Genomic DNA, 46303 nt, shown 5'->3' with positions numbered 1-46303 from the left:
GAGCCACACGCAGACGATTGATGACCACTCGACCGAGAATGTGGGTGGTGTGAAAAAAATCGAGGCGCTGGGCGCGCTCAAGCTGATGTCGGGTGGATCCGCGAGCCTGGCGGCGGTGGATGATATGCACCAGGCGACCGGCCGGGATTTGAACTTGGTGGTGGGGCAAAAGCACAACGCCACGGTGGGAGGGGATATGCAGGAGCGGATCGAGGGTTTGCGGCGCAGTGTGGCCAGCAAGGGACAACGCCTGGAAGCGCCCAAGAATTGGATCGGCTCTGACCGCGTGAACTTGTTCCAGATTGTCTGCGATGTGCTCGACCTGTTGGAACAGATGAATGTTCAGATCGCTGCACACGTGCACGGGCCGAGTCCGGCACCTTCCAACGCGGCTGCTTTTTCCACGAACAGTGCATGGGCTGCATCACACGCAGGGGTATTAAAGCGCGTTACGCAGTAGGGATGTTTTTCTATTGAGAGTGTGCGGGTATAAATGGTTATGCGTTATTCGTACATGTTTCCACAGTAAAGTGTGGAAGATGGGTTGGTCGCCTTGTTTGATACAATTAGTTGCCGGTGACCGTCTGTCGGAAAGTTTTCGTGACATAGTGTTTACTTGTGTTTACGAAAGTTTACCGATATCGGTAAACAAATTTGATCAACGCCTCAACGAAACCCTTGTGTCTCAGGCAGCGGTGTCAAATCGGCGCTCTCGCCTTGGTGCCAGACACAACAAAGCCCGGGCGGGGCCGGGCTTTGTTGTGTTCCTAGGATGTGCCGCATTGGCTGTTCCACGTCAGAAAAGCTGTGTTAGCATCCTTCCTAACTACCCAAGGCTGTGCTTCTTTGTTACCGGAATCTCAAAGGGTATGGCTCTGTGACAGACCAGTCAAGCAAGAATACTTGTCAAAAAGCGTTAGTTGTGAGCTTTTCCGAACGTAGGAAATAATCATTATTTAACGAATGATATTGATTAGTTACCTTGACGGCGGGTTGAGTTATCAGGCGGGTAGGACACTATCGCACCTTTATTAAGTTGCGATCCTATCAACCCTCAGAGCATCTTTATATGAAGATACTTATAAATCGTTACCTGCCCGAAGAAATGATCCGGGCGCTCCAAGCGGCTTATTGGACGATCCGTCTACTTATTCTCGCTCGGGAAATGTAAGGGTATCACCGCAGGGGTCACTGGCCCCTGCGGCTCTTATTCCAGTCGACACCACCAAGACTGTGCATAGGCGCAGCCTTCGACGTACTCAATACCACTCAATACGAACCCGGTTACGGCCATTCCCGCCAGAGTTGCATCAAGCAAAGGTGGCAGCGGATCCGGATCGAGCGGCATTCCTACCTCAACGCGGGCAACATTCGCAGCCCTGCCTAACTCATGACAGTTAGTAGAATTGACCATGACATTGCCCCGGATCGCCGGATAGCGGCGCCGTTCCTTCGGATTCAGTGCAATCCCACGTAAGCGCATAGGCGTCACAAGCACGTGCATGGGTTCTCCTATTCGTCAGTGTCGAGGTCAAGTAAAGACTCAACGGCGTAGGCCAGCGCCGCGTCCGCTAATTCAAGCAATTCGCCGAGTTCATCAGTATCGATCACCTGGCCCTGGTACAGCGCATGCGCTTGCCTTAACAAAGCTTTGTAATGAGCGCCGGGCATTGCCAGTAACGTCGACTCGTCACGCAGCATGACCCACCATTGATCCACTCCGTGCGTTCCCGAGATAACGACCCTTGCAGATTCTCTATTCATCGGTACTGCCTGCTCAACTCAGATACTGTATATGCAAACAGTATATCGGCATACATATCGCCTCACATCAATAGGCCGACTGGCGGCAGAGACGGTTTATGGCTCTCTAAGCTAGCAGCGACCAGCGAACCATTCGAAGGATGGGCTAGGCTTCCCGAACCACTTTTCAAGGACGCAACCATGATGGATAACTCGGACTGCAAGATCGCCACAGCGGATGCTCTGACATTGCTCCTACACAACCAGCATGCCCTAGGCGCGGCAATCGAGGAGATCACCAAATGGCTCTCAGAGAGTGGCGCGGCGAATGTTGCAGATAATGCACTCGTCGCCATGGAAGCCATGGACACAAATGCACAAGCGTTAACAGACGCGATCATGCGACTACGGCAGTGTTAGCGAATCTCTAAGCTCTGCACGCGAAATGCTGGAGTTCATGGTGACGCAGCCCTGCGGGTACTCAAACTGTTTGCAACAAATCGATCTTCTTTTAAAAAAAATTGGCGAAAAAGCACTTATCCCCCTCCCGCCAACGGGCTTTGCGTCATTTTTTTGTGCAAAAGGTGAGGCGGTGCAAACGAGCCTACGGCTCAGGCCGCCTGTGGGGCTATAGAGGTAGGAGACGTTTTCACTGTGTGCAAACTTTTGAAAAAAAATGAAGCGAAGTTGCACACCTTGGCAAGGTGAGTGGGATCTGCGCGCCAGCCTGAATGCCCCGGCCCGTAAGGGCGAGGTACAGAAAAATAGGCGCTAGAGCACTTTTTCAAATTCTGAACGTATCGAATTTTAAGGGTGGGTGAACCCAGCGTTCGGCGGTGAGAGGCTGGAGCCAGCCCAAGTGGGACGGGGGTTTGAGATTAAGTCGGATGTTTCACAACTTCTCAGCTACCAGTACCACGACATAATCCAAGCCACTAATGCGGCCCATGTGATGGTCATCGCGAAGGCAAGGGCAACGATCTGATAGTTACTCACGGTTTAACCTACGATTTCGTCATGCCAGTCGAACCATTCACAGGCTGCAGAAGGGTAGTGACGGAGTCAACGAAGTCGTCCATCGACCATGGCTTGTGCAGATAAATTGTTCCCGATGGCACGGTTGCTGGTTCGATCAAATATCCGGAAGTCAGAATTGTGGCGATCGCGGGCCAACGGCTCTTGGCAAGCTCAATAAACTCCGCCCCTTGAATTTGTCCAGGCAAACCGTGATCAACAATTGCGAGGGAGCAACTGCCTCGGTGTTCGAGCAGATAGGTGAGCGCGTCGTCGGCTGTCCCAAACTCTAAAACTTCGGCAGCGATGTCGGTCAAAATGTCCGCCATCAGTCCACGAAGGGTAGGGTCATCCTCGATAACGATTACCAACCCATCGACCGGCTCCAACCCTTCCCAATTCACATTCACTAGGTCGTTCCTTAATCGTCAGAATTTTACTCTATCGAAAGGACAGCTTAGGACGTTTAGTGTTCGCGGGTGATACCGAATTTGTGATCTGTAGCGCCTTCCAATTTGCACCCTCTCATCATGTCCTCGACTTCCGCTGCATTCAACAGGCGACGGTGTTCTGCTTTGACGTGCGAGTGCAGCAAGTCTTCGAGTAGCGTGCTCAGGTGCAGAGCCGTTTTTTCGCTCAGTTTCTTGACTGTGCCCGTGCGAGCTGAGGGGCGGCATATTCCACCTGCCGACACTCCTAATGCGTCAAGCAGGCCGCAAACGTAGCCGTCTAAAAACTCTCTATTGGTGAGCAACACTTTGCTTTCGGGTGCTTCCTGGTAATCCCAGTCTAGCCGCCAGTAACGGCCTTCCTTCGTAACATCGATCTTTGGCAAGGCTGGCTCTTTGGTGAGGCGTCTCATATGAAATTTCCGGCATCTTGAGATAGCGAGACGCGAATTCTAAACGGCAGATTGAAGTGCGTGTAGATGAGATTTTTTCTCAGGAAGAGGGAGGGCTTTTCAAAAAGAGTAATAAAAGTAATACGGCGGGAAAAATGCGCTGGACGCCCCGGTTTTACTAGGGGTTCGATATCACACGGAAAAGTAATATGAAGTGATATGAAAAGTGATATTTCGGCCAAACCCCCGGTTTCATTGGGTTTGGTGATTGTGAAATATCACCTTATAAAAGAGTAATACGATTACTTCTATATCACTTAGATATCACCTTTTTAGAAAATCGCTGAAAGCCTTATAGAACGTGGCTTGTAGCGAATTTTCGAAAGGCATATCACCTTTATTACTCTTTTTTCGCGGGGTCACACATTTTAGGCGCGACCTTCAGAACTCGCCGGGCGCTAGACTCGCTCACTGTGTGAGGCGAAGGCCATCTGCATACGTCGTTGCGCATGTTAGAAAAGATCCGCGTGTGGGATCGTTCAGGACGCTTGTTACGTGGCTTGTTACGTGTAACCCAAAAACAAAGGGCCTGCATCGCTGCAAGCCCTTGTTTTGTATGGTGCCGGCACCAGGAGTCGAACCCGGGACCTACTGATTACAAGTCAGTTGCTCTACCAACTGAGCTATACCGGCGTTGTGGGCGACGATTATAGCGATTGGGAAGATCCTGTAAACCCCTGAATTCAGACTATTTTTGCATCGCAGCAAATTAAGCCCTGCGCAATGCGTAACACAGCATTTACGCCTTAAGCACGATAGGGCTGTTTTGCAGGGAAGGCAGGGGAGTTTCGGCTTTCGCGAGGCCGCGATTATTCGCTCGGCGCGCCCATTATTCGGCGGTTATGTCGTTTTGATTGGCAGCTTATGCACAACTGAGAGGCGCCAACTCGTACTGAGGCGAGGTTTTGTGAACCCATTCTCATTTTGTTCGCAAATCCCTGTTTTACAGGTTTTTTATTTGTGTGAACAAAAAATGACCAGTGCTGTTAACGCAGCGAAACAGCCGCAGATATTGGATCCATGGGAAAACCATCAACAGAGTTATCCACAGGCTGTAACGTTTTAAGCGCGTTCGGCGAGCAGCAGTAAGTTACGCGGTGTGAGTGAGGTGTCGCAAAAGGTGCCGAGGCGTACGACGTATCCCTGTTCGAGGAGGAAAAGCGCCCGATCCAGATTCAGCCAAAGCTCCAGCGGTCGTCGGAACAATCCGCGAAGCAATTCAAGGTTGCGAACTTCGGCCAACCGCTGCCAACCGGCCGCTTCGAGTGCGGGCCAATCGGGCTCACCGATTGTGGATAACTCTTTGAGCGCAGCCAGATCTCGACAGTAATCAGCGAACGGTTTTTCCAGCCAGGCGCTGGGCAGGGAGGGCGTCGGCAGGTATTCGTCGACGCCGCGCGCTTGCCGTTGCAGTAGGTCAAAGGCCAGACGACGGGCCATTGAGGTGTCGCGCTGACGTCGGATGCGTGCGCCGGCGGTGACGGTTTCACTCATCGGCAGCGCCAGATCTTCCAACGAGAGCTGTAGGAGCGATTTCGAACCGGCCGAAGACAATGCATGATATTCGCTACGACTGATGCGGTTGTAGCAGCAAGGCGCGATCGCCATTTGCTGGCAACCGGCAGCGCTGGCCAGTTGCATCAGCTGAACATGTAGATCGCCACACGCGTGAAGGGCGACGGGCGTGTGAGTCGCGCTCAGCACGGAAGAGGCGTCCGCCGCCATTACGTCCTGCTCCACATGCAACGCGTGCAAGTGATGACGCTGACTCAACGCCTGACCGCTGGCGACCAATAGCGGATCGTATTCAACGCAAGTCAGTTGCTGGCCCGAGCCCAACAAGCGCCGACCCAAGTGCCCCTTACCCGAGCACCAATCGAGCCAGTGCGTCGGCTGCGCGGCGAAGGACAATCGACTGGCAAATGCCTCGATCTGCTGCCATTTGCGCCCCGGCACATCGACATTCAATCGATGGCCCGCGGCTTCCAGCGCATGCTGCGGCAACTCGCCAACCGCACTCAGCTCAGCCGACAACGCCGCCAATGAAGCAAATGGCTCCGGCGCATCAACAAGATCAGCAGGTTGGTTGTGAGCGTTTTCCGCGTCTTCCAGTGACCGCCCGCGTAGCCACAAGGCCAGTTCCGGGTAGGACGCTTCCCAAGCAAGCGAAAGATGAGTGAACGGTCGAGGTTTCCACAGCACCTGATGCTCAATCAAAAAAGCATCCAGCGCGGTGAAGCGGGCGAGTAACTCCTCGCCCGTCAGCACGCAGGAGGAGTCAACGCCCTTGGCAGGCATCGACGCGCAACCATCGCTCCAGCTGTTTGAATGCCTGAACGAGAACAAACGACATCAGCAGGTAAATGACGCCTGCGGTGAAGAACATATCCACGGTGAGGTAGTTGCGGGCAATGATCGTGCGGGTAATGCCGGTGAGTTCGAGCAAGGTCACCGTGCTCGCCAGAGAACTGGCCTTCAACATCAGGATGACTTCGTTGCTGTAGGCCGGCAGGCCGATGCGCGCGGCGCGCGGCAGGACGATATAGAACAATGCCTTGGCCTTGGACATGCCCAGTGCACGCGCGGCTTCGATCTCGCCCGGCGGGATCGCTTGAATGGCGCCACGCAGGATTTCGGCGATATAGGCGGCAGTATGCAGGGTCATCGTGGCGACAGCGCACCAGAAGGGTTCTCGCAAATACGGCCACATGAAACTGTCGCGTACGGCGTCGAACTGAGCCAGGCCGTAGTAGACCAGAAACAGTTGTACGAGCAGCGGAGTGCCACGAAAGAAAAAGATGTAAGCGTAAGGAAATGCGCGAACAAGCCAGAGCTTGGAGGAGCGCGCGATGCCCAGAGGGATCGCCAGCAACAACCCGAGAATAACGGCGATGCCCACCAGTTCGAGTGTCAGGACGGCGCCCTGAAAGAACTTCGGCAGCCACTTATAGATGACTTCCCATTCCATTACGTCGTCCTCACGAAGCCACGGGCGGCGCGTTTTTCCATGAAGTGCATGGTGGCCATCGCCAGTATGGTCAGGCCCAGATACATGATGGCTGCGACCAGATAGAAGGTGAATGGATGCTTGGCGAAGGTCACGGCGTTCTGCGCATTGCGCATGATTTCTTCCAGGCCGATGACCGACACCAGAGCGGTGTCTTTCATCAGGATCATGAACAGATTGCCCAGGCCGGGCAGGGCGATGCGCCACATCTGCGGCATGATCAACCGGGTGAAGATCCGCCATTTCGACAGGCCCAGGGCCTGACCGGCCTCACGGTGTCCTTTCGGAATGGCCAGGATGGCGCCACGAAATACCTCCGTGGCATAGGCGCCGAAGCACAGTCCGAGTGCGGTTACGCCCGCCACAAAGGGGCTTAGCGCCAGGTCTGGATTGCCAAAATATTCGCCAATGGCATTCATCGTCTTGACGGTGCCGAGGTAGATCAGCAGAACCCAAAGCAGTTCCGGCACACCACGTACGATGGTCGAGTAGGTTTCGCCAAGCCATTGCAACGGCTTGTACGGGGAAGTCTTGGCCAAGGCACCGAGCAGGCCGAGCACCAGTCCCAGACACAGGGCGGTGAGAGCCAGTTGGACGGTCATCAGCGCGCCGGCAGCGAGGGCCGGGCCGAATCCGTAGAGGTCGATAATCATGGGTTTCTGTTCAAATTGCGGCAGGCAAAGTCGGGAGCCGGCGCCGTTCAATCACGGCGCCAGTCCCACAGGTCAGGATCAGTAGATGCTGAACGGGAAGTACTTGTCGTTGATCTTCTTGTAGGTACCGTCGGCGACGATTTCCTTCAGCGCGGCGTTGAGTTTCTCACGCAGGGGATCGCCTTTACGCACCGCGATGCCGATCTTGTCGCTTTCTACGACCGGGTCGCCTTTGAACTCGTAGTTCTTGCCAGCGTCGCTTTTCAGCCAGTCATAGTTGGCGTACTTGTCGGCGAGGATCGCGTCGACACGACCGGACGTCAGGTCGAGGTAGGCGTTTTCCTGGGTGTCATAGAGTTTGACGTTGAGATCGCTGCCGTAGTTGTCTTCCAGCCAGGTGCCGGCCAGCGTGGCGCGCTGGGTACCGATGGACTTGCCCTTCAGCGAGTCCTTGTCGGTTTTGAAGTCGACGTTTTTCGGTGCAATGAACTGCAGCTTGTTCGAGTAGTACGGGTCGGTGAAGTCGACCGCGCCCTTGCGCTCTTCGGTGATCGACAGCGAGGAGATCAGGAAGTCGAACTTCTTCGCGTTCAGGGCCGGAATGATGCCGTCCCAGTCGGAAGTGACCACGGTGCACTCGACTTTCATCTTCGCGCAGAGGGCGTCGCCGATGTCTTTGTCGAAGCCGACCACGTTGCCGCTGGCGTCTTTGTTGTTGAATGGCGGGTAGGCCGCTTCGATGCCCATCTTCAGGGTTTCAGCCATGGCACCGGCGCTGAACGCCAGGGTGACGGCTGCGGCCAGAAAGACCTTCTTGAAATTCTGCATGCATGTTGCTCCGTTAGCGGTTGCTGGACATGAATTGTTTGCAGCGCGCCGAAAGCGGGTTTTCGAACACCTGCTGAGGCGATCCTTGCTCTTCTATAAGGCCCTGATGAAGGAACACCACTTCGCTGGAGACCTGACGGGCGAAACCCATTTCGTGGGTCACGAGCAGCATGGTGCGGCCTTCTTCGGCCAGTGCGCGGATGACACTAAGTACTTCCTGAACCATTTCCGGGTCAAGCGCCGAGGTGGGCTCGTCGAACAGGATAACCTTCGGTTGCATCGCCAGCGTGCGGGCGATTGCTGCGCGCTGTTGCTGGCCGCCGGACAATTGCGCCGGGTAGGCGTGGCGCTTGTCGGCGATGCCGACCTTGGCCAGCAGCGCTTCGGCGACTTCGATGGCTTCGGCCTTGCTCTGGCCGAGCACGCGACGCGGCGCTTCGATGATGTTGTCGAGGATGCTCATGTGCGGCCACAGATTAAAGTTTTGAAATACAAAACCAATCTCGGAGCGCAGGCGATTGATCTGTTTGCCGTCGGCGGCAACCAGTTCGCCATTCTTGGCGGATTTGAGCTTGAGTTCTTCACCGGCCACCAGAATCTGGCCCTGGTGCGGGTTTTCCAGCAGGTTGATGCAACGCAGGAACGTGGACTTGCCGGAACCGGAGGAACCGAGGATCGAGATCACATCGCCATCGCGGGCGGTCAGCGAGATGCCTTTGAGCACCTCAAGCTGTCCGTAGCGTTTGTGCAAGTTGCGGATTTCAAGCGCGGGCGCGGCCTCAGCCATGTGCGTTCCTCATATATGTTGCGCTCCAGCTGTTGGATGGCCGTCCTGGCGAGGCGGCCAAGCTAGCATAGCGTTTCAATGGCAGCCAACAGCGCTGTGAGCGGTTAACGGGTGGCGTGTGGCAGGTTGTCGCATCGGCACAGCAGACTGTCGCCCCATCAACAACCGAACGGGTGTTTGATCGTGCAAACCCGTGGGTGTCGCGTAAAAAAAGGCGCGATGTTGCCAGCTTTGGCGGGGTGTTGGAAGCGCTATCCGGTCGAACGTTCCTGATTCGCCCTTTTATTGTGCATCCCACACTTTTTCAGTGTGTTTCTGGTGCGCTTATTCGTCTTGAAAGTGAGTCGCAGGGTAACGCTCTGGCGAATAGCCATTAATCTCAAGGACTTGCGATGATCCTCCGGTCGCGCGCAAAGCCGCAGCCCAGAAGAGATTGAAACATTTTGGCGCATTTATTGCGTGCAGAATAAGGAACGCCCCGTTGGATTCTTTTTACGAGAAGGAAATGCCAGACGGGCCGGACGCAATCGCTTTCCTTGCAAAGGTAGTTTCGATGAGCAGTACCCCAAGCTCCAATGGCCTCGAACAGGGGCTCAAACCGCGTCATGTGACCATGTTGTCGATCGCCGGTGTGATCGGCGCCGGACTGTTCGTTGGCTCCGGCCACGCCATTGCGGCCGCTGGCCCCGCCGTGCTGCTGGCCTATGCCGCCGCCGGTACCCTGGTGGTGTTGGTGATGCGCATGCTCGGCGAAATGGCCGTTGCCTCGCCGGACACCGGTTCGTTTTCGACTTACGCCGACCGTGCCATTGGGCATTGGGCTGGTTTCACCATTGGCTGGTTGTACTGGTGGTTCTGGGTGTTGGTGATTCCGCTGGAAGCCAACGCCGCTGCGACCATCCTGCACGCATGGTTCCCAGACGTCGGCATCTGGGCCTTCGCGCTGGTTATCACCATGCTCCTGACCATCACCAACCTGTTCAGCGTGAAGAATTACGGCGAGTTCGAATTCTGGTTTGCCCTGATCAAAGTGCTGGCAATCATCGGCTTCATTGCCCTCGGTCTGGCGGCGATCTTCGGTTTCCTGCCGAACAGCCAGGTCAGCGGCGTTTCGCACCTGTTCGACAGCGGCGGCTTCCTGCCTAACGGCATGGGCGCGGTACTGGGCGCGATCCTGACCACCATGTTCTCCTTCATGGGTACCGAAATCGTGACCATCGCGGCCGCGGAATCGAAGAACCCGGGCAAGCAGATTTCCAAGGCCACCAACTCGGTGATCTGGCGGATCGGCTTGTTCTACCTCGTATCGATCTTCATCGTTGTCGCTTTGGTCCCTTGGAACGATCCTACGCTGGCCAACCTCGGTTCCTACCAGACTGTGCTTGAGCGCATGGGCATTCCTAACGCGAAGATGATCGTCGACATTGTGGTTCTGGTCGCGGTGACCAGTTGCCTGAACTCGGCGCTGTATACCTCGTCGCGCATGCTCTTCTCCCTCGGCAAGCGTGGCGATGCACCGGCCATGTCGACCCGAACCAACAAGAGCGGCACGCCTTACTGGGCGGTCATGCTGTCGACTGGCGCAGCGTTCCTGTGCACCTTCGCCAACTACGTGGCCCCGGCTGCGGTGTTCGAATTCCTGCTGGCCAGCTCCGGCGCGATCGCACTGCTGGTGTACCTGGTGATCGCCTTCTCGCAACTGCGTATGCGTAAACAACGCATGGCGCGCGGCGAAAAAATCGTCTTCAGCATGTGGCTGTTCCCGGGCCTGACCTACGCGGTGATCATCTTCATCGTCGCGGCCCTGACCATCATGCTGTTCCAGGAAGCGCACCGCGTGGAGATCCTCGCGACTGGCCTGCTGAGCCTGATGGTGGTGGCTGCCGGTCTGTTGGTGGCACGCCGTCGCAAGCTGGAAAAACGTGGCGCGGTGGTGCTGAACTGATCCGTAACGCGTAATGCAAAACGGCCGCTGTCAGTGATGACGAGCGGCCGTTTTTGTTTGTGAGCGGGGTTTATTCGCTCTTGTCTTCCTGCGCTTCCACCGACTTGCCATAAGCATCCAGCGCAACCCCGAAATCGGTGATGAACTGTGGCTCGCTCAGCCAGGCCTGGGCCTCTTCGATCGTTACGCCTTCGGCCCACATGCGGTAGTCGATCAACATGTCGGCGGCCAGGTGGGTGGCGGCCATGCCTTCGTTGTCGGCGTTTTCCATATCCAGTAGTTCTGGATGATCAACGATGACGAACGCCAGTTCGCGCAGCAAGGTCAGCAGCATCTCGTTGCGGCTGACGGCTTCGGCGTCGCGCATTTTGCTGAACATCGCCAGGGTGTATTCCGGGATCGGCTCGGCGAGGTGGTCGAGGTCTTCGTCCTGCTCCAGCGGCTTGCGGCCGACCATACGGATTTGCTTGGCTTTGGCCTTGGCGCGTTTGGCGCGTTTCTGTTGCTTGTTCAGGGATGCCATGGGAACTCAGTTCTTCTGTTGGGTTTGTGCGGCAATCGCGTCGGACGCCGCCACATAGTCGGCCTGGAAGGCCGGGGATTCGATCCATGCCAGCGCGCCGGCTTCGTCGGTTTCCTGCGACCACTGGCGATACTCGATCAGCGCGGCGAGGATGAAGTCCATCGCGCCTTCTTCGCCTTCCTGCTCATAAACCAGTTCCAGCAGCGGGTCTTCGAGGAATGCGCTGCACAGCGCTTGCTGGCTGATCTTCTCGGCGTCGATCATTTTCTTGAACAGCTCGGTCAGGTCCACCGATTCGAAGTCGATGCGATCATCGTTCGGGTCCAGCTCGACCGGCGCTTCGGCGCGTTTGGTGCGGTTCTGCTTGGCCTTGGCTTTGGCCCGGGTGGCGCGTTTCTGCTGCTTGTTGGCGGAGGCCATGATGTGTTCCGTCGTGCGTTGAGAGGGGCTCAGCTGCGCGGGATCTGCCGCCCGGGTGTGTCGGGGGCCAATACGCCGGTTTGCAGCCAGGTCAGAGCGATGGGCCATAGTGTGGCTTGGTATGCGCTGCGAAAAAAGGCGAAATGTCCGACTTGTTGTTCGTCGATGTCCTGCGGCTCGATGCGCAGGTGGGTTTTTGCCGCGTTGCTGAAGTAACCGAGCAGGCGTTCGATGGCTGCAATTGTGCCGTAGGGATCGTCGCTGATGCTGATGGCCAAGGTTTGCGCACGGACGTTGGCGAAGGGCAGGGCGCCGGTCTTTTTCATCAGTGCGCGCCCACTTGGGCGCTGTTCGTAGCGCGCGGCAGGCGTGCTCCAGTCGCGCACAACGCCTGTCGGCGTATCTTCCAGCCAGCCGAGCCGCTTGCCGGGGAAAAAGCCGTAGAACAGCGTCAGCAACGGCATGACGACATGCCATTTGCCGAACATGCGCCAGCGATGCTCGGGGGCGTAATCGCGCCAGTAGGCGAACTGCGCACCAACGGTGACCAGCCGTCGGATAACCCGCCCGGACTCGCCCAGCCCTGCCGCGCAACCGCCAAAACTGTGACCGACCACGTCGATCGGCTGACCGGGAAACTCCCGTTGCGCGCGGTTGAGTATCGCTTCGAAATCCAGGGCGCCCCAATCTGTCCATGAAGCATTCAAGCCTTTGATCGACACGGAGCGCGATTCGCCGATGCCGCGGTAGTCGTAGGTCATCACGTCGAAGCCATTGGCGAACAAATAAGCTGCAAAGCGCGAGTAGTGGCGGCAGCGCACGGAAGTAGCCGCGTTGATGATGACCACCGAGCGCTGAGCATCGGGTGATGCGTGGCGCCAGGTAAAACCGCCAAGGACATACCCGTCGGCAGCCGATTCCTTGAAAGGCTCCCCTGGCGTTGCAGCCAAAGTCGGTGACCTTGACTGCACATTCTGCGTTGCGGGCATGTCCTGACAGCTCATGACTATCGACCTTGGCGGGTAAGCTGCCAACGATAGTCGCCGTGCCGCCCGGGAACAATCCGCAGGTTTTATTCAGTGGATTGAGTGAGCATTCGCTCTTCGATCAAGGCCTGTTCGCGATTGAGTTCTGCACGCAGCTCTTCTTCACTCGGCAGGATCGTCTTGTAACTGCTGGCGAACAGTTGCTCATTACCCTTGAGCATTGAGTAGCGCGCCACCGATTCGTTGCTCTCGGCAGACAGAATGATGCCAACAGTCGGCTTGTCGCCCTCGCTGCGCATGAGCTCGTCGTACATGCGCACATACATGTCCATCTGCCCGACATCGCGGGCGCTGAGCTTGCCGCGTTTGAGATCAATGATCACAAAGCATTTGAGCAGGTAGTTGTAGAACACCAGATCGATGTACAGATCGACGCCGTCGGTACTGATGCGTTGTTGGCGGGCGACAAAGGAAAAGCCTTTGCCCAGCTCAAGAAGGAAGCCCTGCAGGTGGTCGATGAGGGCTTGCTCAAGACCGCTTTCCCTGACCTTGCCCGCTGAGGGCAGACCGAGAAATTCGAGCATGACGGGATCGCGAATGAATTCGCGCGGATTGCATTTCAGCGCTTCGATATTGGTGGTGGCTTCTTCGATCACATCGGCTTTGTCGCGACTCATGAGCAGCCGTTCGTAGTAGAGCGTGAGGATCTGGCGGTCGAGGGCGCGGCTCGACCAGTTCAGGTTGGCGCATTCGTCCATGTACCAGTGGCGTGCTTTTTCATTGGTCACGCCCAGTAGCCGACGATAGTGTGTCCAGCTCAATTCGGAACGCACTGCGTTCCAAATTGGAAACAACTGATAAAAGCTGCGCATGTATCGCAGATTACGATCATCAAACCCTTTACCAAACTGCGCCGTCAGATCCTTCGCCAACAACGCCAACAACTGTTTTCCATAGCCCGCACGCTGGGCTCCCTCTTGTTCAAATTCGACAATATGCCTGCCGATCTGCCAGCAGGTCTGCACTTGAATCGTATCCACTGCACGCAGCACTTTTTGCCGCGCCTGGCGAATCAGTTCGCCCAGTTCCCCCAGCAATGAATCGATTTTCGGGTCTTGCGTGTCAGCAGGTTTTAGCGGGCTCATCGGCTCTTCCACATCGTTGGAAACAGGCGTCAAAGCATGCCAAGAGTCGTCGCGCGGGTATGTCGGGTGAGACGGTGATGTGGGAAGGAAGAAGGGATGGATGTTGCAGGACGTTGCCGCTGAAAGATGCGCCAGAACCAAATGGTCTGTAGTCCATTTCGTACACGCGCCAAGTTCCAATAAATCTAAAACGCACCCCGATACGCAAAATCTAAAAGGAGTAACGGTTGGGTTCTACACGAACCCGGGAGTCGTGATCATGAAACGCGTTCTTTCATTCATGCTGCCCATCGCCGCCGTCGCTGCATTGTTGTTTCCGGTGATGTTGCAGGCAGCCAGTCTTGAGCCCATCGACAGTGCCGGGGTGCAAGTTCAGCAGCAACAACAGAACGGCGTCACTTATCTGGCCGGCGGGATCGGTGAGGATGAGGCGAAGGCCATTCAGCAAACCAGCGGTTATAACCTGCACATGACGTTCTCTGTGGGCGCGCAAGACGAGTACACCGCTGATGTCGACGTGATGATTGAAAAGTCGTCAGGGCAAACCATACTGACGCTTAACCAGACGGGGCCGTTGGTATACGTGCAACTACCACCCGGCAAGTACACGGTGGTGGCCACGCGTAAAGGCGAAACGCACCACGACGAGACAGACGTTGGCGCAGGCGTATCACGCAATCTGGTGTTCCACTGGAATGACGCGGGATAGCGATGGATGTAATTACACAGTGAGGCGCGGGTACAATCCCGCGCCTCTTGTTTTGTGATGTAAGGAAACGCTGGTTTGAAAGGGATTTTGCGTGCTGTTTGTGTTGCTGGCCTCGGGTTGCTGTTGGCCGGCTGCGGAACGTTTATCGGGCGTTTGAATGACGGTTTGTCCGATGCTCAGTATTACCGTGGGGTGGATGGCAACCTTCACCTGTTGGGTGTGCGTGGTGGGGGCAGCGATGGCATGCCGGCGGCGATCGTCTGTTACATGATGATTGTCTGTCCGGTCATCACCGTCGTATCTCTGCCAGTGGATGCCGCGCTGGATACGGTTCTGCTGCCGATCGATTACATCAATACGCTTTAGGTTTTCTTTGCGCGGCGCTTGCTCTTCGGCGTGTGCACTGGCTCCTGCACTTTGCGGTAGATCCACAGTCCGAACACTCCCGTCGCTAGCAGAAAGACCGTGCCGATGCTTTGCTGTACAAACTCGAACCAGAATCGCCGAGGTTGCAGGGCCAGGGTGTAAGTGCTGCGCGGGCCGCGATTATTGGTGGTGATAGATCCGCTGATCCAGCTGTCGACCAGCATCCAGATCGACAACCCGATGGCGAAAGTAATCAGCAGAGCAACGAGAACAGTCAGCCAGTACGTCACCCGACTTGGGCGATAGGGCGGCGGATGGGGCAGGGGGACGCGGGTTTTCCTTTGATTCATGACGCTTGGGACCTGTTTCCGGTATTGATGAACTGCGTTATCTCGCTCGCCAATTCCACTGCGCGTGGCGGGTTTTCCCTGAGCCACGTTGATACAGCGTGGTCGCACCCCGGCAGTACGATTTTTCTGAACTGATGGGGACCCAGACTCTTTTCAATAGCCTCGATGACCTCATAAGGAATGGCGCTACTAATCATGCGCGCGCCCATTTGCTGCGTCCCGGCAGACGTACCGGGAATCCCGCCGAACGCGGTTGAGCGAAGGCCATCGTATTCGCCGATCACCAGCAAGACTTTCCCGTCGAACGTACGCAGGAAATCCAGCGATGGCGAATCGAGAAAACCGTAAGGCACCGAAATGGCGCTTTTGAAGGGTGACCCAAACGGTTGCTGCCAGGCCGCCTCCGCGTACAGGGCGGGGCAGAACAGCACGATGCGCCTGACTGAAGCGCGATGCACTTGCGCCACCTTGAGCGCCAGCGCACCGCCCAGACTGTGACCGATCACGGTGTTGAGTTCGCCGCCAAGATGACCGGCAAACTGCAAAGCCTCCTGAAGGTTGTGCGTCAGTGAAGTGTCTTCAAGGGCAACATCGGTGCTGGGACCGTGGCCGGAAAGATTGAAGCTCAGGCTGGCTATTCCCTGCGCCTGCAAGGGATGCAGGATGGCGTTGAGTCGCGAATAGTCAGAGCGGGCGCCATGGATCGCCAGCACCTTTGGCATTGACACTTCGCCGTCGGAGCCGCTCAGTATTCGAGCTTCCAGTTGGTAGCCCGCAAAGTTCTGCGAAAAGAAAAACTCGGGACCTGGTGGCGCCTCATCGAACTGCAATCGAGATTGAGGTCTAGACGCGCCGGTCAACGCCAACCGATTGATCACAGGGCTGCCAGGGTGTGCAGGACAGCAACACGCAATGGATTGGTCTCCACGCTCAACAGCTTGATCGCCAGGGCGCAGCAGACCACGATCAACATGGGTTTGATCAAGCGTGGGCCGACCCGCACGGCGGCTCTGGCGCCGAGTTGTGCGCCGAGAAAGGCTGCCAGAGCCATGGCAATCGCGATCGGCCAGATGATCACGCCTTTGGTGATGAAAACTGACAGCGAACCCAGGTTGCACGAAGCGTTGGCCAGTTTGGTGAAGCTCATGGCGCGCATCATGCCGAGCCCGCAAAGCAACACGAAACCGACGATAAAGAACGAGCCTACACCCGGACCGAAGATACCGTCGTAGAAGCCCAGGATGGGTGCCACGGTGAACGAGAAGAGCAGAATGCCGATTCGCTTGCGTCGATCCTCATTGGCCAGTTTCGGCGAGAGCGCAAAGTAGATCGCCACCAGAATAAGCATCACGGGCACGCACACTTCCAGGTAGCGCTTATCAATAGAACTGACCAAAAGTGCTCCGCTGGCGCCACCGAGAAATGCGCAGATAACCAGGAAACGTCCTTCGCGCCATTCAATCATGCCTTTGCGAGCGAAAGTGACCGTGGCCGAAATAGTGGCCGACGCGGCCTGAAACTTGTTGGTGGCAATCGCACTGATCGGATCGACACCGGCCAGAAACAAGGCAGGCAAAGTAATCAAACCGCCGCCCCCGGCAATCGCATCAAAAAAACCGGCGCAAAAAGCCACGAGCGCCAACATGCCAATTACATCCCAAGCCATTACATTTTCCCTTTTATAGTTATTGACCAGTCATTCACATGACTGGCCGTTCAACAGCCTTGCCGTGCAATGAATATCAGCCCTGTATCAGCAGCGGATCGTCTGAAATGACAATGGGGGATGAGAACTTCGACAGACCGAAGATGCGCACCAATACACGTCGGTTGTCTTTAATGACATCGCGACAGTGCAGCGCCCGGACATTATTGATCACCATCGCCGACTCTTGCGTCAGCGTGTATTGAACCGGTGTGGCTTTACCCACGCTTTGGCAAAGCGCGGAATACGCGTCTTTTACAAAGTCCGAGGCGTTGTCGTTGACCGAAAAACGGTACGAGTTGAATCGCGCGGCGAATCCGACGTTGTCGTCGAACTCCAGAATCGAAACATTACGGCCGTCTTCGCCCTTACCGTTGACGAACGAGTCGCTGCGAGTGAACTGGAAGCTGCCGGTCGTGAGCGCGAGGCATCCGGTGACACCGATTTCGTCCAGCAGGGGGGGCAATGGAATCACCGAGGTCGGTTCCAGGCTTGGATTCCACAGGGCCGATAGAATCAACGACGAAGGCGAGGGCGAGTGCCCGTCTTTCGCGTTGACGGCGCACCAGTACGGCGCTTCGGTGTGCGGGCCGAGGGCGAGACCGGAGTGGGAGCTCAGCTCTTTGATTTCCGGTTCATCATTGATTTTGGTCAGTCCGCCGCCCTTGAAGTTAGCGACGAGCCGGACCAGTTTGCCTTCGTTGTCCATGTCGTAGGCAAAGGAACTGTTATCCACCAGTTTCAACAGAATCTGATTGCGTGCCGCCAGACACAGTACGTCGTGACGATTCTCCAGCGCGGCCAGCTCGGGAAGTTCATCCGGTGGGCTGGTCTCGGTGAATGTTTGCATGCCTTCAAAAATCAGCAGGGAAACGAGGCCGTCGGAGTAAGCCCCAAGCAGTTCGCATTGATCCTTGGAAAAGGAAAACTTCAACTCGGTCGCTGCCAGTGAGGCTTTGGACTTGGCGCCGGCAGCTTGTGGCCCGCCCATGGCTGCCAATTCTTCAGAGAAGGTGTGCAGCAGCTTTGCTTGTTGCGTATCAAAACTGAAAGTTCTGACTTCCTGTTCAACTAAAGACTCAACGGTTTTATTGGTTTGTTGTAGGGCTTCGGTCATTTTTTACATCCCTGTCGTATCGGCTCCCTTTGTATTTTTTTATGGGAGCTGTTGGCTGTTTCGATGATGCAATGCGTGTGACGCACGCACAGATCCGGACGTGGGCGAGTTGATACAGGTCTGGTTTTTTCGGGAGGGCACAGGGCGCTGTGACGCGACAGTTCAAACAAATGTTGAATGCCGGGTCCGTGTTTGCTGTCGCTTGCCTGACAGTTGAAACAACAGCAGATGACCTGCGCTGAGGTCGTGTCCTCCATGACAACTTTATGAGGGGGCTTGGTTCTGCGAGCGATCCTGCTCGCAGACGCAACTCTCCTGCTGCCTGCAATAACCTCGATAGGTTCCGAGGGTTAGAGGGCGCGGAGTGCGTTATTCGGGTAATGCGTTAAATGCCGGTCATCAGGACTGAAGTACTCGGCGATTATTTTCGACAGTCAGCAACGACCTGCCGGAAAAAGCTGACGGAGCCTAACATCAAAATAATGGCCAGCAAAAGCACTGAAAGAGGGGATGAAGCGCGGCCTGTTAAATCGCAGGCATAAAAAAACCCTGAATCTTGCGATTCAGGGTTTTCGGTATTTGGTGCCCAGAGACGGAATCGAACCGCCGACACGGGGATTTTCAATCCCCTGCTCTACCGACTGAGCTATCTGGGCAACGGGGCGCATTAAAAGGGTTTTTCGGATTTACGTCAACGACTTTTTTAAAATTTCTTAAATTAATTCCGTCGCTTACGATCAGACCCCCGATTTTGCAGGGTTTACTCCGCAGGCGGAACGTAGCCTTCGGCCTTGGCGTATTCCTCGCCGGAGAAGTACTTGTCCATTTCGCCCTGAAGATATTTGCGATCTTCGGCGTTCATCATGTTCAGACGCTTTTCGTTGATCAGCAGGGTCTGGTGTTTCTGCCAGTCAGCCCAGGCCTTGGCCGAGACGTGGTCAAAAATATCCTGACCTTTGGCGCCCGGGTACGGTGGGCGTTCCAGGGCTGGCAGTTCTTCTTTGTACTTGCGGCACATTACGGTGCGGGTCATGGCGACTCTCCTGCATTCAAGACGGCGGCCGCGCGTTCGAGCAAGGTTTTGACCGGGGCGGCGAGGCCCAGGCGCGGCGGGGTGGCGAGGTTATACCAGAGCCAGTCGGCCTCGGCCACGTGATGGGCGGCCTCCTGCACCTGAACCAGCCAGGGTTCGATGGACAGCTGGAAATGGCTGAACGTGTGGACAAGGCTCGGCAGCGCCTGCTGCTCGCCCATGGTCAGCGAGTGCTGATCGGCGAGATGTTGCAGGTCGTCGAGGTCGTCGAGTTCCGGCAGGCTCCACAGGCCGCCCCACAAACCGCTCGAGGGGCGACGGTAAAGCAGAATCGCGCCGTCGCCGTTGGCCAGCATCGGCATTAGCGTGCGTTTCTGCGGGATGGCTTTGCGCGGCTTGGGGATCGGGTAGCGGGTTTCGAGGCCGAGCATGTGTGCCTCGCAACCACGCTCCAGCGGACACAACAGGCAACTCGGCTTGCTGCGCGTGCACAGCGTGGCGCCGAGATCCATCATCGCCTGGGTGTAGGCGTTGACCCTGTCGTGTGGCGTAAAGCGCTCAGCGTTGGCCCAAAGCTGTTTGGCGACCTTCGGCTCGCCGGGATAGCCCTCTTGCGCAGTAAAGCGCGCCAGCACGCGTTTGACGTTGCCGTCGAGGATTGGCGCGCGCAGACCCATGCTGATACTGGCGATAGCGCCGGCAGTGGACAGACCAATGCCCGGTAAATCTGTAAGCTTTTCAACGTCACGCGGAAATTCGCCGCCGTACTGGCTGACAACGATCTTCGCGGTCTTCTGCAAATTGCGCGCTCGGGTGTAGTAACCCAGGCCCGTCCACAGGTGCAGCACTTCGTCTTCCGGTGCTTCGGCCAGTGCTTCGACCGTCGGCAACGCGGCCATGAACCGGTCGAAGTAATTGAGCACGGTGCTGACCTGGGTCTGCTGCAACATGATCTCCGACACCCAGACCCGATACGGGTTGATGTCCTGCTGCCAAGGTAGATCATGGCGGCCGTGACGGTCGAACCAATCCAGCACCGCCGTGGAAAATTGCTCCGCTCTCATCGCTTGAACAGCCCCTTCAATGCGTTTTTCAATTCCGGGCTGACCTTGTCGCCGAGTTTCTCGTCGATCTTCTCGCTCAGCTTGTCGCCGGCCAGTTTGGTTGCGACCTGACCGAGGCGATCGTTGTCGACGCGGCAGGCCTTGGCGCCCAATTCGAGCGGGCCACGGCAGCGCAGCGGCCACTCGATGCCGACGAATTTTTCGCCGACCTGACAGGCCGGATCCGGCATGGCGCTGGTGTCGCCTTCGACGATGATGCCGACGCGATAGTCCATGCCGAGCACGCGCAAATCGATGTCGCCATCACCGTTGACGGTCATGCCGGGGATGCGCACTTTCAAATCCGGGTTGCTGGCGATGCCGTTGCGGAAGGTCAGGTTGCCCTTGAGCTCCTGGAACGGCGTGTCTTTGCCGCGTGGCTCGCCGCTGAGGGTTTTACGGTTGAGCGTGGCGATGCCTTTGCACAATTGCTGCTCAAGGTTGGCGTTGAGCAGCACGCCGTTGTTGATCACGAAACTGGCGTTGCCGTTAAGCGTGTCAATCAGCGCCTGCTGGCTGTTGCCGCTGCCGGTCACGTTGCTGGTGAGAGTCACCAGACCTTTGACCGGCGGGTTTTTGCCTTGGCTCTCGAGAATTTTTTCCACAGGCACGCGGTTGAGTCTGGTCTGCAGGTTCAGCACCGGCGCGCTTGGGCGCACATCAAGGGTGCCGTTGGCGGCAAAACCACCGTTGTACAACTCACCACTCAGGTTGGTCAGGGTCAGCAGGCCGCCCTGGCCGGTGGCTTTCAGTGCGGCGTTCTGGATCGGCAATTTGTCGAGGGTCAACTGGCCGAAACTCAGATCAGCATCGACGTCGAGTTTGGCCAGGCGTTCAACCGGCAACAGGCGCTCGGTGCTCCAGGCGGTTTTGCTTGGTTTGTCCGGCAGCGGCGTGGAGCCTGCACCGGCCATGGCGTCGGCTTCAGTGCTGGCAACTTCGGCCTGGCGCGTTTGTGTGGCGCTGGTGGCTTTTTCCGATTTTGGCGGCAGGTAACGGTCAGCGTTGAACGTGTCAGCCTTGAGGATCGCGCGCAGCGATTGCTTGGCGAAATCTTCGACGGCGATGCGACCGCTGAAGCTGCTGTCGTCGAGTTTCAGGTTGATGTTGTCCAGAGCAATGCTGCTCGGCGTGGCGGCCACACGGCTGACCAGTTCGACCTTGCTCAGACTGCCTTCGGCCATGGCCGGGAGTTTCTGACCGATGCTGTCGACGAATTTCGCCAGATCGAACTGGGCGATCGAGATGCCGCCGGTGATCTGCGGCGTCTTGTCGAGGTCGTTGGCTTTCAGCTCGCCCAAGGCACGCAACTGGTTGGCGGAGATCTTGATGCCAGTCCATTCGGCGACGTTCGCGGCTTTATCCAGTAATAACTGGCCTTGGGCGGCGAAGGACATGGTCTTGCCTTGCAACGGATCGCCGGCCAGTTCGCCGGACAGTTTCATGTCTTCGAATTTGTAGCGTTGCAGTGCACGCTCGATGCGCAGCTCGCCGGTGAGTTCTGTGCGCACGCGCAGAACCGGTTGGTTGGTGCCGAGAAATGCGGTGGCTTTCACCGGGATATTGGTCGAATCGTGCACCGGGCCGGTGCTCAACTGAATGCTCTCGGCGCTGAACTGCTTGCCGGTCTTCTCGTCGTTGTACTCAACGCGGGCGTTGTTGACGGTCAGGCTGTCGATGTCGAGGCGGATCGGCTGCGGTGGTTTTTCCACCGCAACAGGCGCTTCGCTGGCCGGTTGCCCGGGCGTGGCGGCTGGCGGCGTTGCCCCCGCCGGAGCAGGTACCTTGCCGATGTCTTCCCAGTTGCCATGGCCATCCTTGTCGCGATTGAGGCGCAGGTTCAGGCCTTCGACGCGCACATCGCTCATTTGCACTTCACGGCGCAGCAGCGGTAGTACGCGCACGGACAGACCGAGCATCTGCAAATCGGCAAACGGTTCGGCAGGTTTGACCAGGGTGGCGACGCTGGCCTCGTGCAATTCCAGGCCGAGCCACGGGAACAGGCTCCAGCCGATATCGCCATTGAGCGTCAGCTCGATGTGGGCCTTGTCGCGGGCAATCTGGCGGATCTCGTCTTTGTAGTCGTTGGGATCGAAGAGGTGGGTCAGGGCAAAACCTGCCGCCACAATGATCAGCAACAGCCCGAGAAGTACCAGACCCAGGATTTTGCCGAACGCTTTCATGGGCGAGTCCTTGTAATTAGTCGAATTCGTAATTTAGCCGGGGAGTATAGCGCTGCAACCGCCCGGTTCGCTGTGACGTCATGTTGCCAGGACCTCCAGCGGTACCTGCAACCTGGCGGCCAGTGCCTGAGCCTCAACATGTCCATCGGGCGCCAGCAGACGCAGTTCAGCCCCCGCTTGCGACGCCATTTTCTGCGCTTGGTTCACCAGCCGTTCGGCAACGCCACGGCGACGGGTAACTTTTCGTACGCATAAATGGGACAAGTACCAAACGTCGTGGTGCCTTTGCAGGCGACCGGCACCGAGCAAGCGGTCGTTGAAGCGCCCGGCGATGAAAGTCCCGTCGGCGAGGGCGCTGTCGATCAGGCCTGTCTCCCCGGAAAACGGTGCGAACAGCCATTCTGGCGCATCGCGATAGATCTTCTGCAAATCCTGCTGATCCTGATAACTGGCGTCTTTCAAGGCTTGAACAACGATCGGCATGGCGTTTTCCTGAGTGGTACGAGAACAGATGACATAAAAAAGGTGATATCAGTTTGGTTTTTCTGTCACGTGCAAATGGTAACCTTCGCCCGTTCGTCCGTCCTTCTGCGACTTAACGTCGCGCCTTCAAGGAGCTTCACCCAAAAAAACGGTCATGCCTGCGTGCATAAAGGCCGGGGGTGAGCAGTGGCTGGCGAACCATACTAATAATTGGGGGATACACAATGAGCACGAGCATTACGGCGGACGGCGTTCGCGCCGATCAGCCTGCGTTCCTGTCCAAGGAACGCATCATCGCCAAGCCCGGTTTCAACCGTTGGCTGGTGCCACCGGCCGCTCTGGCCATCCACCTGTGCATCGGCATGGCCTACGGCTTCTCGGTGTTCTGGTTGCCGCTGTCCAAGGCGCTGGGCGTTACCGCTCCGGTGGCTTGTGCACCGGACATGAGCTTCATCACACAGGTCTTTTCCTCGCAATGCGACTGGCCGATCTCGATGCTCGGCTGGATCTACACGCTGTTCTTCATCTTCCTCGGCTGCTCGGCAGCGATCTGGGGTGGCTGGCTGGAACACGCCGGGCCACGCAAGGCCGGCGTTGTATCGGCGCTGTGCTGGTGCGGCGGTCTGCTGATCTCGGCGCTGGGTATTTATACCCATCAGATCTGGCTGATGTGGCTCGGTTCGGGCGTTATCGGCGGTATCGGTCTGGGTCTGGGCTATATTTCGCCAGTGTCGACCCTGATCAAGTGGTTCCCGGACAAGCGTGGCATGGCGACCGGCATGGCAATCATGGGTTTCGGTGGCGGCGCGATGGTCGGCGCACCCCTGGCGACCGCGCTGATGAGCCACTTCGCTTCGGCTGAAGGCGTCGGCGTCTGGCAGAGCTTCGTGGCCATGGCTGCGATCTACTTCGTGTTCATGATCGGCGGCGCTCTGGCTTACCGCGTGCCGCCAACCGGCTGGAAACCTGAAGGCTGGACCGCTCCGGCGAAAAAGGCTTCCAATTCGATGATCACTCATCGCCACGTGCACGTGAATGTGGCGTGGAAAACCCCGCAGTTCCGTCTGGTCTGGCTGGTGCTGTGCCTGAACGTTTCCGCCGGTATCGGCATCCTCGGCATGGCTTCGCCACTGCTGCAGGAAGTGTTCGGTGGCAAGTTGCTGGGTGTTGACGTGCCATTCGGCCAACTCGATGCCGGGCAACTGGCCTCGATCGCCGCGATCGCTGCCGGCTTCACCGGTCTGCTGAGCCTGTTCAACATTGGTGGCCGCTTCTTCTGGGCCTCGTTCTCGGACTACCTGGGTCGCAAAAACACCTACTTCGTATTCTTCGCTCTGGGTTTTGCCCTGTACGCGCTGATTCCGAACATGGGTCACCTGGGTAACGTTGCGCTGTTCGTGGCGGCGTTCTGCATCATTCTGTCGATGTACGGCGGCGGTTTTGCCACTGTTCCGGCTTATCTGGCCGACCTGTTCGGTACGCAGATGGTTGGTGCGATCCACGGTCGTCTGCTGACGGCGTGGGCGGCGGCTGGCGTGCTGGGTCCGGTGCTGGTGAACTACCTGCGTGAGTATCAGTTGAGCATTGGCGTTGAACGCGCAGCTGCTTACGACATCACCTTGTACATCCTCGCAGGCCTGCTGGTGCTGGGCTTCCTGTGCAACCTGCTGGTGCGGCCGGTGGCCGACAAGTACTTCATGACCGACGCTGAACTGGCCGCCGAACAGGCGCTGGGTCACGACAAAGGTGCTGATGCCAGCACGGTTCTGGAGTGGAAAGCCGCGCCCGGCAGCAAGCCGCTGGCCATCGTTGCGTGGCTGGCAGTAGGTATTCCGTTGGCGTGGGGTGTGTGGGTGACCCTGCAGAAGACGGCAGTACTGTTTCACTAAGGTGTTAGCTGGATAAACACCGAACCTGTGGGAGCGAGCCTGCTCGCGAAGACGGACTGTCAGTCGACATAAGTGTTGGCTGACCCACCGCATTCGCGAGCAAGCTCGCTCCCACATTTGTTTTCGGTTGCCTGTAATGGCTTGTATGGACATGTCTACCCGCGACAGCCGGGCGTTCTATCCGTCAGCCATCTCACCTCTCATGTTTCTGTTTGCCTCCTGCGTGCCTATAATGGCTGCCTTTTTCGCCCAATGATTTTGCGGAGCTGGTGATGGCCGAACGTAAGGCTTCTGTCGAGCGCGACACTCTGGAAACCCAGATCAAAGCCTCGATCAACCTTGATGGCACCGGAAAGGCCCGATTCGATATCGGTGTTCCTTTTCTTGAGCACATGCTGGATCAGATCGCCCGTCACGGGTTGATCGACCTGGATATTGAATGCAAGGGCGATCTGCATATCGACGACCACCATACGGTGGAAGACGTCGGTATCACCCTCGGCCAGGCATTTGCCAAAGCCATCGGCGATAAAAAAGGCATCCGTCGCTACGGCCACGCCTATGTGCCGCTCGATGAAGCGCTGTCACGCGTGGTGATCGACTTCTCCGGTCGTCCAGGCCTGCAGATGCACGTGCCGTACACCCGCGCCACCGTCGGCGGCTTCGATGTTGACCTGTTCCAGGAGTTCTTCCAGGGCTTCGTCAACCATGCGTTGGTCAGCCTGCACATCGATAACCTGCGCGGCACCAACACTCACCACCAGATTGAAACCGTGTTCAAGGCTTTTGGCCGCGCGCTGCGCATGGCCGTCGAGCTGGATGAGCGCATGGCCGGGCAAATGCCATCGACCAAAGGCGTTCTGTAATGCAGACGGTTGCAGTTATCGATTACGGCATGGGCAACCTGCACTCGGTGGCCAAGGCCCTCGAGCACGTCGGTGCCGGTAAAGTGCTGATCACCAGCGATGCTGCGGTAATTCGCGAAGCTGACCGCGTGGTATTCCCCGGTGTTGGCGCGATTCGCGATTGCATGGCGGAGATCCGTCGCCTCGGTTTCGATTCGCTGGTGCGCGAAGTCAGTCAGGATCGTCCGTTTCTCGGCATCTGTGTCGGTATGCAAGCCTTGCTCGACACCAGCGAAGAGAACGATGGCGTTGACTGCATCGGCCTGTTTCCGGGCGCGGTGAAGTTCTTCGGTAAAGACCTGCACGAAGACGGCGAGCACCTGAAAGTCCCGCACATGGGCTGGAACGAAGTGAAGCAGAAGGTCAGCCACCCGCTGTGGCATGACATTCCGGACATGGCGCGCTTCTACTTCGTGCACAGCTACTACATCGCTGCCGCCAATGCGCGGCAAGTGGTGGGTGGCGGTCATTACGGCGTCGATTTCGCTGCGGCGCTGGCCGATGGCTCGCGTTTCGCCGTGCAGTTCCACCCGGAGAAGAGCCATACCCATGGCCTGCAATTGCTGCAGAACTTCGCCGCGTGGGATGGTCGCTGGTAAATGGCTGCCAAGAAATCCAGACCGCCGATCCTGACCCTTACTCCCGAACAGGAGAACGAGGCCAATCGCAAGATTCAGCGGTTCATGGAAGACCGTTTCGAACTGGACCTGGGTTCGTTCGAAGCGGCGGAAATTCTTGAGCTGTTTACCCGCGAAATTGCTCCGCACTATTACAACAGGGCGATTTTCGATGTGCAGACCCACCTCAAAGAGCGGTTTGAAAGCATCGAAAGCGACCTGTGGGCGCTCGAGAAAAACTGATTTCCGAGCCAAGCTGAACATTCAAATTTGAAGGTTTGCCAGATGCTGATTATTCCCGCTATCGATCTCAAAGACGGTGCCTGCGTACGTCTGCGCCAGGGCCGCATGGAAGATTCCACAGTGTTCTCCGATGACCCGGTGAGCATGGCTGCCAAGTGGGTGGAGGGCGGTTGCCGCCGTCTGCATCTGGTCGATCTGAACGGCGCGTTCGAAGGCCAGCCAGTCAACGGCGAAGTGGTTACCGCGATCGCCAAGCGCTACCCGACATTGCCGATCCAGATCGGTGGCGGCATCCGTTCGCTGGAAACCATCGAGCACTACGTCAAGGCTGGCGTCAGCTACGTGATTATCGGCACCAAAGCCGTTAAAGATCCGGCGTTTGTCGCTGAAGCCTGCCGTGCGTTCCCGGGCAAGATCATCGTTGGTCTGGATGCCAAAGACGGTTTCGTCGCCACCGATGGCTGGGCGGAAATCAGCACCGTACAGGTCATCGATCTGGCCAAGCAGTTTGAAGCCGACGGCGTGTCCTCGATCGTTTATACCGACATCGCCAAAGACGGCATGATGCAGGGTTGCAACGTGCCGTTCACCGCTGCGCTGGCCGCTGCGACCAAGATCCCGGTGATCGCTTCCGGCGGCATCCACAATCTGGGTGACATCAAGTCGCTGCTCGACGCCAGGGCGCCGGGCATCATCGGCGCCATCACCGGCCGGGCGATCTACGAAGGCACCCTCGACGTCGCGGAAGCGCAAGCTTTCTGCGATTCGTACCAAGGCTGAGGACTGACCATGGCGCTGGCCAAACGCATCATCCCTTGCCTGGACGTGGACAACGGCCGGGTCGTCAAAGGTGTGAAGTTCGAAAACATCCGCGACGCCGGTGACCCGGTGGAAATCGCCCGTCGTTACGACGAGCAGGGCGCCGACGAGATTACCTTTCTCGACATCACCGCCAGCGTCGATGGCCGCGACACCACGCTGCATACCGTCGAGCGCATGGCCAGTCAGGTGTTCATCCCGCTGACCGTCGGCGGTGGCGTGCGTACCGTGCAGGACATTCGCAATCTGCTCAATGCCGGTGCGGACAAGGTGTCAATCAACACCGCTGCCGTGTTCAACCCGGAATTCGTTGGTGAAGCGGCGCAGCATTTCGGCTCGCAATGCATCGTTGTTGCCATCGACGCCAAGAAGGTTTCCGGCCCGGGCGAAACCCCGCGTTGGGAAATCTTCACCCACGGCGGGCGCAAGCCAACCGGCCTCGACGCGGTCGAGTGGGCGAAGAAAATGGAAGGCCTCGGTGCCGGCGAGATCCTGCTGACCAGCATGGATCAGGATGGCATGAAAAACGGCTTCGACCTCGGCGTGACCCGCGCGATCAGCGATGCGCTGGGCATTCCGGTGATCGCTTCCGGTGGCGTCGGCAACTTGCAGCACTTGGCTGACGGCATTCTCGAAGGCCATGCCAGCGCAGTCCTGGCCGCGAGTATTTTCCATTTCGGCGAATACACCGTGCAGGAAGCCAAGGCCTATATGGCGCATCGCGGGATTGTGATGCGTTAAATTGCCGCCGACAAAGTAGCGGGTTTCGTCTCGAGCGAAACTCGCCGCATGGCTCACTCTGCTGTCCGAGATTGCGCAGGGCGCAACTGATCAACCCGAACCTCTGAGACACTCAGGTTTCGATCCATCGTGAAACTGCATAGCGTCAGTGGCAGAGCCTTGATGGGGGTGTAGAACCCATCGTCGACTTTGCTGTAGCGCTCAGGATTGATCTCGGAGCAATTCGTTTCTTCTACAGGGCCCGTGTAGATCTGGGTCCAGAGATTGCGATCCGGCTCTTCTCGGTACTTGATAAAAAGATAATCTCCGTCAGGCTCAACGGTGAGCGTCGGCGCTGGTAATTGCTCCAGAACGGGAGTTACAACTCTTGCGGCGAGGATTTGGGCATTTCCAAGGTATCCGATATCGGCTTGCTGATCGATTGAGTTTGCGCCAATCAAACACAAATAATGCAGGCCGGCCTCTCGGCCAATTGCTGATTGCACTTTTGCGTTGATGGTGCTGATACGATCGCTGTATTTGTCAGGTGAATAACAAGCCTGTGCATCACGAACAGTCTTGAAACGATAGAACTCGGTACTCATCGAAAAGGCGATGTCCCACTTTGGCGTTAGTTGATTGGTGCTGGTGGGGGCTTTGTGCAGTCCGATATCTGTAATGGCTCGCGAATTCAATCTGAACTGAAAGTTTGAGTGTGCACTGAGTGCGCAGTTTTCTGCGCCGAGGTTGAATTTTCCATTGGTGAAACAAGTGCTCAGATAGTCGACAGGAAAACTCTGGCTTGCCTGATGCGGCAGCAGAGATTTTTTCTTGTTGTTGCCGCACAAGCCATGCCAGAAACACAAGTCGTCTGAAGCGATACCGTAAGTAGTGCCGGATAATATGCCGGTAACTTCTCCCGTTGTAACATCGATCACCGGGGCGCCGGATGAGCCAGGCTCAATACCTTTGCAGTTTTGCTTCTGGTAGTTGGTGTGCACATTCAAATATTTGATCAGGGTGGTGTGGGTCGGCTCCTGGGTACAGGTCGAAAGCCTCAGGCCGGCTGCAGTGGCCGGCGCGCTGACCAGGTTCACCTGACTGACGTTGCCTGGCGCGGCCGCTGCGAGCTTGAGTGGGGTTATTCCGTCCTTTATCAGGCTGTCCAGTGAGGTGCCTAATTGCAGGATCGCAATATCCGTACTGGCGAAACTGGCCCAGTTGACCTTGTCGATGTCATAACGCTTGGCACCTGCGCGCGTGTCATGGAAAAAATTGAATTGCATCTGACCTTGATACGCAATGTCAGCGATTGCGCCGACTCTGATGGAAGTGCAGTGCGCATTGGTCATTATGTAAGCAGGGCCGTTTGCTTCTTTACCGGTTTCACGAGTGTCGAGCAGGAATGCGCTGCAATAAGGCCTGTCACCTTTGAAAATCTTTCCAACGCCGTTCCAGTGATTAAAGTCGCCACCCGCATTACTCAGCAGAATGGCTTCTGGGGATTCGGCTGTAGTGCCTGCGCAGGAGGTTAAGGGAAGTGTCAGTGCTATTGCAGAGCACGCAAAAAATATTCGTATTTTATTAATCATGATCAATCCTTGATCGTGTTTCAGGAGTTAATGGAGTAACTGTATTTCGCTGGTGAGTTTAGTTTGTTGTGTTGTTCGCTGTGTACTGGCTAATGTGACTTGTTGTGAGTGCGGTTATCTGCAAGTCAATAGTGGGTTGGTGAATGCTGCAGAAATCGCTGATATGACTGCTCTTCCGCATGCTGTTTTTTTGCGTTTCCAGCAGGTGCTGGTTTTTTAATGGAGTCAGGGTCGAAAACCATACAGGCCAGTGGACAGCATGGCGCACCCAAGGCACTCTTGGGCACGCCATGGATTTCGGTAGCCCGACATGATCAAACGCCTGCTTCTTGTTCTCGCCAGCGCCTCGATGTTGCTCATCAACACTGCCCGGGCGGAAAACAGTCCCGACACCGATCTGGTGCTGCTCACCGAAAATTTCCCGCCATACAACATGGCAAAGAACGGCAAGAATTTCGCCCAGGGCGAGAACATCAACGGCATCGCTACCGATATCGTGCGCGAAGTTTTCCAGCGTGCCGGCATTACTTACAGCCTGACCCTGCGGTTTCCCTGGGAACGCGTCTACAAACTGGCCCTGGAAAATCCCGGGTACGGCGCCTTCGTGATGGCGCGTCTGCCGGACCGCGAAAAACTCTTCAAATGGGTCGGCCCGATCGGCCCGGACGACTGGATCATGCTGGCCAAGGCTGACAGCAAGATCACTCTCGAAACCCTCGACGATGCACGCAAGTACAAGATCGGCGCCTACAAGGGTGATGCCATTGCCGAGACGCTGGCCAAGCAAGGCTTGAAGCCCATCGTGGTGCTGCGCGATCAGGACAACGCGAAGAAACTGGTCAATGGACAGATCGACCTGTGGGCCACCGGTGATCCTGCCGGGCGTTATCTGGCACGGCAGGACGGTGTCACCGGTCTCAAGACGGTGCTGCGCTTCAACAGCGCGGAACTGTATCTGGCGCTGAACAAGGACGTCTCCGACGAAGTCGTCGCCAGGCTGCAGGCCGCACTGGATCAGTTGCGCAAAGAAGGCGTGGTGGACGAGATCATGGGGCGCTATCTGTAGCGGCCGGCAACTCTGGCAACGACGATGCAGGGACGTTGGCCAAGCTGGCGCTTTCCGTGGCCACGGGTGGTGTGCTCGTCGTGAGTTGCGGGCATGAGTTGACTTCAACTTGTTCTGGCGGATATTGGCTCAGGTGAACGCTTGAGTCATCGGTATATCCGAAGTCGACGGCCACTTGAGTGCCGTCTTTACGTATCAGTTCGTAATGGCTTTCCATCTGGTAAACCGCAGCTGAAGTCTGTTTCGCCACCATGGCGATGATGACTTGAGGACGCAATTCGCTCCATCCGCTCGAAGAGGTTTCGGTGTGAGTGAAGTGTCGGGGCAGGCAGGCCGAAAACTTCGTCATCCGGATATCGCTTAATGCTGAAACCGGCCAGGCTTTGGCGATTTCAATTGATGTGAAGCCATTGAACAGACGCATAGCTACTGCGTTCTGTGCTCGGGGGGCGACCCACTTGGTGGCTCGGGTTTTGTCCGATGTGTTGCGTTCGTAACCAATCAATACGTATTCGTCTGTTCTTTTCAGCTCGTAATAGGGCGAGTTACGAAATTGTTCACCGGGCTGGGCGTGATCTCTGACGGCAAACCAGGGCAAGCGGGCGATCTGCGTGACCCTGGCGACATCGCCATCCGTGGGTTGTGCATATCCGGCAAGTGTCGGCGCTTGTGGCGGTACAGCGATGTGCAGTGGGATTTGCATGCGTAATGCATACGCAGAGCCGGGTGCTGTAGGTTTACTGTAGGCCTGAACGCCGGCAAAAGTGCCGGGAGCAAAGCATATTTCGCCCGCCGCAGCCGTCGGCGGTTCTATGGTCCAGGCGCTGAAACTGAGTTTTGCCCCCGTACCTTTGTCATTCCACAGCTGATCCCCGACGTTTGCCGCAATAACCAGGTCTGCCCGCACGCAGCGAACCGAGTTGAATGAGGGTTTGCTGTGGTCGCTGGAGCACACCAGGCCCATGGCGACGTAGCCTATGGGGGGGATCGGGCGCCATATCGACGTGCGTGTAACACTGGGCGATCCTGATTCTTTCCAGATCAGTTCGAAATCGGCAGGCTTGGCCAGTGCGGGGCCTTTACTGTTATTTGCCCCATTCAAGTCCTTCTCACAAACGACGGCCGTTACCATTTCACCGTTGATATTGGCATCGCCGGGAATGAGCAGATCGCCTAGTGGAAAGTATCCCGGCAACACATCGGGGGCGGGAGTGGGGCGCCAGAAAGTTGCAGGTTTTGCCTTCGAGCCGTTGGTACTCCAGACCCGATGAAACTCCGTTGTGAAGTTGATCAGCAGGTTGTCGTGGGTGATGGGCTCCATTGGCCTGGGCAGCGAAGTGCTTCCTTCGATATTCATATACAGTCCTGATAGTTCAAAGGCGACTCGGGGGAGTCGCGACCTGTTGCAGGTCGCACTATCCGGAAAGGGGTCAGGTGTGTGGCGGTAACTATGTATTGAACAACGTCACAGGGTATTACCGATAAACCCCGTCTTTACCATGCCCGAGCATGGCGCGATTACTGCGCAGGCTGATCATCTGTTTGATGTCGATCCAGTCGATGCCCTGAGCTTTCAACTTCGGCAATTCGCGCTCCAGCACTGCCAGAGTCTGCGGATACGGATGCCCGATCATCACCGCCGAGCCTTGTTTGTGCGCCAGGTTGATCGCTGTCTGCAATTGCGTGGAGATCGCCGCTTCAGTGCGCTCGTCATCAAGAAACACATCGCGCGACACACTCGCCAGATCGATCTTCTGCGCTTGCTGCGCGGCGACAGTCTGTGCACTGGTGCGGCTGTCGACGAAAAACTTGTGCCGGCGCTGCAACTCGCCCATCAACCACGCCATCGCCACTGGCTGTGCAGTCATGCGGCTGCCCATGTGGTTATTGATGCCAGCGGTGTACGGCACCATTTTGAACGCGGCGTTGAGGCGTTTCTCCAGCTCTTCGATCGGCAAATCGGGGTGCCAGGCGTACGGCCCGGTGGCCGGGTCCATGGGCATGTGCAGGATGACGATCTTGCCGGCGCGGTGGGCCTCGCGGGCAAACTCGGTCGCGTGCGGGGTGTCGGGCATGATCGCTGCAGTCACCGGGCCGGGCAGGGCCAGCACACGGCGATCCCGGGGCAGGTTTTGCCCCAGGTCATCGATGATCAGTGTCAGGTAGGCTTTGTGTGGCTTTGGGCTGACGGGCTCTGCGTGAACAGCACCCGCCAGACAGCACAACAGAACGAAGACGAAACGCAAAGACATCCTCAACGGCCGGACGTAATGCTCAGCCCTTTGAGCAGGCTCAGGGCCTGGGCCAATTGGTAATCGTCATCCTGTGGCATGGCTTTGGCCTTGCCACCGGAACCGGTCGGTTTGTCGGCGCCGCCGTTGCCGTTGCCCAAGTGACCTTGCAGATCGGCTTCCTTGAAGTAGTCGCCATCCGCTTCGCTGGTGATCTTGGCCTTGCGCACTTCGATGTCCGGGACAATGCCCTGCGCCTGAATCGAGCGGCCGTTCGGCGTGAAATACAGCGCGGTGGTGATCTTCAGTGCGCGGTCGTTGTTCAACGGCAGCACGGTTTGCACCGAACCCTTACCGAAACTGGTGGTACCCATGACCACGGCACGTTTCTGATCCTGCAGGGCGCCGGCGACGATTTCCGACGCCGAGGCGCTGCCACCGTTGATCAGCACCACCATCGGCACCGCTTCGCTTTCGTCTTTGCCAGTGGCCGAGAAGCGCAGCTCGGAGTTGGCGATGCGGCCTTTGGTGTAGACGATCAGGCCTTTGGTGATGAAGTGGTCGACCACTTCCACCGCTGCCTGCAACACGCCGCCCGGGTTGTTGCGCAGGTCGAGGACGATGCCGTTGAGCTTCTTGCCGTTGTCCTTGCGCATCTTCGCCAGGGCCTTGGAGACCTCATCGCCGGTCTTGACCTGGAACTGGGTGATACGGATGTAGCCGTAGCCCGATTCAAGCAACTGCGCCTTGACGCTCTTCACCTGAATCACCGCGCGTGCCAGGGTTACGTCGAACGGCGTGCCGCCATCGCGCACCAGGGTCAGGGTGATTTTCTGGCCGATCTTGCCGCGCATCTTGTCGACGGCTTCGGTCATGGTCTGGCCACGTGTCGGCTGGCCGTTGATCTTGACGATGAAGTCGCCGGCCTGAATGCCGGCCTTCGACGCCGGGGTGTCATCGATTGGCGAGACGACTTTGATGAAACCATCTTCGGCGCCGACTTCGATGCCCAGACCGCCGAACTCACCGCTGGTGCTTTCCTGCAGCTCGGTGAAGTCTTCAGGGCCGAGGTAGGCCGAGTGCGGATCAAGGTTGCTGAGCATGCCCTTGATCGCGTTTTCCAGCAGGGTCTTGTCGTCCACCGGCTCGACGTAAGCGGCTTTGATCCGATCCATGACCTCGGCAAAGGTGCGCAGCTCTTCCAGCGGCAGCGGCGCCTTGGAGGTTGCGGCTGTGCCTGCCGGAGCGACGGCCGGGGCCGGTTGCGCGGCGAACGCCAGAGGCGCGCCGATCACCAGAGCGATCGTCAGGGCCAGCGAGGTAAGGCGGGACAAATGCAGCATGTCGAACGAACTCCTTAATTAGGCGGTGCGCTTATCCTTGCGCACGACACCATTGCGCCGGATCACTCGGGTGACCCTGCTGACGAATTGCGAAATACAGCGCGGATGTGTCCTGGCCGCCACTGTTACCAACAGTGGAGATCGACTCACCCGCTTTGACCACATCACCGGCCGACTTGAGCAGCGTCTGGTTGTGACCGTAAAGACTCAGAAAACCGTTGCCGTGATCGAGGATCACCAGCAGCCCGGCACCGCGCAGCCAGTCGGCGAACACCACGCGACCACCGTGTACGGCATGCACCTGGCTGCCGGCGGAGGCGCTGATCATCACGCCGTCCCACTTGGTACGGGCATCGTCGCCACGGCTTTCGCCGAAGCGTGCCAGCAGTCGACCATCAACCGGCCAAGGAAGTTTTCCCCGGGTTGCAGCAAAAGGGCCACCGAAGGTCTCGCCGCTGCTGGAGACCAGCGCGCCGGGAGTGGATTTGACCGGTTTCCGTGGGGCGTCGCTGTTTTCAGCCTGCGCCTCACGCAAACGCTTTTTTTCCGCTTCCTGCTGGGCGATCAGCGCTTTCTGCCGCGCTTCTTCTGCCTCACGAGCCTGGCGGGCCAGGGTTTCTTCAATGGTTTTAAGGACTTTAGACAGGTCTGCCTGATCCTGCTCGCGCGCGGCGAGTTTCTGATCGCGGGCCTTCACGTCATCGTTGAGCTTGGCGAGGACTTGCTGGCGTTCCTTGCGAACATTTTCCAGTTCGTCGCGCTGGGTATCGAGGCTGCTTTTCTGCACCAGCAACTGAGCCTGCTGGGCGGCAATGTCTTTTTCGACATTGGCCAGTTGGCGCAGGGTTTCGTTGAAGTTCTTCAGTTGCTCCAGGCGGGCTTGGCTCAGGTAATCGTAATAGGTGAGGGTGCGGGCGAATTTCTCGGGATTCTGCTGGTTGAGCAGCAGCTTGAGGTATTCCTGGCGACCGTTCTGATAAGCCGCACGGGCCTGAATGGCGATCAGTCGCTGCTGTTCAGTGCGCGCGCTCTGGAGTTTTTTTTTCTCTGCATCGAGTCGCTGCAGCTCGGATTCGCTTTTCTGCAGTTCTTTCTGCAGCGAGTCGACCTGCTTCTGCAGCTTGCCCAGCTCGGTTTCAGTGCCCTTGAGCTCTTTCTGCACGCCCGATTTCTCTTCCTGGACTTTGCTCAGCAGCTTTTTCAGCTCGGCAATGTCCTGACGCGTGGCGTCCAACTGCTGTTGGGTTTGCGCGCGCTCGTCAGCGAAGGCCGGTTGGAGCAGGCAGGTCAGAGCGAGGGCGATCAGGACGCGGAGCATAGAGGCGGGCGGCACCAGGGTAAGGGACGGCCTAGTATGCCCGCCCGAGGCTGCAAAAAAAACGCCCAATTGGGGCTGTGTGATAACTGGCCTGAAAAACACCACAAACCAGTGTAGGAGTGAGCCTGCTCGCGAAAGCGGTGTGTCAGGCGACATTGATATCGACTGATCTATCGTATTCGCGAGCAAGCTCGCTCCCACAGGGTTTTGTGGATTTTGATCGGGCGGATTACACCAGGATAGAAGTGCCGGTCATTTCCGCCGGTTTTTCCAGGCCCAGCAGTTTCAGCATGGTCGGCGCCACATCCGCCAGCACGCCGCCTTCACGCACTTTCAGGTCACGCTTGCCGACATAAATGAACGGCACGGGCTCAGTGGTGTGCGCAGTGTGCGCCTGGCCGGTGGATTCATCGGCCATCTGCTCGACGTTGCCGTGGTCTGCGGTGATCAAAGCTTCGCCACCGACTTTTTCCAGGGCATCGACAATGCGACCTACGCAGGTATCGAGGCACTCAACAGCCTTCACCGCCGCGTCAAACACGCCGCTGTGGCCGACCATGTCGCCGTTGGCGTAGTTGACCACGATCACGTCGTAGCGCTGGTTTTCGATGGCCTCGACGATGCGGTCGGTCACTTCAGGCGCGCTCATTTCCGGCTGCAAGTCGTAAGTGGCGACTTTCGGCGACGGGATCAGGATGCGTTCTTCGCCGGGGAACGGTTCTTCGCGGCCGCCGGAGAAGAAGAAGGTCACGTGCGCATATTTCTCGGTTTCAGCGATGCGCAGCTGGGTTTTGCCGTTCTTTGCCAGATAGTCGCCCAGCACGTTTTCCAGGCTGCCCGGGGCGAATGCCGACGGCGCCGGAATGCTTGCCGCGTATTGGGTCAGCATGACGAAACCGGCCAGTTTCGGCTGGCGTGCGCGTTCGAAGTCCTTGAAGTCATCTTCGACGAACACGCGAGTCAACTCGCGGGCGCGGTCGGCGCGGAAGTTCATGAACACCACAGCGTCGCCGTCTTCGACTTTCACTGGCTCGCCGATGGAGGTGGCTTTGACGAATTCGTCGCTCTCGCCGCGCGCGTAAGCCGCGTCCAGACCTTCCTGCGCGGTGGCGGCGTTGAATTCGCTGTTGCCGTCGACGATCAGGTTGTAGGCCTGAGCGACGCGATCCCAGCGGTTGTCACGGTCCATGGCGAAGTAACGGCCGATGATGCTGGCGATGCGGCCCTTGCCCAGTGCCTGGAAGGTCGCGTCGAGCAGTTCGATCGACGATGCAGCGCTTTTCGGCGGGGTGTCGCGGCCATCGAGGAAGGCGTGCAGGTAGATTTTTTCGGCACCGCGCTTGAAGGCCAGTTCGGCCATGGCGATCAGGTGATCCTGATGGCTGTGCACGCCGCCATCGGATAACAGGCCCATGAAGTGCACGGCTTTACCGGCGGCCACGGCTTTATCCACAGCGGCGCAGATGGTCGGGTTTTCGAAGAATTCGCCGTCGCGGATCGATTTGGTCACGCGCGTGAAGTCCTGATACACCACGCGGCCGGCGCCAAGATTCATGTGGCCGACTTCGGAGTTGCCCATCTGGCCGTCCGGCAGGCCGACGTCCATGCCGCTGCCCGAGATCAAGCCGTTGGGTACGGTGGCCCACAGGCGATCGAGAACAGGCTTCTTGGCCGCGAAAACGGCGTTGGATTCGGGGCTGTCGCTGTGACCGAAGCCGTCGAGAATCATCAGGACCAAAGGTTTAGGCGTAGTCGTCATGGAATCCACTCGTGGCTAATAAAGAAGAGGGCGATGGAAAAGGGAGTTGGAGTTTAAAGCTAAGTTCCGACCGCGTCACCGCCGGACGGGGTTTGGCCGACCATAGTGGCTGTGTATACTGGCCGACATTTTAACGCCCTGGAACCTCCTTCGATGGTTGCTCACCTGATTGAATTTGCCACTAACCACTACATTCTTGTCGGTATCTTCGTCGTACTGCTGGCTCTGCTGCTGGCGCACACGATGCAGGGCGGCGGTAAAAGCCTGAGCACCGGCGAACTGACTGCACTGGTCAACAAAGACGCAGGCGTAGTGGTGGACATCCGTCCGGCCAAGGATTTCGCTGCCGGCCACATCGTTGGCGCGATCAACATTCCCCAGGACAAACTGGCTGCGCGCACCGCCGAGCTGGAAAAGCACAAGGCCAAGACCATCATTCTGGTCGACGCCCTGGGCCAGACCGCTGGCACCCACGCCCGCGAGCTGATGAAATCCGGCTTCACCGCCGCCAAGCTGTCCGGCGGGATCTCCAGCTGGAAAGGCGACAACCTGCCGTTGGTGAAGTGATATGAGCGAAGTCATCGTCTACTCCAGCGATTACTGCCCTTATTGCTCGCGAGCCAAGTACCTGCTCGAGAACAAAGGCGTGGCCTTCAAAGAGATCAAGGTCGATGGCAAGCCGCAGGTGCGCGCCGAAATGACCCAGAAAGCCGGACGCACGTCCGTGCCGCAGATCTGGATCGGCAGCCAGCACATCGGCGGTTGTGACGATTTGTATGCCCTGGAGCGCGCCGGCAAACTCGACGCGCTGCTCAAGGCCTGAACGGCTGCACCCACGTACAGCACTCCCTAAAAGACCCAAGATCGATAAGGATCTGAGATGACTGACCAACAGAACACTGCAGCCAGCGAAGAAGAAACCGCACCGCAATTCTCCTTGCAGCGCATCTACGTACGCGACTTGTCCTTCGAAGCCCCGAAAAGCCCGGCGATCTTCCGCCAGCAGTGGGACCCGGCTGTTGCGCTGGATCTGAACACTCGCCAGAAGGCACTGGAAGGTGATTTCTTCGAGGTCGTATTGACCCTGTCTGTCACCGTGAAAAACGGTGAAGAAGTGGCCTTCATCGCTGAAGTGCAACAGGCCGGTATCTTCCTGATCAAGAACCTTGATGCGGCTTCGATGAGCCACACCCTGGGTGCGTTCTGCCCGAACATCCTGTTCCCGTACGCGCGCGAAACCCTGGACAGCCTGGTGACCCGTGGTTCGTTCCCGGCGCTGATGCTGGCCCCGGTGAACTTCGACGCCCTGTACGCGCAAGAATTGCAGCGCATGCAGGAAAGCGGCGAGACGCCAACCGTTCAATAAACGGTCTGGCAACACCCCATGTGGGAGCGAGCCTGCTCGCGAAGAGGGCGTGTCAGATGACAGATTTGTCGACTGATACAGCGCTTTCGCGAGCAGGCTCGCTCCCACATTTGTTTTGCGGTGTTACTTGAAGTCGTTCTGGCGCCAGGCTTCGTATACAGCGACCGCCACGGTATTGGACAGGTTCAGGCTGCGGCAGCCTTCGCGCATCGGCAGACGCAGGCGCTGTTCCGCCGGCAGGGCGTCGAGCACTTCCGGCGGCAAGCCGCGACTTTCCGGGCCGAAAATGAACGCATCGCCCGGAACAAACGCGGCATCATGAAACGGCCGCGAACCCTTGGTGGTGAACGCAAACAACCGTGGGTTGCCGAGGCTTTCCAGGCAGCTGGCCAAATCCGCGTGACGTTGCAGTGTGGCATATTCGTGGTAGTCGAGACCGGCACGGCGCAAGCGCTTGTCATCCATCTCGAAGCCCAGCGGTTCGATCAAATGCAGGTGGCAGCCGCTGTTGGCGCACAGCCTGATAACGTTGCCGGTATTCGGCGGAATTTCTGGTTGAAAAAGGATGACGTGAAACATGCACGGCTCCGAAGGTAAAGATGAGCGGCATTCTACGCCGCCTGTGGACAACCGTTCGAAACTATTCCCGCGAGTCATCGGTTCGCTGGCGATTGTCGGTCTGATGCTCGGGTTGATGATCGGTCGCCTGACCACGCCGGATACGACTGTGCTGCAGCAGGTCGAGGTGACGGAGCAGGGGCTGGTGGTGTGGTTCAACAACGAACCCAAACTGCACGGGGAGATCATCGACGGCAGCGTGGCGCTGCTGTTTCAGGCTGAAGGCCGTTCAGAGAAAGGCCAGCTCAAGCTCAATGGCCGGGACGTCAACTGGCGCACCCGCAAGAGCGATGGTGGTTTGCTGCTGACAGTGCTGGCGGCACGGCCACTGCTGGGCGAGTGGGTCGGCAGCGAAGTCGACGACCGCTGGCGGCTGGAAATCCGCTTGAGCGAGCCCTAGTTTTGGTTACTCGCTCCGACGTCTTTTGACGTCGTTTCCCACCGCTACAATCTCCCTTTCCCATCTCCAACGAACACCGGCCCACGCTATCGTTCGCTCCTTCAAACGGCAGGATGCCGAAATCTTCGCCCTGGCATGAATACCCGGGGCGTCTTTTCAAGGATGAAAAATATGCCAGTCAAACCACCTCGCGGCGGCGCTACCCGCGTTGAAGTTCCCGCCAGCCCGAATCGGTCGGCGGACGCGGATCAGCCACTGCCCGGCCAGTCGGGTCGCAGAAGTGTCGACTCAAGTAGCACTCAGGATAATTTGCAGTCGCGGGCCGGAACATCCAGTGACTCGAACTTCGATGAGGTTCGCCCTGTCGCAGCCGTTTTGGTCCACGCCTCGCCCACTGAGGTTCTTCGTCCTCCACCCCTGTTATCGCTGGACGATTACGCCACCAATGCCCGGGCGATCCTTCCACAACTCAATGAAGATGGTCTGCGGGTGATCAGCCGCCGCACATATGCTGACCTTGCCAATGGCGATCTGGTTCTTGTCGCTGCGGATCCCGCCACGGGTCTATATCGCGCCCGGCGCCCGAGCGAGTTGCGACCTTCAGGCCCGGTATTGCTACGCAACCCCGAAAGCGGCCTCTGGTACGCGCGCGAGGTTGTCGAGCCGGCAACACGCGTACTTGTCAAGAAGCACTTGCCGGAAGTGGACGATCTGGAAGCAGATGCCTTCATCGCCCGGTTCGATGACAAAGATGTTGCAGAACTCGAACTCAGGCGTATCCAGCTCGGTCTTCCTCAACTGAACAGCAAACACGTCAGCATGCCGACGCATCAAAATCACGTTGTTCAGTCCCATGAGGTAACTGAGGCGTTTGGCATGTGGCACACACTACGCCAATTGTACCAATGGCAAGGTCCGCCCGATCAGCGGGTGTACAGCGATGGACAGCTTTCGGGTTTCAAGCTGGATATCAATCTCACGCTATGGCCGGTCGACAAGCTGCTTTCATTGAACTTCAAATCAGTCGTTTCTCTTGATTTAAGAGGTTATGCGCCGCTGGCCCCGGAGGTGTTTTTTGCTCAGTTTCCTAACATCGAGAGTCTGACGGTAACCAGCCAGAGCATCACCAGGAGGTCCTTTTCTGCCTCGATATATGAGAATGCCGACTCCCGATTCAGTATCCATCAAGGCTTTGCCGAGCATTTGACAGGTCTCCACAATCTACGAGTGCTGAATCTGCAGGATTGCGACTTGCATGCAGGTTTTTCAGTGAGCGGCATGTCCAGGTTGGAGGAGTTGGGGCTTGGTAACACTCAGGGGCATGTCGATCTTTTAGCCATGGTGAACGAGCTGCCAAACCCCTCGCGCTTGCGAGTGCTTGATCTGCACCAGAATGATTACCTGCAAGCGGCACCTGACGTTACCCGGATGACCGAATTGCGTGTGCTGGATCTGACAAAAACCGGAATAAACCGCCTTCCTGCCGGCTTGGGTGCCGACAACGGGCCGATAAATCTGGAGGTTTTGAGGCTTGGCGATAATGCTCTGGCTGACGCTCCCTCACTGAAAGCAATGACTGGGTTGCAGGAACTGGATCTTTCCAACGCCAGGCTTGACCGTTTTCCGGAGGGCATCACTTCCGAGGTCCCCGCAAAAGTACTTAACCTTGCAAACAACCGCATTTCCGTCATCCCGGAATTCGTTGAGCTCAGAGCGGGCTTTAATCTCATCGGCAATCCGATCACTGATCCGGCTTCGCTGCGGCGCTTGATACATGCGCGGATAAAAACAGGTACCGATATCTGGTTGGGAACAGAAAGTAACGATACGACAGCATTTCTGTGGTTAAAGCATGTACCGGCAGAGCAAGTAGCTCAAAAACTCGAGCTTTGGGAGCACGTCGCCCGTCTTGCTGGCTTGATACGGAAACTGAGCCGCACGCCTGAGTTTCACGTTGAACGGCCGCTGCTGCAGCGGCGAGTCTGGTCGTTGCTGGAGATCTACCATAGAGCCGATCAAGAGGAAAAAAACCGACTGATCAGGATCATGACTGGAGAGCAGAGCCCTGGAAAAATGTTGGAGCGTCTGGAAGACGAAATACGAAAGTATGATGGTGGACGGCAACATCAGCCTCTGCATCATCTGCCCAAGCGTCCAAGGCTGGGTTCGGAATAGACGCCTCGACGGCAACAGAACACTGCATTTGATGAATACCGGCAGGATGCCGAAACCCGCGCGTCTTGCATGAGTGCACGGCGCGTCTTTTTCAAGGATGAACAATATGCCATTAAAACCACCTCGCGGCGGCAGCACCCGCGTGGATACGGATGTTCACACGCAGCCGAATCGATATTCGGACAAGGATTTCCCATCGCCTGACACGCTCGGCCGCGATGGCACGTCCTCTTGGGCTCGTGTCGATGATCCGAAGCTGCGCAACACCTCAGTTGGCGATGATGCCGGCCGCGATACCGGCATGCCTGTGCCGATGGTCGAGGTTCGTCCGGCGCCGCTCCCTGCTGAAATCCCTGTAGTCATATCCAGGTCGCTGGAGAACTACGGGATAAAGTCAGCCGCCGTGCTGCCGGACGCCGACAGTGACGGCTTCAGGGTGTACAAAAATCGCCAGTATGTGAATGTGCCTGACGGCGGTATCGTGCTGGTCGGGGTGGACCTGGACACGGGGTTTCATCGCGCGCGACTGGCAAGCGAGTTATCGCCGTCCGGGCCATTGTTGTTGCGTGACATCGAGAGCGGCATCTGGCACCCGCACAACGACTTTAACGCACACACCACTCCTCTGGCCGACGCAAGTTTGCAGGACTTTCGTACCGGGCTTGATCTGCGCGGCCTAGCAACCGGCAGCGACGGTCTGATACATCACGATGGCAAACTCTACGTAGCCATCGACGAACAGGCGTATCAGGTGATGCAGGATCTTGATGCGTCCCGTCCGGAATACAGGGTCTGGCGTCTGGTCGATCCCAAGGATCCCGTCGCTACCGACAGCGCCAATATTTACCGCGCCAGTCATAGCGGTGAAACCCGTGCCATCGTTCGAAACGAGCAGGGTACTTGGGTATCCATCCTCACTGGATTGAGGGGAGGCATGCAGCGCAATGACCCCGCCCCCGCCAACCCGCTCAACTTTCATCGACCTTGGCTCGACGGCCCCGGCCCCTCGGCAATCCAGCCACCGGTTGTTGCGACCACGCGGGCGCAGGTCAAACGCTACTTTGCCGATGCAACCGATCAACATGCCGATGACTTCATTGCGCGTTTCGGTGAAACGACGGCGGCAGAGGCAGAGCTCCGGCGAATGCATCTCGAATTCCCATTCCTGGATCGTGAAATAGCCAAGTGGGAAATCGCCTATAAGGGCAGCGACAGCGCCGAGCGCACTCGGCGACTGGAAATCGGCAATCGGATACGTCGGCTGTACAAATGGCAGGGGGAACCCTCGGAAAAGGTCTACCGTGACGGACGGCTGGTCGGTTTCAGGCTGGATTTGAACTTTGGGCATCGCGGAAACCTGGCGCTACCCGTTTTCGCCACCCGACTCAGCTCTGTGGTTGCTCTTCGGCTAGAGGGGACCACATCGAACAACCTGGGAAATCTGTTCTCGAGGTTTTCTCACATTGAAAGCCTCGAAGTACACAGACTCGGCGGGAAGAACAATGGGCTGCTTACGGAGATCAACATACTCGCAGGATTGCGAGTCCTGGAAATACGCGAAACCACCCTTTGGCTGCAGGCAATCAGTCAGCAACATTTCGCCGGTTTGAGCCGTTTGCAGGAACTGAACCTGTCCAATTGCAGTATCTGGCCCAAGCTCTCAGTGATGGGTATGAGCGAGTTGCGGATACTGCGCCTGCGCTCTTGTGATCTGACCCTCTTTCCCAACGGGCTGACTTTCATGCCCGTAGCGTCGCGTTTACGAGTGCTTGATCTGTATCACAATCCGAATTTGCAGGATGCGCCCAACGTCAGCCTGATGTCCGAATTGCGCGAATTGAATCTGGCGCGTACCGGTATACGCCAGCCGCCCGTCGGACTTGGTCAGCGTGGCGGTCCGACGCAGCTCGAGATAATGGACCTGTCACATAACCCGCTCCTCGCAGCGCCGACGCTCAGGGGAATGCCCGCATTGGTGGAGGTGAATCTCAACCACACGTTCATTCAGCAGTTCCCGGAAGGCGTCACCTCAGAGGTGCCGAAAACACGACTGGATCTTTCCTTCACCTCGATCCTGTCGATACCCGAGACCGTTGAACTGAGAACGGGCATTGAACTGAATGGCGCGCGGATTTCCGATCCGACCTCCCTGCGCCGATTGATTGCGGCGCGTCGCCAGACAGGCCGCGATGTCTGGCTTGATAGAGGGCATCCAGGTGAGGGGATCGATCACTGGTTGCACAATGTTCCTGCACAGCAGCACTTTACAAAAATTGCCCTGTGGAATTCACTCGCCGGCCAAGAGAACTCGACAATGATGAGACGCTTCGCCGAGCTGGTACGCACACCCGAGTTTGTCGTCGAGCGTGCGCTGTTGCAGCGTCGCGTCTGGTCCTTTCTTGAGCATTTCAAAGAGGCCAGTCTCGGCGAGCAGGAAGTTTTGCGGGACTTGGCGGTCAATGAGCCCAGCCCAGGAAAGATGCTCGACAGGCTGGAAGAGGAAAGAAAGAACTTCAACCCGAAGTGGCAGCACGGACTGCCGCATCATTTGCCAAAACCCCCGAGGATTGGATAGCGCTCGAGTGATGGGAGGTATAAAAGCGGGAATCCCTGACCTGCCTGTATCAGGGTTCCCAAAACGGGCGGACTTCGCTGCGAGCGTCGGTCCGGTGTAAAGAGGGAACCCCCGGCCTGCCTGTACCAAGGATCCCAAAAGGGTGGGCGCATCGCGTCGCGGTGTGCGCCCGGTGTAAAGAGGGGAATCCCCGGCCTGCCTGTACCAAGGTCCCCGAAACGGGTGGTGAAACGAATCACCTGTGAGAGGTATTGCAGGGGGCGTGCCAGGTTTTAATCTGTTGAAACAAAAAAGCTGGTTGGAAACGCGAAAGCCCCGGAATTCGGGGCTTTTGTGTATTTGGATAATGGTTTGTTCGGTGTTTTCAGAATGAAGGGTGGCGATGCGGTTGTGCGCGATCGCGGGTCATTGTGCATTGATGCGGTGCATGGTGGCCCCTCACCCTAGCCCTCTCCCAGAGGGAGAGGGGACTGACCGCGTGGTTTGTGAGAAATACGCCGACGTGAAATACCGAGTCGAACTCAGATTTTGAGAATTACACGAATCGGCTCCCTTTCCCCCTCTCCCACTGGGGGGAGAGGGCTGGGGTGAGGGGGATGATCCTGAGTACACAACCACCCTCAAGTGAAAAAACCGTTAACCCTCATCCCCCTCATCATCATCGCCACCATCAACCTTCATTCCCAACTCCTTGATCTTGCGCGTCAGGGTATTACGCCCCCAACCCAGCAACACCGCGGCATCACGCCGACGTCCGGCCGTATGCTTCAGCGCCGTCTCGATCATGATCCGCTCAAACGCTGGCACCGCGCTGTCAAGCAGGCTCGACTGGCCGCGCGCCAACGCCTGATCGGCCCACTGACGCAGTGCCTGCTCCCAGTTGGTCACCGGCGCCGAGTCCTGCGGCAGGTTCAGCAGTTCTGGCGGCAGGTCGCTGATGTGTACTTCGCGCCCGGAAGCCATCACGGTGATCCAGCGGCACGTGTTCTCCAGCTGACGCACGTTGCCGCCCCACGGCAGATTTTTCAGGTATTCCTCTGTCTCGCTTTTCAGCAGTTTCGGCTCGACCGCCAGTTCCTGCGCGGCGCGGCTGAGGAAATGCCTGGCCAGGGTCGGAATGTCTTCGCGACGATCCGACAGGCGCGGAATGTGGATGCGGATCACGTTGAGGCGATGGAACAAGTCCTCACGGAATTTGCCGGCATGGACGAGGGTTTCCAGATTCTGGTGCGTCGCCGCAATGATGCGCACGTCGACCTTGACCGGGACATGGCCGCCAACACGATAGAACTCGCCGTCGGCCAATACGCGCAACAGGCGGGTCTGGGTATCGGCCGGCATGTCGCCGATTTCATCGAGGAACAGCGTGCCGCCGTCAGCCTGTTCAAAGCGCCCGCGACGCAGGTTTGCCGCACCGGTGAACGCGCCCTTTTCGTGGCCGAACAGCTCGGATTCCATCAGATCCTTGGGGATCGCCGCCATGTTCAACGCGATGAACGGCGAGGCCGCGCGCGGGCTGTGGCGGTGCAGGGCGTGGGCGACCAGTTCTTTACCGGTGCCCGATTCGCCGTTGATCAGCACGGTGATGTTCGAGTGGCTCAAGCGCCCGATGGCGCGAAACACTTCCTGCATCGCCGGCGCTTCGCCGATGATTTCCGGGGTGCGC

General features: G+C 57.6%; 46 protein-coding genes, 2 tRNA genes and 1 pseudogene (1 of these 49 running past the window's edge). 18 read left to right on the top strand and 31 right to left on the bottom strand.

Annotation, left to right across the window (positions count from 1 at the left end; translation table 11 throughout):
- Window positions 1–460 (top strand): annotated as a pseudogene (locus tag L8H52_RS23400) (hypothetical protein); the annotation flags it as partial.
- Between the two features lie 747 nt (window positions 461–1207).
- Here the strand turns inward: L8H52_RS23400 and L8H52_RS23395 are convergent.
- Entirely contained in the window at window positions 1208–1504 is a 297-nt protein-coding gene (locus L8H52_RS23395; RefSeq protein ID WP_242208861.1) for a hypothetical protein, read from the bottom strand.
- 8 nt (window positions 1505–1512) lie between these two features.
- Window positions 1513–1719 carry a hypothetical protein gene (locus tag L8H52_RS23390; RefSeq protein WP_242208862.1) on the bottom strand — a complete coding sequence of 69 codons (207 nt, stop codon included), beginning with the start codon at window positions 1717–1719 and terminating at the stop codon, window positions 1513–1515.
- A 225-nt stretch (window positions 1720–1944) separates the two neighbouring features.
- On the opposite strand from L8H52_RS23390, the gene L8H52_RS23385 reads away from it, so the two are divergent.
- Window positions 1945–2163, top strand: a complete 219-nt coding sequence (locus tag L8H52_RS23385) for a hypothetical protein (RefSeq protein WP_242208863.1) — start codon at window positions 1945–1947, stop codon at window positions 2161–2163.
- Between the two features lie 584 nt (window positions 2164–2747).
- Here L8H52_RS23385 and L8H52_RS23380 read toward each other — a convergent pair.
- The 8 genes from L8H52_RS23380 to L8H52_RS23345 form a co-directional block, all read right to left on the bottom strand.
- A complete protein-coding gene (locus L8H52_RS23380) occupies window positions 2748–3167 on the bottom strand; it encodes a response regulator (RefSeq protein WP_242208864.1) in 420 nt (139 codons plus the stop codon).
- 56 nt (window positions 3168–3223) lie between these two features.
- Entirely contained in the window at window positions 3224–3592 is a 369-nt protein-coding gene (locus L8H52_RS23375) for a hypothetical protein (protein ID WP_242208865.1), read from the bottom strand.
- A 623-nt stretch (window positions 3593–4215) separates the two neighbouring features.
- Window positions 4216–4291: transfer RNA gene (locus L8H52_RS23370), tRNA-Thr, on the bottom strand.
- 429 nt (window positions 4292–4720) lie between these two features.
- Window positions 4721–5956, bottom strand: coding sequence for a methyltransferase (locus tag L8H52_RS23365; RefSeq protein WP_242208866.1), 1236 nt, complete (start codon window positions 5954–5956; stop codon window positions 4721–4723).
- On the bottom strand, window positions 5937–6626 hold the full coding sequence (locus tag L8H52_RS23360) for an ABC transporter permease (protein WP_242208867.1): 690 nt from the start codon (window positions 6624–6626) through the stop codon (window positions 5937–5939). Before L8H52_RS23360 ends, L8H52_RS23365 begins: the two co-directional genes overlap by 20 nt.
- Entirely contained in the window at window positions 6626–7318 is a 693-nt protein-coding gene (locus L8H52_RS23355; protein ID WP_242208868.1) for an ABC transporter permease, read from the bottom strand. The genes L8H52_RS23360 and L8H52_RS23355 overlap by 1 nt, the downstream gene beginning before the upstream one ends.
- A gap of 78 nt (window positions 7319–7396) precedes the next feature.
- Complete coding sequence (locus tag L8H52_RS23350) at window positions 7397–8146, bottom strand: ABC transporter substrate-binding protein (protein ID WP_194935426.1); 750 nt, start codon at window positions 8144–8146, stop codon at window positions 7397–7399.
- Window positions 8147–8159: 13 nt separating this feature from the next.
- Complete coding sequence (locus tag L8H52_RS23345) at window positions 8160–8933, bottom strand: ABC transporter ATP-binding protein (protein ID WP_242208869.1); 774 nt, start codon at window positions 8931–8933, stop codon at window positions 8160–8162.
- A gap of 553 nt (window positions 8934–9486) precedes the next feature.
- Here L8H52_RS23345 and gabP point away from each other — a divergent pair.
- The gene (gabP, locus tag L8H52_RS23340) at window positions 9487–10878 is read left to right on the top strand and encodes a GABA permease (RefSeq protein WP_150649963.1); all 1392 of its coding nucleotides are present in this window, start codon (window positions 9487–9489) and stop codon (window positions 10876–10878) included.
- A 70-nt stretch (window positions 10879–10948) separates the two neighbouring features.
- Here the strand turns inward: gabP and L8H52_RS23335 are convergent, their stop codons facing one another.
- The 4 genes from L8H52_RS23335 to L8H52_RS23320 form a co-directional block, all read right to left on the bottom strand.
- Window positions 10949–11401 carry a hypothetical protein gene (locus L8H52_RS23335; RefSeq protein WP_180698710.1) on the bottom strand — a complete coding sequence of 151 codons (453 nt, stop codon included), beginning with the start codon at window positions 11399–11401 and terminating at the stop codon, window positions 10949–10951.
- 6 nt (window positions 11402–11407) lie between these two features.
- Entirely contained in the window at window positions 11408–11821 is a 414-nt protein-coding gene (locus L8H52_RS23330) for a hypothetical protein (RefSeq protein ID WP_016986326.1), read from the bottom strand.
- A 29-nt stretch (window positions 11822–11850) separates the two neighbouring features.
- Window positions 11851–12825 carry an alpha/beta fold hydrolase gene (locus L8H52_RS23325; RefSeq protein WP_242208870.1) on the bottom strand — a complete coding sequence of 325 codons (975 nt, stop codon included), beginning with the start codon at window positions 12823–12825 and terminating at the stop codon, window positions 11851–11853.
- Window positions 12826–12893: 68 nt separating this feature from the next.
- Window positions 12894–13952 (bottom strand): PDDEXK nuclease domain-containing protein, encoded by a 1059-nt coding sequence (locus L8H52_RS23320; RefSeq protein WP_242208871.1) that lies wholly within the window; start codon window positions 13950–13952, stop codon window positions 12894–12896.
- Window positions 13953–14211: 259 nt separating this feature from the next.
- Between L8H52_RS23320 and L8H52_RS23315 the strand changes: the two genes are divergently transcribed.
- On the top strand, window positions 14212–14661 hold the full coding sequence (locus tag L8H52_RS23315) for a carboxypeptidase regulatory-like domain-containing protein (RefSeq protein WP_242208872.1): 450 nt from the start codon (window positions 14212–14214) through the stop codon (window positions 14659–14661).
- Window positions 14662–14736: 75 nt separating this feature from the next.
- The gene (locus tag L8H52_RS23310; RefSeq protein WP_242208873.1) at window positions 14737–15027 is read left to right on the top strand and encodes a YceK/YidQ family lipoprotein; all 291 of its coding nucleotides are present in this window, start codon (window positions 14737–14739) and stop codon (window positions 15025–15027) included.
- Here L8H52_RS23310 and L8H52_RS23305 read toward each other — a convergent pair.
- From L8H52_RS23305 to L8H52_RS23265, 9 genes are all read right to left on the bottom strand, one after another.
- Complete coding sequence (locus L8H52_RS23305) at window positions 15024–15377, bottom strand: hypothetical protein (RefSeq protein ID WP_242208874.1); 354 nt, start codon at window positions 15375–15377, stop codon at window positions 15024–15026. The two genes, L8H52_RS23310 and L8H52_RS23305, sit on opposite strands and share 4 nt — an antisense overlap.
- The gene (locus tag L8H52_RS23300; RefSeq protein ID WP_242208875.1) at window positions 15374–16255 is read right to left on the bottom strand and encodes an alpha/beta hydrolase; all 882 of its coding nucleotides are present in this window, start codon (window positions 16253–16255) and stop codon (window positions 15374–15376) included. Before L8H52_RS23300 ends, L8H52_RS23305 begins: the two co-directional genes overlap by 4 nt.
- Window positions 16252–17043, bottom strand: coding sequence for a TSUP family transporter (locus L8H52_RS23295; RefSeq protein WP_007909181.1), 792 nt, complete (start codon window positions 17041–17043; stop codon window positions 16252–16254). The genes L8H52_RS23300 and L8H52_RS23295 overlap by 4 nt, the downstream gene beginning before the upstream one ends.
- Before the next feature lie 76 nt (window positions 17044–17119).
- A complete protein-coding gene (locus L8H52_RS23290; RefSeq protein WP_242208876.1) occupies window positions 17120–18199 on the bottom strand; it encodes a hypothetical protein in 1080 nt (359 codons plus the stop codon).
- Window positions 18200–18779: 580 nt separating this feature from the next.
- Window positions 18780–18855: transfer RNA gene (locus tag L8H52_RS23285), tRNA-Phe, on the bottom strand.
- Between the two features lie 104 nt (window positions 18856–18959).
- Window positions 18960–19232 (bottom strand): oxidative damage protection protein, encoded by a 273-nt coding sequence (locus L8H52_RS23280; protein ID WP_242208877.1) that lies wholly within the window; start codon window positions 19230–19232, stop codon window positions 18960–18962.
- A complete protein-coding gene (mutY, locus tag L8H52_RS23275) occupies window positions 19229–20296 on the bottom strand; it encodes an A/G-specific adenine glycosylase (protein WP_134176247.1) in 1068 nt (355 codons plus the stop codon). Before mutY ends, L8H52_RS23280 begins: the two co-directional genes overlap by 4 nt.
- The gene (locus L8H52_RS23270; protein WP_242208878.1) at window positions 20293–22518 is read right to left on the bottom strand and encodes an AsmA family protein; all 2226 of its coding nucleotides are present in this window, start codon (window positions 22516–22518) and stop codon (window positions 20293–20295) included. The genes mutY and L8H52_RS23270 overlap by 4 nt, the downstream gene beginning before the upstream one ends.
- A 78-nt stretch (window positions 22519–22596) precedes the next feature.
- Window positions 22597–23001, bottom strand: coding sequence for an acetyl-CoA sensor PanZ family protein (locus L8H52_RS23265; protein ID WP_242208879.1), 405 nt, complete (start codon window positions 22999–23001; stop codon window positions 22597–22599).
- Between the two features lie 224 nt (window positions 23002–23225).
- On the opposite strand from L8H52_RS23265, the gene L8H52_RS23260 reads away from it, so the two are divergent.
- The 6 genes from L8H52_RS23260 to hisF all read left to right on the top strand — a co-directional run bounded on the left by L8H52_RS23260 (window position 23226) and on the right by hisF (window position 28215).
- Window positions 23226–24890 (top strand): OFA family MFS transporter, encoded by a 1665-nt coding sequence (locus L8H52_RS23260; protein WP_242208880.1) that lies wholly within the window; start codon window positions 23226–23228, stop codon window positions 24888–24890.
- 272 nt (window positions 24891–25162) lie between these two features.
- The gene (gene hisB, locus L8H52_RS23255) at window positions 25163–25756 is read left to right on the top strand and encodes an imidazoleglycerol-phosphate dehydratase HisB (RefSeq protein ID WP_007909204.1); all 594 of its coding nucleotides are present in this window, start codon (window positions 25163–25165) and stop codon (window positions 25754–25756) included.
- Window positions 25756–26394 (top strand): imidazole glycerol phosphate synthase subunit HisH, encoded by a 639-nt coding sequence (gene hisH, locus L8H52_RS23250; protein ID WP_007909206.1) that lies wholly within the window; start codon window positions 25756–25758, stop codon window positions 26392–26394. Before hisB ends, hisH begins: the two co-directional genes overlap by 1 nt.
- Window positions 26395–26655: a DUF2164 domain-containing protein gene (locus L8H52_RS23245; RefSeq protein ID WP_122609200.1), complete on the top strand. Its 261-nt coding sequence runs from the start codon at window positions 26395–26397 to the stop codon at window positions 26653–26655.
- Between the two features lie 42 nt (window positions 26656–26697).
- A complete protein-coding gene (gene hisA / locus L8H52_RS23240; protein WP_160054988.1) occupies window positions 26698–27435 on the top strand; it encodes a 1-(5-phosphoribosyl)-5-[(5-phosphoribosylamino)methylideneamino]imidazole-4-carboxamide isomerase in 738 nt (245 codons plus the stop codon).
- Between the two features lie 9 nt (window positions 27436–27444).
- Window positions 27445–28215, top strand: coding sequence for an imidazole glycerol phosphate synthase subunit HisF (gene hisF, locus L8H52_RS23235; RefSeq protein WP_007897430.1), 771 nt, complete (start codon window positions 27445–27447; stop codon window positions 28213–28215).
- A 53-nt stretch (window positions 28216–28268) separates the two neighbouring features.
- Here the strand turns inward: hisF and L8H52_RS23230 are convergent, their stop codons facing one another.
- The gene (locus L8H52_RS23230; RefSeq protein ID WP_242208881.1) at window positions 28269–29786 is read right to left on the bottom strand and encodes a serine protease; all 1518 of its coding nucleotides are present in this window, start codon (window positions 29784–29786) and stop codon (window positions 28269–28271) included.
- A gap of 310 nt (window positions 29787–30096) precedes the next feature.
- Here L8H52_RS23230 and L8H52_RS23225 point away from each other — a divergent pair, with 310 nt between their 5' ends.
- Window positions 30097–30852, top strand: coding sequence for an ABC transporter substrate-binding protein (locus L8H52_RS23225; protein ID WP_242208882.1), 756 nt, complete (start codon window positions 30097–30099; stop codon window positions 30850–30852).
- On the opposite strand, the gene L8H52_RS23220 is transcribed toward L8H52_RS23225, so the two are convergent.
- The 5 genes from L8H52_RS23220 to gpmI all read right to left on the bottom strand — a co-directional run bounded on the left by L8H52_RS23220 (window position 30833) and on the right by gpmI (window position 37503).
- Window positions 30833–32209: a Vps62-related protein gene (locus L8H52_RS23220; RefSeq protein WP_242208883.1), complete on the bottom strand. Its 1377-nt coding sequence runs from the start codon at window positions 32207–32209 to the stop codon at window positions 30833–30835. The genes L8H52_RS23225 and L8H52_RS23220 overlap by 20 nt on opposite strands.
- Before the next feature lie 118 nt (window positions 32210–32327).
- Complete coding sequence (locus tag L8H52_RS23215) at window positions 32328–33104, bottom strand: divergent polysaccharide deacetylase family protein (protein ID WP_242208884.1); 777 nt, start codon at window positions 33102–33104, stop codon at window positions 32328–32330.
- 2 nt (window positions 33105–33106) lie between these two features.
- Window positions 33107–34426, bottom strand: coding sequence for a S41 family peptidase (locus L8H52_RS23210; RefSeq protein ID WP_242208885.1), 1320 nt, complete (start codon window positions 34424–34426; stop codon window positions 33107–33109).
- 31 nt (window positions 34427–34457) lie between these two features.
- Entirely contained in the window at window positions 34458–35744 is a 1287-nt protein-coding gene (locus L8H52_RS23205; RefSeq protein ID WP_242208886.1) for a murein hydrolase activator EnvC, read from the bottom strand.
- A gap of 229 nt (window positions 35745–35973) precedes the next feature.
- A complete protein-coding gene (gene gpmI, locus L8H52_RS23200) occupies window positions 35974–37503 on the bottom strand; it encodes a 2,3-bisphosphoglycerate-independent phosphoglycerate mutase (protein WP_242208887.1) in 1530 nt (509 codons plus the stop codon).
- A 153-nt stretch (window positions 37504–37656) separates the two neighbouring features.
- Here gpmI and L8H52_RS23195 point away from each other — a divergent pair, with 153 nt between their 5' ends.
- Genes L8H52_RS23195 through secB form a run of 3 tightly spaced genes read left to right on the top strand, consistent with a single transcriptional unit; the run spans window position 37657 to window position 38869 of the window.
- Window positions 37657–38070 (top strand): rhodanese-like domain-containing protein, encoded by a 414-nt coding sequence (locus tag L8H52_RS23195; protein WP_008080560.1) that lies wholly within the window; start codon window positions 37657–37659, stop codon window positions 38068–38070.
- 1 nt (window position 38071) lies between these two features.
- Entirely contained in the window at window positions 38072–38326 is a 255-nt protein-coding gene (gene grxC, locus L8H52_RS23190; RefSeq protein ID WP_025110925.1) for a glutaredoxin 3, read from the top strand.
- 57 nt (window positions 38327–38383) lie between these two features.
- Window positions 38384–38869 (top strand): protein-export chaperone SecB, encoded by a 486-nt coding sequence (secB, locus tag L8H52_RS23185; RefSeq protein WP_064117041.1) that lies wholly within the window; start codon window positions 38384–38386, stop codon window positions 38867–38869.
- Window positions 38870–38992: 123 nt separating this feature from the next.
- Here the strand turns inward: secB and L8H52_RS23180 are convergent, their stop codons facing one another.
- The gene (locus L8H52_RS23180; RefSeq protein WP_003220777.1) at window positions 38993–39448 is read right to left on the bottom strand and encodes a tRNA (cytidine(34)-2'-O)-methyltransferase; all 456 of its coding nucleotides are present in this window, start codon (window positions 39446–39448) and stop codon (window positions 38993–38995) included.
- Here L8H52_RS23180 and L8H52_RS23175 point away from each other — a divergent pair.
- From L8H52_RS23175 to L8H52_RS23165, 3 genes are all read left to right on the top strand, one after another.
- Window positions 39447–39887, top strand: a complete 441-nt coding sequence (locus L8H52_RS23175; RefSeq protein WP_242208888.1) for a hypothetical protein — start codon at window positions 39447–39449, stop codon at window positions 39885–39887. The two genes, L8H52_RS23180 and L8H52_RS23175, sit on opposite strands and share 2 nt — an antisense overlap.
- 171 nt (window positions 39888–40058) lie before the next feature.
- Entirely contained in the window at window positions 40059–42062 is a 2004-nt protein-coding gene (locus L8H52_RS23170; protein ID WP_242208889.1) for a leucine-rich repeat domain-containing protein, read from the top strand.
- A 106-nt stretch (window positions 42063–42168) separates the two neighbouring features.
- Entirely contained in the window at window positions 42169–44637 is a 2469-nt protein-coding gene (locus L8H52_RS23165; protein ID WP_242208890.1) for a leucine-rich repeat domain-containing protein, read from the top strand.
- 636 nt (window positions 44638–45273) lie between these two features.
- Here the strand turns inward: L8H52_RS23165 and ntrC are convergent.
- Window positions 45274–46303: the 3' portion of a nitrogen regulation protein NR(I) gene (gene ntrC, locus L8H52_RS23160; protein WP_242208891.1), read on the bottom strand. 407 nt of this gene lie beyond the right edge of the window; the window shows 1030 of its 1437 coding nt (coding positions 408–1437); the start codon falls outside the window, past its right edge; its stop codon occupies window positions 45274–45276.

Source organism: Pseudomonas sp. CROZ-RG-20F-R04-15, assembly GCF_022662375.1.
Taxonomy (GTDB): Bacteria; Pseudomonadota; Gammaproteobacteria; order Pseudomonadales; family Pseudomonadaceae; genus Aquipseudomonas.
The sequence above is the reverse complement of the archived record's forward strand: the minus strand, read 5'-3'. Positions and strand labels throughout refer to the sequence as shown.

Coding starts and splice junctions, on each gene's coding strand:
- L8H52_RS23395 (WP_242208861.1), bottom strand. CDS start 1,504: ATGCACGTGCTTGTGACGCCTATGCGCTTACGTGGGATTGCACTGAAT.
- L8H52_RS23385 (WP_242208863.1), top strand. CDS start 1,945: ATGATGGATAACTCGGACTGCAAGATCGCCACAGCGGATGCTCTGACA.
- L8H52_RS23365 (WP_242208866.1), bottom strand. CDS start 5,956: ATGCCTGCCAAGGGCGTTGACTCCTCCTGCGTGCTGACGGGCGAGGAG.
- L8H52_RS23360 (WP_242208867.1), bottom strand. CDS start 6,626: ATGGAATGGGAAGTCATCTATAAGTGGCTGCCGAAGTTCTTTCAGGGC.
- L8H52_RS23355 (WP_242208868.1), bottom strand. CDS start 7,318: ATGATTATCGACCTCTACGGATTCGGCCCGGCCCTCGCTGCCGGCGCG.
- L8H52_RS23350 (WP_194935426.1), bottom strand. CDS start 8,146: ATGCAGAATTTCAAGAAGGTCTTTCTGGCCGCAGCCGTCACCCTGGCG.
- L8H52_RS23345 (WP_242208869.1), bottom strand. CDS start 8,933: ATGGCTGAGGCCGCGCCCGCGCTTGAAATCCGCAACTTGCACAAACGC.
- gabP (WP_150649963.1), top strand. CDS start 9,487: ATGAGCAGTACCCCAAGCTCCAATGGCCTCGAACAGGGGCTCAAACCG.
- L8H52_RS23335 (WP_180698710.1), bottom strand. CDS start 11,401: ATGGCATCCCTGAACAAGCAACAGAAACGCGCCAAACGCGCCAAGGCC.
- L8H52_RS23330 (WP_016986326.1), bottom strand. CDS start 11,821: ATGGCCTCCGCCAACAAGCAGCAGAAACGCGCCACCCGGGCCAAAGCC.
- L8H52_RS23325 (WP_242208870.1), bottom strand. CDS start 12,825: ATGAGCTGTCAGGACATGCCCGCAACGCAGAATGTGCAGTCAAGGTCA.
- L8H52_RS23320 (WP_242208871.1), bottom strand. CDS start 13,952: ATGAGCCCGCTAAAACCTGCTGACACGCAAGACCCGAAAATCGATTCA.
- L8H52_RS23315 (WP_242208872.1), top strand. CDS start 14,212: ATGAAACGCGTTCTTTCATTCATGCTGCCCATCGCCGCCGTCGCTGCA.
- L8H52_RS23305 (WP_242208874.1), bottom strand. CDS start 15,377: ATGAATCAAAGGAAAACCCGCGTCCCCCTGCCCCATCCGCCGCCCTAT.
- L8H52_RS23295 (WP_007909181.1), bottom strand. CDS start 17,043: ATGGCTTGGGATGTAATTGGCATGTTGGCGCTCGTGGCTTTTTGCGCC.
- L8H52_RS23290 (WP_242208876.1), bottom strand. CDS start 18,199: ATGACCGAAGCCCTACAACAAACCAATAAAACCGTTGAGTCTTTAGTT.
- L8H52_RS23280 (WP_242208877.1), bottom strand. CDS start 19,232: ATGACCCGCACCGTAATGTGCCGCAAGTACAAAGAAGAACTGCCAGCC.
- mutY (WP_134176247.1), bottom strand. CDS start 20,296: ATGAGAGCGGAGCAATTTTCCACGGCGGTGCTGGATTGGTTCGACCGT.
- L8H52_RS23270 (WP_242208878.1), bottom strand. CDS start 22,518: ATGAAAGCGTTCGGCAAAATCCTGGGTCTGGTACTTCTCGGGCTGTTG.
- L8H52_RS23265 (WP_242208879.1), bottom strand. CDS start 23,001: ATGCCGATCGTTGTTCAAGCCTTGAAAGACGCCAGTTATCAGGATCAG.
- L8H52_RS23260 (WP_242208880.1), top strand. CDS start 23,226: ATGAGCACGAGCATTACGGCGGACGGCGTTCGCGCCGATCAGCCTGCG.
- hisB (WP_007909204.1), top strand. CDS start 25,163: ATGGCCGAACGTAAGGCTTCTGTCGAGCGCGACACTCTGGAAACCCAG.
- hisH (WP_007909206.1), top strand. CDS start 25,756: ATGCAGACGGTTGCAGTTATCGATTACGGCATGGGCAACCTGCACTCG.
- L8H52_RS23245 (WP_122609200.1), top strand. CDS start 26,395: ATGGCTGCCAAGAAATCCAGACCGCCGATCCTGACCCTTACTCCCGAA.
- hisA (WP_160054988.1), top strand. CDS start 26,698: ATGCTGATTATTCCCGCTATCGATCTCAAAGACGGTGCCTGCGTACGT.
- hisF (WP_007897430.1), top strand. CDS start 27,445: ATGGCGCTGGCCAAACGCATCATCCCTTGCCTGGACGTGGACAACGGC.
- L8H52_RS23230 (WP_242208881.1), bottom strand. CDS start 29,786: ATGATTAATAAAATACGAATATTTTTTGCGTGCTCTGCAATAGCACTG.
- L8H52_RS23225 (WP_242208882.1), top strand. CDS start 30,097: ATGATCAAACGCCTGCTTCTTGTTCTCGCCAGCGCCTCGATGTTGCTC.
- L8H52_RS23220 (WP_242208883.1), bottom strand. CDS start 32,209: ATGAATATCGAAGGAAGCACTTCGCTGCCCAGGCCAATGGAGCCCATC.
- L8H52_RS23215 (WP_242208884.1), bottom strand. CDS start 33,104: ATGTCTTTGCGTTTCGTCTTCGTTCTGTTGTGCTGTCTGGCGGGTGCT.
- L8H52_RS23210 (WP_242208885.1), bottom strand. CDS start 34,426: ATGCTGCATTTGTCCCGCCTTACCTCGCTGGCCCTGACGATCGCTCTG.
- L8H52_RS23205 (WP_242208886.1), bottom strand. CDS start 35,744: ATGCTCCGCGTCCTGATCGCCCTCGCTCTGACCTGCCTGCTCCAACCG.
- gpmI (WP_242208887.1), bottom strand. CDS start 37,503: ATGACGACTACGCCTAAACCTTTGGTCCTGATGATTCTCGACGGCTTC.
- L8H52_RS23195 (WP_008080560.1), top strand. CDS start 37,657: ATGGTTGCTCACCTGATTGAATTTGCCACTAACCACTACATTCTTGTC.
- grxC (WP_025110925.1), top strand. CDS start 38,072: ATGAGCGAAGTCATCGTCTACTCCAGCGATTACTGCCCTTATTGCTCG.
- secB (WP_064117041.1), top strand. CDS start 38,384: ATGACTGACCAACAGAACACTGCAGCCAGCGAAGAAGAAACCGCACCG.
- L8H52_RS23175 (WP_242208888.1), top strand. CDS start 39,447: ATGCACGGCTCCGAAGGTAAAGATGAGCGGCATTCTACGCCGCCTGTG.
- L8H52_RS23180 (WP_003220777.1), bottom strand. CDS start 39,448: ATGTTTCACGTCATCCTTTTTCAACCAGAAATTCCGCCGAATACCGGC.
- L8H52_RS23170 (WP_242208889.1), top strand. CDS start 40,059: ATGCCAGTCAAACCACCTCGCGGCGGCGCTACCCGCGTTGAAGTTCCC.
- L8H52_RS23165 (WP_242208890.1), top strand. CDS start 42,169: ATGCCATTAAAACCACCTCGCGGCGGCAGCACCCGCGTGGATACGGAT.